We start from the raw sequence: 54268 nt of genomic DNA, 5'->3' as shown, positions 1-54268 counted from the left end.
GTGTCGCCGATGAACCACAGCGGGGTCGGCTCGGGGAAGGGGCGCCCGAATGTGTCGCCGAAGTACATCGCCTCGGCCCCGGTGAGGTGCTTGACCAGGCCGAGCAGATTCGTCCCGGTGGGGGTGAGCGGGCGGCGCAGGTCGTACTCGGAGAGGCCGTCGAGCTTCCAGAGCAGCGCGTCGCGGGCGTCCTGGAGGTAGATCCGGAGGTCGGTCTTGTCGTCCGTCACAGTCATGGGACCAGTCTGCTGACCACCGGACGCCTGTCCACCGGGTTCGGCCGCCCACCGGGTTCGGCCGCCCGACGAACGCCGGAAGGCCCGGTTCCCGGTGCGGCGGCCGAACCCGGTGGACGTCCACGCGGCTTGCGGTGCAGGAGAATTGACGAACCGTCAATCCCAACGGGGACCCGATCGTCGATCCCCTGGGGCGTCAGCGGACCACGTCGAAGACCTGCTTCTGCAGGCCGTTGTCGTAGGCCGCGTGCTCGACCAGCTTCAGCTTCTGGGCGTCCTTGTCCGTGGTGCTGAACAGGCGCTTGCCCGCGCCGAGCAGGACGGGGAAGACGAGCAGGTGGTAGCGGTCGATCAGGCCGGCGTCCGAGAGGGCCCGGTTCAGGGCGGCGCTGCCGTGGACGATGATCGGGCCGCCCTCGGTCTCCTTCAGGGCGGCGACCTCGTCGAGCGAGCGCAGGATGGTGGTCTCGCCCCAGTTCGGCACCAGGTCGTCGTCGGTGAGGGTGGTGGAGACGACGTACTTGGGCAGGGTCTTGTAGCGGGCGAAGTCCGCCATGTCCGGCCACACCGGGCTGAACGCCTGGTAGCTGACCCGGCCCAGCAGCATCGCGGTGGCCTCCTCCTGCTCCCGCCCCTTGATCTCGAACGCCTCGGGGACGAACTCGATGTCCTTGAAGGTCCATCCGGCGTTCCGGTAGCCGGGCTCGCCGCCGGGGGAGTCGACGACGCCGTCGAGCGAGATGAAGGCCGTGCTGATCAGGGTGCGCATCGGTGGTTCCTCTGTTCCTCGTACGCGTGTGGGCTGGGGGCGGTCAGGCGGTCAGGCGGTCAGGCGGTCAGGTGGCCAAGCGGCCAGGCGGTCAGGCGAGGAGACCGGTCAGCCACTGCTGCCAGGAGGCTTCGGCCTCCTCCGGCGCCGGGCCGAAGAGGTGGTGGAACATCAGCACCAGACCCGAGCCGTGGTGGAAGGTGTAGAGCCCGTCGGCGGTGCGGACCTCCAGGCGCTCGTCGTCCGCCCAGACCACCTCGCCGTCCAGCGGCGGCAGGCCGGCCGGTCCGCCGTGGGCCCGTGCACCGACCTTGACCGGCAGGGGCAGTGACAGTGCGTCGGCGAGGGCCGCCCGGACCTCCGGCTCCGGCCGCCCGGCGGACGGCGCCGCGGCGAAGGCGGGGGTGGCGGTGCGCCCGGGGAAGTGGGCGAGGTACTCGCGGAGCGTGTGGAGGTGGAAGGGCCAGCCGCGGCGCAGCGCGTCGTACTCGTCCTGCCAGTCGTCGCCGAGCAGACCGCTGTGGACGACGCGGAGCACGGTGGCGGCGCCGTCCCGGCCTTCGATCAGGTACTCGAAGGCCATGAAGCGGCCGTCCTCGGCGGTGGCCGTGCGGGTGGCCAGGCGCTTGCCGGGTTCGTAGGCGGTGATCACCGCCTCCGCGCGGTGGCCCCCGGTCTCCATGACGGCGGTGCCGCCCTCGCGCGGGTCCAGCTCGTTGCGGCCCATGAACCAGGAGTCGATCCCCGGTCCGGTGGCGATCGCCTCCCAGACCTGCTCGGGGCTCGCGGGCAGGGAGGTCTCCAGCTCGATCTCGAACGGGTGGGTCATCGCGGGTTCTCCTGGTTCGGTTCGATCTCGGGCTGTTCCGCGTCGGTCCCGGCCGTCTCCGTCGCGGCCCCGGCGGGGGGCGCCCCGGCTCCGGCCGTTTCTGCTGAGGCCCCGGGCCGTGCCGCTGAGGGGATCTGGTGGAGTCCGACGACCACCCGGTGGCTGCGGCCCCCGGGGGCGGACTCGTCGTGGTAGCGGCTGACGAGGGCGGCCACGGCCTGGGACAGTTCCTCGGCGAAGGCCGTCCGGTCGGCCGCGGAGGCGAACCGCACCTGGGCGTCGATGCCGAAGGTGGCGACCCGCCGCCGGGCGCGGGCGGCGCCGGTCAGCAGGGTCCCGACCTCCTGGACCAGCCGGGAGCCGAGGGCCAGCAGCCAGCGGGCGGAGAGCTGGTCGGGGGAGCGGTCGGGGTCCGGGCTGACGGCGGCCAGGACGCTGGGGGAGATCACGTAGGACGCCGCGGTGGCGCGGTAGACCCGTTCGGTGACGTTGCCCTTGCGCCGCTCCTCGGCGAGTTCGACGAGCCCGTGCCGCTCCAGTTCTTTCAGGTGGTAGTTGACCTTCTGCCGGGGCAGGCCCAGGCGGCCGGCCAGCATGGCGGCCGAGCCGGGCTCGGCCAGGGCGGCGAGGATCCGGGCCCGGATCGGGTCCAGGGACGCCTCGGCCGCGGCGGGTTCTTCGATCACAGCGACGTCCAGCACTCCTCCAGAGTCCATCCGACAAAAAAATTTGTCAAGGAAAGAATGCTTGTCGGTAGTCCGGTCGGCCGAGCGGCGCCACCCGGTCGGTCGAGTGCTGCTGCCCGCCCACCGTCCGCCCACCGCCCGCCCGTTGCCCCCGCCGACGGCTCGCCCATCGGCCGCACCCGCCGCGAGCCGGCACGGAGAGTGACGGGTGGGGCTACCGGGTCGGACTTGAATCTTTGCGAACGAATGTTCGATCCTGGAGCTGTGCCCGTTTTCGAACCTGCTTTCGAATCCACCGCCGAGCAGCCCGCCCGCCCCGCGCTCCGGCCGGTGGCGCTCCCGGCTGCCGTGCCGGGGGAGCCGGGCGACGGACGGACGGAGGCCCGGGGCCTGCTGCCGGTGCCGCCCGCGCTGCGGGAGGTGCTGCCGGACGGCGGGCTGCGACGCGGCACCGCGGTGTCGGTGGCGGGCGGGGACACCGGGCTGCTGCTGGCGCTCGCCGCCGGAGTGCGGGAGACCGAGGGCGGCTGGGCGGCCGCGGTCGGGCTGCCGGACCTCGGGCTCGCCGCCGCCGAGGGGTACGGGCTGGACCTGCGCCGACTGCTGGTCGCGGACGACCCGGGGCCGCACTGGGCCGAAGTGGTGTCGGTGCTGGCCGGCGCGGTCGAACTGGTCATGCTGCGCCCGGACGGCCCGGTGCCGCCGAAGCTGGCCGCCCGGCTGGCGGCGGTGCTGCGGCGCAGCGGCTGCGTGCTGCTGGTCGCCGGGCCCTGGCCGGGCGCGGTGCTGCGGCTGGGAGTGCGGTCCGGGCGCTGGTTCGGACTGGGCGACGGCTACGGGCAGCTCGCCGGCCGGCAGGTCGAGGTGGCGGCCGAGGGTCGCGGCTCGGCGGTGCGCGGCCGGACCGCCCGGCTCTGGCTGCCGGACGAGCACGGCGAGGTGCGTCCGCTGCAGGACCGCCCGCTGCAGGACCGCCCGCTCCGGGAGCACCCGCTGCAGGACCGCCCGCTGCAGGGAGTCCCGTTCCACGAACGCCCGGTCCGGGAGCACCTGCAGCCGCAGCCCGTGGCGGAACCGGCGGCACCACGCGTCGCGGCGGTGGTCTGAGATGCCCAACGAGCCGTCCAGGAACGGGCCGTCCGGGAACGGGCCGTCGGGGAACGGGCCGTCCGGGAACGGGCCGTCCGGGATCGTCGAGGACCGTACCCCCCGGGTGCTGGTGGTCTGGTGCCCGGACTGGCCGGTGGTGGCCGTCACCGGCGACGACCCGGTGGCGGTGACCGAGGGCGGGCGGATCCTCGCCTGCTCGGCGGGTGCCCGGGCGGCCGGGGTGCGGCAGGGGCAGCGGCTCAAGCTGGCCCAGCGGCTCTGCCCGGAGCTGGAGCTGCGCGACCGCGACCCGGAGGCGGAGACCCGCCGCTTCGAGCCGGTGGTCGCGGCGGTGGAGGCGTTCACGCCCCGGGTGGAGGTGATCCGCCCCGGCCTGTGCGCGATCCCGGTGAAGGGCCCGGGCCGCTACTTCGGCGGCGAGGAGGCGCTGGCCGCCAAGGTCCGTACGGCGGTGGCGGACGCCCTCGGCCGGCCGCCCGTCCCGGACGCCGTCCCGGGCGCGGTGACCCCCGAGTTCCCCGAGACGCCCGCGACTCCCGAGACGCCCACGACCCCCCAGGCCCCCCAGGCCCCCGAGCCCCCCGAGCCCCCTCACGCCCAGGTCGGCGTCGCCGACGGCCTGTTCGCCGCCGTGCTGGCCGCCCGCGCCGGGGTGCTGGTGCCGGCCGGACGGACGGCGGAGTTCCTCGCCCCGTACCCCGTGAGCGCGCTGGGTGACGAGGCGCTGGCCGAGCTGCTCGGTCGGCTCGGCCTGCCCACCGTCGGAGCCTTCGCCGCACTGCCGCCGGAGGCGGTCGCGGACCGCTTCGGCCCGTCCGGGACGGTTGCGCACCGGCTGGCCCGCGGGTTGCAGCCGCGCCCGCTGGTGCCGCGCGACCAGGAGCCGGACCTCGCCGTCGAGCAGCGCTTCGACCCGCCGGAGCCGCTGGCCGAGCCGCTGGTGTTCGTCGCCCGCACGCTGGCCGAGGCGTTGCACCGGCGGCTGGCCGGGGCCGGGCTGACCTGCCGCCGGGTGGCCGTCGAGGTGGCCTGCGCGGACGGCCGGTCGGCTTCCCGGCTGTGGCGGCACGAGGGCCGGCTGTCGGCGACGGCGCTGGCCGAGCGGGTCCGCTGGCAGCTCCAGGCCTGGCAGGGCATGGGCACCTTCACCGACGGACAGGAGGGCTTCACCCTGCTCCGCCTGGCCCCCGACGGCCTCTCCCCGGACCAGGGCCGTCAGCTGGCGCTGTGGGGCCAGGCCGTCGCGGACGACCGGGTGGAGCGGGCGGTCGCCCGGGTGCAGGCGGTGCTCGGGCACGCCGGGCTGCGCCGGATCGAGCCGGCCGGCGGGCGCGGCCCGGGGGAGCAGGCGGTCAAGGTGCCGTGGGGCGAGCCGTACGAGGCGGCGGTGCCGGCCGACGCGCCCTGGCCGGGGCGGCTGCCGGAGGTGTGGCCGGCCGTGGTGCTGCGGGAGCCCACGCCGGTGCGGGTGCTGGACGAGGCCGGGCGGTCGGTCACGGTGGACGGCCGGGCGGGGGTGTCGGCCCGGCCGGCCCTGGTCGTGGTCCGGGGGCGGGAGGAGCCGGTGGACGGCTGGACCGGGCCCTGGCCGGCGGTCGAGTACTGGTGGGACCAGTCGCTCGCCCGCCGCCGGGCGAGGTTCCAGGTCGTGGTGGGCGACGGCCGGGCGCTGCTGCTCACCGTGGAGGGGGGTGCGTGGTACCTGGAGGCCGGCTACGACTAGCGGTCCGGAACCGGAGGGACCCGCAAGGGGCCCGGACCCGCAAGGGGCCCGGACCCGCAAAGGGGCTCAGGCCCGCAAAGGGGCTCAGGCCCGCAAAGGGGTTCAGGCCTGCAAGGGGCCCGGACCCGCAAGGACCCGGGGGGGAGTGCAGGCACGAGAACGACGAAGGCAACCCCCGATGGGCTTCACCAGCCACCCGACCCTCCCCTGGAGCGAGCTGCACCGCCGGCTGACCGGCGTGGCGCCGGACCGCACGGTCGTCCCGCTGCGCCGCCCCGCCCCGCAGGAGCCCCCGGCCGCTCCCCAGGAGCCTCCCGCCGCCCCGGAGGACTCCGCCGAACCCTGGGCCGAGCTGCACGTCCACTCCGCCTTCAGCTTCCTGGACGGCGCCAGCGACCCGGAGGACCTGGTCGCCGAGGCGGCCAGGCTGGGCGTGGAGACCCTCGCGATCACCGATCACGACGGCCTGTACGGCGCCGTCCGGCTCGCCGAGGCGGCCCGGGGCACCGGCGTGGCCACCGTGTTCGGCGCGGAGCTGACCCTCCGCCACGCGGCGGACCGCCGTTCCCCGGACCGCCGTTCTCCGGAGGAGACCGAGCACCTGCTGGTCCTGGCCCGCGACCCGGCCGGCTACCGCCGGCTGTCCGCCGCGATCGCCGCCGCCCAGCTGGCCGGTGGCGCGAAGGGCCGCCCGGTGTACGACCTCGCGGCGCTGGCCGGGGCGCACGGCGGCCACTGGGCGGTGCTCACCGGTTGCCGCCTCGGCCGGGTCCCCGCCGCCCTCGCCGGGCGGCACGGGCCCGATCGGGGCGGGGCCGGGGACCGGCTGCGCACCCTCACCGAGGCGTTCGGCCGCGAGAACGTGTACGTCGAGCTGATCGACCAGTGGCTGCCCGGCGACGACCGGCGCAACGACGCCCTCGCCGCCCTCGCCGCCGAGGCGGGACTGCCCGTCGTCGCCTCCACCAACGCCCACCACGCCGGCCCCGCCCAGGGCCGCCTCGCGCAGAGCCTCGCCGCGCTGCACGAGCGCCGCACCCTGCAGGACGCGGTCGGCTGGACCAGGGCGGCCGGCACCGCGCACCTGCGCTCGGGCCGCGAGATGGCCGGTCGGCTGGCCCGCTTCCCGGGCGTGCAGCGGGCCACCGTCGAGCTCGGCCGGGCCTGCGCCTTCGACTTCGCCGGACTGGACCCGGAGCTGCCGGGCTTCCCCGTTCCCGAGGGCGAGACCGAGATCAGCCACCTGCGCGCCCTGGTCGCGGCCGGCGGCCCGGCCCGCTTCGGCCCGGGCAACGCCGCCGCCCGCCGCCAGCTGGCCAAGGAGCTGGACGTGATCGAGGACCTCGACCTGGCCGGCTACTTCCTGATCGTCCACGACATCGTGGACTTCTGCCGGAGCCGGGAGATCTGGTGCCAGGGCCGCGGCTCGGCCGCCAACTCCGCGGTCTGCTACGCCCTCGGGATCACCGCCGTCGACCCGATCCACTACCGGCTGCTGTTCGAGCGCTTCCTCTCCACCGCCCGGGACGGGCCGCCCGACATCGACCTGGACATCGAGAACCGCCGCCGCGAGGAGGTCATCCAGTACGTCTACGGCCGCTACGGGCGCGAGCACGCCGCGCAGGTCGCCAATGTGATCACCTACCGGCCCCGGCTGGCGATCCGCGACGCCGCCCGGGTGCTCGGTTACCCGCAGGGGCAGGTGGACGCGTTCAGCCGGCAGACCGACTTCCGCTCCGCCCCCGGCGCGGACGCCGTCATCCCCGCCGACGTGCTCGGGCTCGCCGCCCAACTCCACGGCCTGCCGAGACACCTGGGCATCCACTCGGGCGGCATGGTGCTCACCCGGGAGCCGATCGGCGAGATCTGCCCGACCGAGTGGGCCCGGATGCCCGGGCGCTCCGTCCTGCAGTGGGACAAGGAGTCCACCGCCGGCGCCGGGCTGGTGAAGATCGACCTGCTCGGCCTCGGCATGCTCGCCGCCCTGCACGACGCCTGTGACCTGGTCGCGGAACACCACGGCCTGCGCTACGACCTGGCCACCATCCCGGACGACGACAAGGGCGTGTACGCGATGCTGCGCCGGGCCGACACCGTGGGCGTGTTCCAGGTCGAGTCCCGGGCGCAGATGGCGACCCTGCCCCGGCTCAAGCCGGACCACTTCTACGACCTGGTGGTCGAGGTCGCGCTGATCCGCCCCGGTCCGATCCAGGGCGGCTCCGTCCACCCGTACCTGCGCCGTCGCGCCGGGGCCGAACCGGCCGGCTGCCCGCACCCGCTGATGGAGAACGCGCTCGGCAAGACCCTCGGGGTGCCGCTGTTCCAGGAGCAGATGATGCAACTCGCCATCGACTGCGCCGGGTTCAGCCCGGCCGAGGCGGACCGGCTGCGGCAGGCGATGGGCGCCAAGCGCTCGCACGAGCGGGTCGCCCGGCTGCGCGAGCGGCTGCTGGGCGGGATGGCCGAGCGCGGCATCCCGCCGGAGGTCGCCGAGGACGTCTACGGCAAGATCGAGGCCTTCTCCAACTACGGCTTCCCGGAGAGCCACGCGATCAGCTTCGCCTACCTGGTGTACGCCAGCGCCTGGCTCAAGTACCACTTCCCGGCGGCCTTCACCTGTGCCCTGCTGGCCAACCAGCCGATGGGCTTCTACTCGCCGCTCAGCCTGGTCGCGGACGTCCGGCGGCACGGCGTGCGGGTACGCGGGGTGGACGTCAACGCCAGCGGGGCGCGGCCCACCCTGGAGCCGTACCGGGGACCGACCCCGAAGCCGCCGCTGACCGCCGGGCGTCCGCAGCCCGCCATCCGGCTCGGTCTGGAGACCGTCCGCGGCATCGGCACTCCGCAGGCCGAGGCGATCGTGGCCGGACAGCCGTACGCGGATCTGGAGGACTTCGCCCGCCGCACCGGCCTGCCCGCGCCCGTCCTGGAGGCGCTGGCGACGGCGGGCGCCTTCGACTGCTTCGGACTGACACGTCGTCAGGCGCTGTGGGGCGCAGGGGCGTTCGTCGGGATCTCGGCCGAGCTGATCCCCGGCACCACGCCCGGCGCCGAGGCGCCGGAGCTGCCCGGGATGAGCCCGGTCGAGGAGACCATCGCGGACCTGTGGGCCACCGGGACCTCCGCCACCAGCCATCCGCTCCAGCACCTGCGGGACCGCCTGGACCGCGGTGGAGCGCTCCGCGCCGCCCAGCTCCCGGACGTGCCGCCGGGGACCGCGGTGGTGGTCGGCGGCCTGGTCACCCACCGGCAGCGGCCGCCGACGGCCGGTGGGGTGCTCTTCCTCAGCCTGGAGGACGAGACCGGTCTGATCAACGTGATCTGCAACCGCCCGGTCTGGGTGTCCCAGCGCCGCACCGCCCTGGACCGGGCCGGGCTGCTGGTCCACGGCCACATCGAGCGCGACCGGGGCGCCACCAACCTGATCGCCACCCGGCTCACCCCGCTCAGGATCGGACTCTGAGCGGGGTGAGCCGGCCGGAGGCCGGAACCGGAGCGTTAGAAGGCGGGCTCGTCACCCAGGTCGAAGATCCGCAGGTCGGTGCGGCGGACGGTGTACCAGACGTCCTGGCTGCTCCCGTCGTCCCAGGACTCGGTCAGCCGGACGGAGGCGAAGCCCTTCTCCTCCTTGACCTCCCGGGCCGACCAGTCCGCCGGGGCGTTCTGCGTCCGGAACGCCGGGTCGGCGGCGTGCTGCTGGGCCCAGGCGTCCAGTCGGTGGTTCAGGTGCGGGGCGAGGTAGTGGTCGCGGACCTGCCGTGGGGTGCGGTCGCTCTGCCCGAGCACGGCGGCGCGGTACGCCTCCAGGAAGGCGACCACCCGGTTGGCGGCCGGAGTGTCGGCCCGCACCGGTGCTCCGGCCACGGGGGTGGGAGCCACGATGGTGGCGGTATGCGCGGGGGCGGTCCGGGCAGGGGTGGCCTGGGCGGGGGTGGCGGCCGGGCCACCGAGGGCGAGCAGGGTGGTGGTGGCGCAGAGGGCGGCGCGGATGGTGTGAGTGCGAATCATGCGGGCATTCCACCATCCGCCGAAGGCGCGGGCCTATCGCCAGAATGAGTGGTTCTGTCGGTACTGCCGCCGACATCAAGAAATATGACGATGCGTCAGTTCATGGCGATGCGTCATGTCACCGGAAAGCCGATCTCCGCGAGGTCCTCCGCGAGTTCCTCCGGGTCGGTGTCCGGGTTGAGCGCCGCGACCACGGCCGGGGTGAGCGGGTGCAGCGCCAGGACGTGTTCGACCGCGGCGAGGTCCAGCGGCTGCTCGGGTTCGAAGTGCTCCTCGGCCCAGTCCCGGTAGGCCCCGGCCGAGCAGTCCAGCAGCAGTCCGAACGGGCCGGCCTCGCACTCGTCGACGGCGTCCCCCTGCCAGGCCGCGGCCTGGTGCGTCCGCCAGAAGAAGGCGGTGGCGATCGGTTCCTCCTCGCCCCCGCTGCCCAGTTCCTCGACGAAGCCGCGGAACTCCTCGGGGACGGCGGCGAGCGGCTTCAGGGTCGTCGGCACCCCCTGGTCGAAGTTCCGTCCGTAGACGCCGACGGGGGAGAAGAGCACGAACCAGTCGTTGCCCCAGCCGTCGCGCATCGAACCGAGCGCGTTCTCCGCGGACCAGCGGGAATCGTAGCGGTAGCGCCGGCTGCCCCAGTCGTCCGGGCTGAGGATCGCGTCCAGCATGGCGAGGGCGCGGCAGCGGTCGCGCAGGTCGGGGATGGCGGGCAGTCGGCCGATCAGGTCGCTCATGCCCGCCATTGAACCCGAGGGGCCGGCACGTCCCGGAGGCCGCCGCCCGTGCCCCGCGCCCCGCGGCCCGGACGGCCCGGACCGCCCACCCCTACGCCCCGGGCTGCCGCCCCTTGCCCGGCGCCCCGGCGAAGGCCTGGGCGATCGGGAGCCAGGCGGTGGCGACCGGGCCGGTGGCGGAGAGGGCGAGGTCGTCCCGGTGGCGGCGCTGGGTCACCAGGAGGCAGAAGTCCAGGGCCGGGCCGGTCACCACGTCCTGCGCGTCGGCCGGGCCGATGGCCCACGTCCCGCCGTCGGGGGCGGTCAGTTCGAGTCGCACCGGGCGCTCCGGCGCGGGCAGGCCGTGCGCGCCGAAGGCGAAGCCCAGGGTGCGCAGCCCCAGATGGGCGATGTGCCGCAGCCGGGCCGTGGGCTCGCGGGTGACGCCGAGCGCGTCCGCGACGTCCTGGCCGTGCGCCCAGGTCTCCATCAGCCGGGCGGTGGCCATCGAGGCGGGCTTCATCGGCGGGCCGAACCAGGGCAGCCGTACGTCGGCCGGTGCCGCGGACAGCGCCGCCAGCACTTCCTCCCGCCCGGCCCGCCAGCGGGCGAGCAGCACCGTCGGCTCGGCGGCCGCGCCGTCCCGCGCACCCTCCTCGACCGGGTCGGCGCCGGCCGGCGACAGCTTGCCGAAGCGGGCGTCGAGTGCGGCGCCGAAGCCCTCCGCGTCGCGCGCGGCCAGTGCCGTCCAGTCGTCGGTCCAGGCCAGGTGGGCGATCTGGTGCGCGATCGTCCAGCCCTCGGCGGGTGTCGACCGGGCCCATCCCTCCGCCGGCAGGCCGGTCACCAGCCCGTCCAGCACCGCGCTCTCGGCCCGCAGGTCCTCCAGCAGCCCGCCCAGGACGCCGGTCGGGGGCGGAGTCGGGGTGTTCGGGTCGGTCATCGGGGTCCCCTCCGATCAAGGCAGTCACTACCCGCCGGTAGTCACGGCCGCACCCTACGCCCGCCCCGTCACCGGCGCCCGCCACTCCACGGAACACGCACGTCAGGACTCTCGCCACCGGCCGTGGCGCGTGTGAGAATCGCGCGATGAAAAGCGCGGACACCCCCCAAGCTGCGCGAGCCGGTGACGCCGCCGCGCGATCCGGTGAGGCCGTGCGACCCGGCACTGCCGCGCGTTCCGGCGCCGCCGTGCGACCTGGCGCCGCCGCGCGATCCGGCGAGGCCGAAGTCGCCGTCCGGGCCGCCGAGCTGGTGCGGGACGCCGTCCTCGGCGACCTCGCCCGGCGGGTGGTGGCGGAGTGCGGCGTGGACGTCGGGCTGGTCGGGGTGCCGGAGCCGCTGCCCGGACGGCGGAAGGGCGACGAGGGCATGGTGCTGCGCCACTGGGCCGGCACCCGGGCGGACCTGCTGCACAACGTGGCCGTCCCGGCCGGGCTCGGCCTCGGCGGACGCGCGCTCGCCGAGCGCGCACCCACCTGGGTGCCCGACTACCGAGCGGCGACGACCATCTCGCACCACTACGACGCGGCCGTGGCCGCCGAGGACCTGTACGCGATGCTGACCGTCCCGCTGATGGACGGCGGCACCGTGCACGGCGTGGTGTACGCCTCGGTGCGTGCCGTCGTGCCGATCGGGGACGTCCGGATCTCCGCCGTCGGCACGCTGGCCCGGGCCGCCGCCCGGGCGCTCGCCGGGGCCGCCGCCTGGAGCCGCACGGCACCCCGATCGGAACAGGGCCGACAGGGCCGACCGGCCTCCCCCGTACGGCCGTTGACCCCGCGCGAGCACGAGGTGCTGCGCTGGGCGGCGACCGGCCGGACCAACCCGGAGATCGCCGCCCGACTGGGCCTGACCTGCAACACCGTGACCGGCTACCTCAAGTCCGCGATGCACAAGCTCGGCGTCCGCAATCGGACCGAACTCGCCCTGGCCGCACGGGAGTCGGGCCTCGTCGACTGAGCCGGGCCGAACTGCCCCGGTCAGTTGACCCGGCGCTCCCGCCCGGTCCAGTACGGCTCGCGCAGCCGGAACTTCTGCAGCTTCCCGGTGGCGGTGCGCGGCAGTGAGTCCCGGACCTCCACCGTGGTGGGCGACTTGTAGCCGGCCAGCCGCTGCTTGCAGTGCGCGATCAACTCGGCTTCGGTGACCGGCCCGTGGCCCTCGCGGAGGACGACGAGCGCCTTCACCGTCTCGCCCCACTTCTCGTCCGGCACCCCGATCACCGCCGCCTCGGCGACCGCCGGGTGGTCGTACAGGCAGTCCTCCACCTCGATCGAGGAGACGTTCTCCCCGCCGCTGATGATGACGTCCTTCTTCCGGTCCGAGATGGTCAGTTGGCCGTCCACGAGGGTGCCGCCGTCGCCGGTGTGGAACCACTCGTCCCGCAGCGCCTCGGCGGTCGCCTCCGGCTGCTGCCAGTAGCCGTCCAGCACGGTGTTGGAGCGCACCAGCACCTCGCCCTGGTCGTCGACCCGCAGCCGGGTGCCGAGCGCGGGTGCACCGGCCTGCACCAGCTTCTCGGCCCGTTCGGCGGCCGGCAGCGCGTCCCACTCGGCCCGCGAGCGGTTCACCGTGACGATCGGCGCGGTCTCGGTCAGGCCGTAGAGCTGCATGAACTCCCAGCCCAGCTCCTCCTCGACCTGCTGCACCACCGAGGTCGGCGGCGGGGCGCCGGCCACGATCATCCGCACCCGGTCCCGGCCGGGCACCGGGCCGTCCCAGTCGGCGGCCGCGTCCAGCACCATCTGGACCACGGCGGGCGCACCGGACAGGAAGGTCACCCCGTGCCGCTCGACCCGGTGCAGGATCTCCGCGCCGTCCACCTTGCGCAGCACGATGTGCCGGGCGCCGAGCCCGGTGAGGGAGAACGGCAGGCCCCAGCCGTTGGCGTGGAACATCGGCAGGGTGTGCAGGTAGACGTCCCGGTCGTTGGCGCCGTAGTGCAGGCCCATCAGGGTCGCGTTCAGCCAGACGTTGCGGTGGGTGAGCTGAACGCCCTTGGGGCGGGCAGTGGTTCCGCTGGTGTAGTTGATGGTGGCGGTGTCGTTCTCGGACATCGCGTAGCGCCGGGGGGAGTTGTCGAAGTCGTACAGCAGGGCGTCGCTGTCCGCGCCGAGCACGAACTTGTGCTTGGCCACCACCCCGCCCAGCGCGTCGGCGAGTTCGGGGTCGACCAGCAGGACGGAGGCGCCGCTCTGCTCGACGATGTACGACACCTCCTCGGCCTTCAGCCGGAAGTTCACCGGCACCAGCACCCGGCCGAACCCGCTCACGCCGAAGAAGGAGGTGAGCAGTCGCGCCGAGTTGTGCGAGACGATCGCGACCCGCTCGCCCGGCCCGACGCCGAGCCGGTCCAGCCCGGCCGCCTGGGCGCGGGCGAGTTCGGCGATCCGGCGGTAGCTCAACTCGCCCCAGGATTCGGCCGGCTGCACCGGTTCGTCGACGATGCCGACCCGGTCGCCGTAGACCAGCTCGGCCCGGTCGAGGAAGTCCATCACGGAGAGTGGAATCTGCATGCGCCCACTGTCCTCTCCCGTGCGCGCCGTGCACACCCCCGAACGGGGGTGTCACCCTTCCGCAGGACCCCCGTCCGCCCCGTCCGCCGCCGGAACCGCCGCCGGAAGCGTTGTCGCTCGTGCGGCCGGAACCGCGGCCGGAACCGCCACCGGAACCGCGGCCGGATCCGCCGCGGCGAGGGCCGCCGCCAGCCGGTCGCGCGCCTCGGTCTGGGCGGCGATCCGGCGCTCCAGCACCGCCAGCCGTTCCCGGGCGATCGCCAGCACCCGCTCGGACGGCCGGTTCGCCAGCACGTCCCCGTCCAGGCAGCCCAGCAGCGGCCGGAGGTCCTCCAGGGTGAGTCCGGCGCCCACCAGCGCACGGATGTTGCACACCCGGACGACCGCGGAATCCCCGTAGTCGCGGTAGCCGTTCGGCTCGCGCTCGGAGTCGATCAGTCCTGCCTGCTCGTAGTGCCGCAGCGCCCGGACCGTCGCCCCGGTCGTCCGCGCCAGCTCGCCGATCCGCACCCGTACGGCCCTCTCCGTCTCGCCCGCGGGTCAGCCCACCAGGGCGCCCCCGTCGACGGACAACACTACGCCGGTCACGAACGAGGCCTGCGGTGAGGCGAGTTGCACGATCGCCCAGGCCACTTCCGCGGGCCGGCCGATCCGGCCCAGCGGGGTGTGCTCGATCTGCCACTTCCGGATGGCCGCCCGCCGCTCGGGGCCGTACCCGGAGTGGTCGGCGATCGGAGTGTCGATCGCCCCGGGCGCGACGGCAGCCACCCGGATCCCGCGCGGCGCCAGCTCCACCGCCCAGCTGCGGGTGACGGTCTCCAGCGCGGCCTTGCTCGCCGCGTACACCGCGTTGGCGGGCCAACCGCGCTGTCCGACGGCGGTGCTGACGTTGACGATCACGCCCCGGCTGTCGGCCAGGGCCGGCAGTGCGGCCTGCCCGAGCAGCACCGGGGCGACCAGGTTGGTGGCCAGCAGTTCCTCGATCCCCGTCCGGTCGTAGCCGCCGAGGCCTTGGCCGCTCCGGACGATCCCGGCGTTGTTGACCAGGACGTCCAGTCGGCCGAACCGCTCCAGTGCGGCCCCGACGACGGTCTCCGGCGCGTCCGGGCCGGTGAGGTCGGCGGCCAGCGGCTCGATCAGCGACGGGTGCGCGGCCGCCGTCTCCGCCAGCGGCCCCGGCCGCCGTCCGACCGCGAGCACCCGCGCCCCCTCGGCCGCGAAGGCCTGCGCGGTCTCCCGCCCGATACCGGTCCCGGCCCCGGTCACCACCACGACCCGGCCCCCTGCTGCGTTCACAGTGTCCATGCGGCAAGCCTGCGACCCTGCCGCAGGCGTCAGGGTCAAGCGGCGGGGGAGAGGAGCACCGCCCTCCGCTTGCTGAGCCCGACGCGAACAGCGGCCCCGCAGCCCCGGCACCGGAGCGCCGGCCTGCTAGGAAGGTCGCAACGCACGGTCATCCACCCACGGGGAGCACACCCATGAGCGACCACCGGCCCGACACCCTCTACCAGGCCGTCGGCGGCATCGACGCGCTGCGCCGCCTCAGCCACACCTTCTACCGGGGCGTCCTCGCCGACCCGCTGCTCGCGCCCGTCTTCGCCGACTTCACCCCCACCCACATCGAGCACGTCGCGGTCTGGCTGGCCGAGATCTTCGGCGGCCCGACCGCCTTCACCGACGAACTCGGCGGCCACCAGGCCCTGTTGCGCGCCCACCTGGGCCTGGAGATCACCGAGGAGCAGCGGCTGCGCTGGATGGAGCTGATGGCCGAGGCCGTCGACCGGGAGCTGCCGGCGGACGAGCTGCTGCGCCGCCGGGTGCTGGAGTACTTCGACTGGGGCACGAAGATCGCCGAGGACGTCTCCGCCTCCCCGGCCGGGACCGACCTCGGCGATCCCGGCCCGACCCCGCGCTGGAACTGGGAGGGGCTGGAGAAGTGACCGTCGCCGCACACCCGACGGCCGACGGCCTGCTGCTGCGCCCCTTCGAGGGCGCCGACGCGCCGGCCCTGATCGAGGCCTACCGGGACGAGACGCTGCGCCGCTTCACCCGCACCCCGGTGGACGACGCCGAGCAGGCCGCGCACTGGATAGGGCTGCAGCACGAGGGCCGGGCGGCCGGCACCCGCTACTCCTTCGCCGTCCTGGACGCCGGCGAGCTGGTCGGCAACGTGGTGCTCAAGCGCGGCACCCCGGGCGGGGAGACGGCCGAGGTGGGGTACTGGACGGCGGGCCCGGCGCGCGGCCGGGGGGTGGCCCCGCGCGCGGTGGAGGCCCTCACCGCCTGGGCCTTCGCCGCCTTCGCCGAGGAGGGCCTGCGCCGGATCGACCTGCTGCACGAGGGCGACAACCACGCCTCCTGCCGGGTCGCGGAGAAGAGCGGCTACCCGTTCACGGAGATCGTCCCGGCGTTCCCGCCGTACCCGCTGGACGGCCACCGGCACTCCCGGAAAAGGCTGGACGGATCCGAACGGCGAAGGTCAGAGTAGGCGGCATGGCTTCTCTGGTACGACATGTGACGATCGATTGCGCCGACCCGCACGCCCTCGCCGGTTTCTGGGCCCGGGCGCTGGAGGGCACGCTGGGCGAGGACGACAACCCGGGCGACGAGGAGGTGCTGGTGGAGTCGGCCGGCGCCGGGCTGCTGTTCATCCGGGTGCCCGAAGGCAAGTCGGTGAAGAACCGGGTCCACCTCGACCTGCAGCCGCAGGACCGCAGCCGGGACGAGGAGGCGGAGCGCCTGGTCGCCCTGGGCGCCACCGTGGTGGCCGACCACCGCAGGCCGGACGGCACCGGCTGGATCACCCTGGCCGACCCGGAGGGCAACGAGTTCTGCGTCGAGCGGAGCCGGACGGAGCGCGCCGCCACCGGCGACGCGTAGCCGAGGCACGGAGCCGCGGCACGGAGTCGCGGCACGGAGCCGAGCCGACCGGCCCGCCCGCTCACCCGTGGCCGCCCGCCGGGTCCACCAGGACGTGTGCGGGCGGCCGTCGCTCCCGGTGCGGGCTTCAGCCCAGCTGGACCGAGCGCTTGGCCAGCCCCATCCAGAAGCCGTCGATGACGCTGCGCTGGCTGTCCAGGTCGGCCTCGCCGGCGCCGAGGGTGACGAACAGCGGGGCGAAGTGCTCGGTGCGCGGATGGGCGAGGCGCCCGGCGGGGGCCTTGTGCTCGAAGTCGAGCAGCGCGTCCAGGTCGTGGGCCTCCAGGGCGCGCCGGCCCCAGTCGTCGAACTCGGCCATCACCGAGGTGACCCGGCCGTCGCTGCTGAGCGCCCGCAGGTTGTGGGTGAAGAAGCCGCTGCCGACGATCAGCACGCCCTCGTCGCGCAGCGGGGCGAGCTTGCGGCCGATCTCCAGCAGCCGCTGCGGGTCGAGGGTGGGCAGCGAGACCTGGAGCACCGGGACGTCAGCCTCGGGGTACATCTCCACCAGCGGGACGTACGCGCCGTGGTCGAGCCCGCGGTCGGGGATGTCCTGGACGGGCGTGCCGGGGGCGCGCAGCAGCTTGCGCACGCGCTCGGCGAGCTCCGGCGCGCCGGGGGCGGCGTACCGGACCCGGTAGTAGTGCTCGGGGAAGCCCCAGAAGTCGTAGACCAGCGGCACGGTGGTGACGGCCCCGAGGGCGAGCGGCGCCTCCTCCCAGTGGGCGGAGACCATCAGCACGGCCTTCGGTCGCGGCAGGTCGGCGGACCAGGCGGCCAGCTCGCCCGGCCAGACCGGGTCGTCGGCCAGCGGCGGAGCGCCGTGCGACAGGTACAGGGCGGGCATGCGCTCGGGGGCCGCGGCGCTCATGGCGTCCTCCTCGGACGGTTCATCCACTGATAGTTCAAATTTGAACCTCTACTCCGATCGACGGTACACCTTCGTTCGAATTTGAACAACAGGAGTAGGCTTGGCCCCATGCCCCCACTGAACGAACCCCGCTGGCTGGACCCGGACGAGATGGCCGCCTGGCGGGGCTTCGTCACCGCGAGCAACCTGCTCAACCGCCGGCTGGAGCGCCAGCTCAAGGAGGACTCCGGCCTCTCGCACCAGCAGTACGAGATCCTGGTGCACCTGTCCGCGGCCCCCGGCGACTCGCTGCGGATGACCGAACTCGCCGACAAGCTGGTCACCTCCAAGAGCGGCCTGACCTACCAGGTCACCCAGCTGGAGCGGATGGGCCTGGTCGCCCGCCGCTCCTGCCCCAGCGACGTACGCGGCGTCTTCGCCGAACTCACCGACCAGGGGCGGGAGATGCTGCGGCAGGCCGCACCCGGGCACGTCGCCCTGGTCCGCGAGCTGCTGATCGACGTGCTCACCCGCGAGCAGCTCGCCGTCCTCGCCGAGGGCCTCGGCGCGGTCAGCGCCCGGCTCCGCCTGGACGAGACCCCCTAGGAACGCCCCCGGCCGTCCCCGTCCCCGTCCCCATCCTGCCCGGGCCGGTCCCGTCCGAGCCGGCCCCGCCGTCCCCGTCCCGCCCGAGTCCGGCAGCCCGCTCCCGCAGCAGCTCCCGCTCCCGCTCGTTGCGGGTCAGGCCCGCCGCCCGCTCGAACTCCGCCCGGGCCTCCTCGGCCCTCCCCAGTCGGGCCAGCAGATCACCCCGGACGCTCGGCAGCAGGTGGTAGCCGCGCAGCACCGGCTCCGCCGCCAACGCGTCCACCAACTCCAGTGCGGCGTCCGGGCCTTCGGCCATCGACACGGCCACCGCCCGGTTCAGCGCCACCACCGGGGACGGCGACAGTGCCAGCAGCCGCTCGTACAGGGCGGCGATGGTCGCCCAGTCGGTGTCGGCGTAGCGGCGTGCTTTCGCGTGGCACGCGGCGATCGCCGCCTGCACCGAGTACGGCCCGGTGCCCGCCCGCTGCAGGGCGTCGAAGCCGCGCCGGATCAGCAGCCCGTCCCAGCGCGAGCGGTCCTGGTCCGCCAGCAGCACCGGCCGGCCGTCCGCCCCGGTCCGGGTGCCCGTGCGTGAGGCCTGGAGCTCCAGCAGTGCCGCCAGCCCGTGCACCTCCGGCTCGGCCGGCATCAGCGCGGCCAGCCCCCGGGCCAGCCGCAGCGCGTCCTCGCACAACCGGGGGCGGAGCAGGTCGTCCCCCTCGGTCGCCGAGTACCCCTCGTTGAAGATCAGGTAGATGACCTCCAGCACCGACGACAGCCGCTGCGCCCGGTCCTCCCCGTACGGCACCTCGAACGGCACCGCTGCCTTGGCCAGCGCCCGCTTCGCCCGGACGATCCGCTGCGCCACCGTCGGCTCGGGCACCAGGAAGGCGCGGGCGATCTCCGGGGTGGCCAGCCCGCCGAGCAGCCGGAGGGTGAGCGCGATCCGTGCCTCCGCCGACAGCACCGGATGGCAGGCGGTGAAGATCAGCCGCAGCAGGTCGTCGTCGATGCCGTCGGGTTCGGCCGCCTCCGGGGGCGGCACGTCCTCCAGCGACCGCCCGACCTCGGCGAGCTTGCGGGCGTAGACCTCCCGCCGGCGGACCAGGTCGATCGCCCGGTGCTTGGCGGTGGCCGTCAGCCAGGCGCCCGGATTGTCCGGGACGCCCTCCCGCGGCCACCGCTCCAGCGCGGCCACCAGCGCGTCCTGCGCCAGCTCCTCGGCGATGCCCACGTCCCGGACGATCCGGGCCACCCCGGCGATGATCCGGGCGGACTCGATCCGGAACACCGTCTCGACGGCCGCGGCCGCCTCCCTGTCCGTCACGGCCACCCATCAGAGCAGTCGGCGGACGGGGAGGCAAACACGGGCACGGTCGCTCCGGCGGTCGCTGCGTCGGCTACTCGGCGATCTGCCGGACCTCGGCCTCGACGTTCCACTTCACCGAGTGGGCCTGCAGGAAGCGCCGGGTCCACTCCAGGGCCTCGGCGTGGTCCTTGCACTGCAGGACGGCGTAGCCGCCGATGACCTCCTTGGTCTCGGTGAACGGCCCGTCGGTGTGGCCGACCTTCCCGCCGTGCCAGGTCACCCGGCTGCCCTGGGCGGTCGGGGTGAGCGTGGCGGTCTCCAGCATCACCCCGGCCTTGGTGATCTCCTGGAACAGGGCCCCCATCCGCCGGTCGAACTCCGGGTCCGACTCCCAGTCGGCGCGGTCCTGCTCGTTGATCCGGATCAGCGTCATGAAGCGCGGCATGGTGACTCCTCGGTCGGTCGGGCGGGGCCTCTCCCCGCCTCTCACCCCTGCGTCGAACGGGCCGGCGCCGGATCGACACCCGCCGCGAGGAATTTTCCGACCGCTCCCGGGAGCCGGGTCGAGACGGTGGCAGATTCCGGCTGAACAGGCGATCCGCCATCGCAGATGCGGATGAATGGTGCCTTTCAGCCTGGCACCTGCGAATGACCGGACGAACCCTCGGGTAGTCCTCCTCCGGGCCGCGGCGCAGCGGCCCGGAGGAGGAGCACCATGACCCCGGCGAGACCCACCGTCCGGTTGCACGGCCACCTCGACCGGCCCGCCGAGCTGACCGTCGACCAGCTGCGTGCCCTCCCCGCCCACCGGGTCGAGGTCAGCTTCGACTGCCGGACGGAGGGCGAGCAGCGCCACGGCTACGAGGGCCCGGCGCTGCTCGACGTGCTGCGCGCGGCCCGGCCCCGGATCGACTTCTCCGGTCGCAAGCAGCGGCTGCGCTTCCTGCTCTCCGTGGTCGGCGCCGACGGCCACCGGGCGGTGGTCTCCTGGGCCGAGATCGACCCGGACTTCGGCGGCCGACGGATCCTGCTGGCCACCAGCATGGACGGCACCCCGCTGGACGCCGTCGGCCCGCAGCTCGTAGTGCCCGACGACCACTGCGGCGCCCGCTACGTCAGCGCCGTCACCGCCGTCTGGCTCGGCCCCCTCGGCGACCCGGCGCCTCCCGCCGGCTAGCGCCTCCCGCCGGCTAGCGCCTCCCGCCGCGTCGCGCCGTCCCGCCGAGTAGCTCCGTCTCACTGCGTCCCGCCGTCCCGCCGCGCCCGCGCTACTGCTGCGCCGCCTTGGGCCGCAGCTCCGGCGGCAGCGGCCGGGCGCGGGAGAGCCGGACGGCGGTCCCGCGGGCGTTGTCGAACGCGGCCACCGGGTCGGCCGCGTCGGTCCACGGCGGGCAGCCGCACCACGGCCCGATCGCCCGGAACTGCTCCAGTGCGACGCGGTACAGCCCGGCCCTGCCCGCGTAGTGGGCGAGCAGGTGCCGCAGCAGCGGCAATCGCTCGTCGTCCGGGGGGACCAGCGCCAGGGCGGCCGCGACCTTGCGCAGCGGCTGTCGGCCCAGCTCGCCGTCCAGCGTCGTGCCGAGGGTGCCGCGCCTGTCCAACTCGCCGAGCGCGTGCAGGTAGAGGCCGGGCAGCGGGCTGCCGGCCGGGGCCGCCCTGATCGCCCGCTTGGCGAAGGCCAGCATCTTCTTGTCCGAGCCGAACCACTTCGCGCACCAGTACTGCATGCCGTGCCAGTGGCCCACGCAGTGGAACGGCGCCCGCTCGACCAGTCCGCGCCACAGCACCCGGAACTGCTTGTGCGGGTACCGGGCGCCGCGGGCGGCGGCCACCATGACCACCCAGGGCGCGGGGTTGGCGGGGTCGAGCAGCGCGGCGCGCTGGGCCGCCTCGATGGCGGCGGGCAGCATGGCCCGGAAGGCCCGCATGTCCGCCTCGGGCACCTCGTCCGCGTAGCCGGAGCCGCGGACCGCCCAGGCCGCGTGCACCATCCGGTGGGCCTCCAGGGCGGCCGCGTCGCAGTGGGCCGGGTCGGCCGCGCGCCAGGCCTTCAGCCAGCCCTCGTCCCGGTCGGCGACGGAGTCCAGCAGTTCGAGCCGGGACCACCGCTCGTCCCAGTCCTGCCCGGCGGCCTCGACGTACGCGGCGGCCGGCTTCCAGTTCCCGGCCCGGGCCGCGTCGGCCACCGCCCGGGACTCCTGCCGGCGGTGCGGGGGCGGCGGCGGCCCGGCGCGGTCCGGGTTCAGTCGGTCGCGGGGGACCATGCCGTACGCGGGGGCGTCGTACTCGGTCCGGGCCCAGCGCAGGGCCCTGTTCTTCCGGACCGTGATGACGGCGACGTAGGCGAGGATGATCGCCACGCCGAGGATGAGGTAGGTCACGGCGGAGATCATCCCGGGTCGCGGAGGTGCGGGCAAAGCGGTAAAAGCGCTCGCCGGGGCCGGGTTTCCGTGCCAACATGCCCCATATGGGGACGATTCTGCACGGCGCCCTGGTCACGCTGCGACCGGCCACCACCGACGACATCCCGGCCCTGGCGGCCATCCGCGGCACGCCGGAGGTGTTCGCCCGCTGGCGGGGCGGCGACGACCTGCCCGCGGAGGTCGCCAACGACCTGGAATCGCCCGACACCGAGACCTTCGCGATCGACCTGGGCGGCCAGGTGGTCGGCGCCATCCAGTGGTACGCCAACAATGACGACGAGTACCGGCACGCCGGGATGGACCTCTACCTCGACCCGACGGTGCACGGCCTGGGTCTGGGGACGGACGCGGTGCGCACCATGGCCCGGTACCTGGTGCAGGACCACCACTACCACCGGCTGGTGATCGACCCGGCGGCGGACAACCTGGCCGCGATCCGCTGCTACAGCAAGGTCGGCTTCCGTACGGTCGGCACCATGCGCCAGTACGAGCGCGGGTCGGACGGCACCTGGCACGACAACCTGCTGATGGATCTGCTCGCGGACGAACTGCTCGACGGCTGACGGCCGTTCGGGCGGGCTCGGGCGGGCGCTTCGAGGGGGTGCGAGGGTGTACAGACATCTTGTCGCTCACCCGCCCAGAGCTGTACAGACATCTCATGGCCACATGATCGGTCGGAACTGATCTCCTGGCGTTCTCCCCGGCGTACCGGGCGGTAGCTAGCGTTCCTCCGCCAACCCCGGCGGCCGGCCACACCCGGCACCGGGCCCCGCAGGGAAGACGAACCCCCAGGAGAACGCCCATGCTCTCGCGTCGCACGGCCACCGCCCTCACCTCGGCGGCCGCCGCCGCACTGCTGCTCGGCGGCACCGCCCCGGTCGCCAACGCCGGCGCCCCGACGAGCCCCACCACGCTGTCCGTCTTCGCCTTCAACGTCGACCTCGGCACCGCCGTCGTCGACAGCACCCAGAACGAGCAGGCCGCCCGCCGCACCCCGGTGATCGAGCAGATCGTCCGTCAGCACAACGCCGATGTCGTCATCCTGGACGAGCAGTTCAACAACAGCTCGACCGCCGACATCAACGCCAAGCTGGCCGACCTCTACCCGTACCGCACCCCGGTGGTCGGCGGCACCTGCTCCGGCGGCGGCTGGACGGGCATCAGCGGCAACTGCTCCAGCTCGTGGTTCGTCATCAACGGCGGCACGATGATCCTCTCCAAGTACCCGATCACCGCCCAGTACGCCCACGTCTTCGCCAACTCGACGTACGGCACCTGGGACTACCACGCCGACAAGGGTGCCGCGCTGGTGAAGGTGACCAAGAACGGCAGCACCGCCTGGGTGGTCGGCACCCACCTGCAGGCCGACGAGTCGGACGTCTCCACCGACACCACCCAGTCCACCCGGCTCGGCCAGCTCGCCGAGATCCGCGCCTGGGTGGACGGGATCGTCGGCAGCAGCGCCCCGGTGCTGATCGGCGGAGACCTCAACGTCGAGTACTTCCACGGGCAGGGCCGCGGCGACTACGCCAACGCCCAGAACGCGGTGAACGGCGTGCTCGGCACCCCGGCCACCGACCCGGGTCAGAACCTGGCCACCATGGACTGCTCGGTCTCCTCCTGGTGCCAGTACATGTCGGGCGTCGAGACGTTCCCCAAGGACTACCGGGACGACCTCGACTACATCGGTTACCTCAACGCCCCGGGCCGCCCGGTGCCGGCCGGCATGTCGACGGTGAAGGTCGACTTCGACCCGCAGGCGGGCTGGACGCCGGGGCAGCTCGACACCCTCGCGCCCAGCGACCACTACCCGGTCGAGGCCACCTTCCGGCTGAACTGACGCCCGGCCGTGGGCGGGACGGTGTCAGGCCGACGCCGCCCGCTCCGGTGCCGGGCAGCCGCAGGAGCGCCGCACCACGAGCCGGGCCGGGAACGTCCGGGCGCCGGCGGCGCGGCACTCGGGCCCGCCGAGCACGAGCTCCAGCGCGGCGCGGGCCATCTCGTCCTGCGCGGTGGTGACGGTGGTCAGCGCGGGCCCGGCGATCACCGCCTCGGATATGTCGTCGAAGCCGGCCACCGCGAGGTCCTCCGGCACCCGGATCCCCAGGTCGTCGGCGGCCCGCAGCAGGCCGATCGCCTGGTCGTCCGTCGCGCAGAACACGGCGGACGGCCGGTCGGGGCGGGCGAGCAGGGCGAGCGCCTCGGCGTGCGCCCGGACGCGGTCGAACGGCGCCGGGGCGAGCCGCCCCTCGACGGGCAGCCCGGCCTCCTCCAGCGCGGCGGCCCAGCCGGCCGTCCGCGCGGTGACCGGGTCGTGCGGGCTGAGCGCCAGGGTGCCGCCGAAGCAGTGCACCTCGGCGTGCCCGTGCCCGAGCAGGTGGCGGACCACCTCGCGGGCGCCGCCCTCGTCGTCCGCGACCACGGCGACACCGTTGGCGCTCTCCGCGCGGTGGTGCAGCAGCACGACCGGGGTGCCGTCGGCCACGTCGAAGCCGGTCAGTCCGGGGGTGGCCGGGTCCTGGGTGACCAGGATCAGGCCGTCCACCTGCATGCCGAGGAAGGCACGGATGTAGTGCGCCTCGCGTTCGTCGGCGTAGTCGGAGTTGCCGATCAGCAGCAGCCGGCCGTGCTCGGCGGCGGCCTGCTCGACGGCGTGCGCGAGCCCGGCGAAGAACGGCTGCCGGGCGTCCGGAACGACCATCCCGAGCAGGTCGGTCCGCCGCCGCGCCATCGCCTGGGCGACCCGGTTGGGCCGGTAGCCGAGCTCCTCGACCGCCGCGAGCACCCGCGCCCGGGTCGCCGGCGCCACCGGCCGCGGACCGTCGTTGATCACATAACTCACCACGGCCGTGGACGTCCCCGCCGCCCGCGCCACATCGTCCCGTGTCACCCTCGCCATGACCGTTGAGCCTACACACCGCCTTCGACCAGCCGGTTTCCCGCGTGCCCGCGGGGCCCGATCGGCCGTCCGGGCTTGCGGGGCGGGTGGTGCGGTGCCGACGCCGGCGGGACGGGCGGCGTTCGGTGCCGCCGCCGATCCTGGGAGCGGGTCGATGAGCACGCCGCAGCGCCGGGCCACCCGGCCACTTCGCCCCGGCGCCCGGCCGCGCGTGCGCATCCGCACGCGGGCGCGGGCCGTCGGCGCCACCCGGCCGCACGGTGGCGTTCAACCTGTACGACGGGCGGGTTACCGACTACCCGTTCGACCGCTACCACGCACTGATCGGCTTCCAGGCGACCGTCGGCGGGCAGCCCGCCCCGGTGGTGGTCGCGGTCGAGGAGGCCGACCCGTTCTTCGCCTTCACCCAGGACTCCCAGGAGAGCGAGGGCGGCGCCGTCGCGGTGACCGAGCGGATCAGCCGTTCGCGGAGCACCTTCATCCTGGCCTGGTTCATGATGGCGGCGATGTGGGCGCTGGCGCTGTCCGTCCTGGTGGCGGCCTGGCTGATCGTGCGGCAGCGGCGGGGGATCCTGTGGCCCGCCCTCGGCTGGATGGCGGCCACGCTGTTCGCCCTGGTCGGCATGCGCAACGCCGCGCCCGGCAGCCCGCCGATCGGTTCGCTGCTGGACTACGCGGCGTTCTTCTGGGCGGAGCTGCTGATCGCCGTCGGCCTGACCATGGTCGTGGTGCGCGGCGCCCGGATCGAGGGCGGGCACCGGCCCGCCCCGTGACCTCGGTACGCGCGGGTCCGCGGCGACGTCCGCGCGGACCCGTGGAATTCGGTCGTCCAGGCCCGCCGGACCGCCGGCGGGCACTCGGAGGGGGAGATTCGTCATGGCAGGAACCGTGCCGGTGGCCGTGCTCACGGCGGCCGTGCTGCACGCGGTCTGGAACGGACTGGCGCACCGGATCCCGGACAAGACGGTCGGCTTCACGCTGATCAACCTGACCTACACCGCGTGCGCGCTCGTCCTGGTGGTGCTCAACCCGTTGCCGGCCGCCGCCGCGTGGCCGTACCTGCTGGCCTCGGTCGTGGTCGAGGTGGCCTCGATGCTCCTGCTGTTGCGGGCGTACCAGCTGGGCGACTTCGGGCAGATGTACCCGATCGCCCGGGGTACCGCGCCGCTGTTGGTGGCGCTGATCTCGGCCACGGTGCTCGGCCGGCACCCGGGCGCGGGCGGGCTGGTGGGCGTGGTGGTGATCTGCTGCGGCCTGATCGGGCTGGCCTTCGCCCGGGGCCTGCCCGGGCGGGCGCAGCTGCCCGCGCTGGGGGCCGCCGCCGGGACGGGCGTGATGATCGCCGGCTACACGGTGCTGGACGGCGTCGGTGTCCGCCACGCCGGGACGGTCGGCGGCTACGTGGCCTGGCTCTTCCTGCTCCAGGGGCCGGTACTGGCGCTGATCGTCCGGGTCCGGCGCGGCCGTTCGCTGCTCGCCGGGGCGGGCCGGGCGGTGCCGCTGGGGATCGCCGGCGGGGTGCTCTCGCTGACGGCGTACGCCCTGGTGGTGTGGGCGCAGTCCCGGGGGGACCTGGCGACGGTCGCGGCGCTGCGCGAGACCAGCATCGTGATCGCGGCGCTGATCGCCACGGTGGTGTTCCGCGAGCGCCTCGGCCGGCTGCGGCTGGTCGCGGCGCTCACCGTGGTGAGCGGGGTGGCCGTCCTGGAACTCGCCCGGCCGTAGCGGTTCGCGGCCGGGCGGGTCCGGGGGCTCAGCCGGCGTCGGGCACGAGCACCGTCAGCGAGGTGTTCTGCAGGCGGAAGTCCAGCGCCTCGTAGACGCGGCGGGCCGGGTTGCCCTCGGTCACCACCAGGTGCACGTCGGCGAGCCCACGGGCGGCGGCGTCCGCGACCGCCAGGCGCAGCAGGTCGGCGCCGAGGCCGCGGTAGCCGCGCTGCGGGTGGCGGAAGACGTCGGCGACCCACGGCCGGCCGTCGCGGTCGGTCAGGACCGCCCCGGCGACCACGCGGTCCTCGGCGTCCACGGCGAGCACGCTGGACGGCAGGACCGGGCCGATGGCGTTCCCGGCGAGCAGCAGTCCGAGCCGCTCGGAGAGCGCCTGTGCGTCGTCGCCCGGGAAGTGGTCGACGTTCCCGGGCCCGAAGGCGGCCCGCCAGGCCTCGAACAGCTCCTCGGGTGCCCGGTCGCAGGGCGCCGCCCGCAGGCCCTCGCGCAGCGGAGCCCCGGCCCAGTCGGCGGGCGGGGGGTCGGTGTGCAGGTCCCGCCGGAAGGTGTGGGCGTGCCGCAGCACCGTGGCGCCGTCGGCGACCAGCCGCTGCCCGAGTTCGGGGCTGCCGGAGACCACCCAGCCGGGCAGTTCGGCCCGGATGTACCGGGCCGCGTCCACCGATTCGTCCAGCACCTCCAGCAGGTCGGCCCAGGGCCGGCCCGCCCGTTCGCCCGGCTGGTAGCGCAGCACCGGGGTGCCCTCGCCGTCGTGCCTGACCACCCAGTCGACCTCCGCCATGGCCCACCCCTCTTCGCGCTTTTCCACGGGATCGTTCGCCGGCGGCCCATGCTCGTCAGATCGCGCTGCCCGGGCAACCGGTTTTCCGCCGGCGGGTTCTTCGCCGGCCGGCGTTCCGGCGGTCGGGGCGCGGCTCAGGCCACCACCGCCGCACGGACGCAGAGCACGTCCGGCAGGTGGGACTTCAGCAGCGACCAGCTCTCGCCCTCGTCGCGGCTGCCGTACACGTCGCCGGTCCGGTTGCCGAAGTAGATCCCGGCCGGGTCGGCGTCGTCGGTGCGCAGGGCGTCGCGCAGCACGATGCCGTAGTGGTCCTCGCCGGGCAGGCCCTCGGCGAGCTGCTGCCAGCTGGTGCCGCCGTCGGTGGTGCGGAAGACCCGGCAGCGGCGGCCGGGCGGGATGCGGTCGTCGGCGCCGCCGAGCGGGAAGAGGTACGCGGTGTCGCCGCGGCGCGGGTGGGCGGCCACGGCGAAGCCGAACTCGGCGGGCAGCCCGTCGACGATCGAGCGCCAGCTGCCGCCCCAGTCGTCGCTGCGGTAGACGCCGCCGTGGTTCTGCAGGTAGAGCCGGTCGTGGTGGACCGGGTCCGGGGCGATCTTGTGCACGCACTGGCCGAAGTCGGGGTACTGGCGCTCCTGCGGGAAGAACTCGGCGCGCAGCCCGGTGTTGGAGGGTTCCCAGGTGTCGCCGCCGTCCTTGCTGCGGTAGACGCCGCCGCTGGAGACGGCGACCAGCAGCCGTTGCGGGTCGCGCGGGTCGGTGAGGACGGTGTGCAGGCCCTGACCGCCGTAGCCGGCGCCCCACTGCGGCCGCTGGGGGTGCTCCCAGAGCGACTCGACCAGGGCGAAGGTCTCGCCGCCGTCGGTGGAGCGGAACAGCGCGGCGGGCTCGGTGCCGGCGTAGACGACACCGGGGGCCTCGGCTCCGGCGGGCTGCAGCTGCCAGACCCGGGTGAGCGAGGCGCCGGTGGACTCCGGGAAGCGGATGGCCGGCTGCGGCGGCTCGTACCAGTGCGCGCCGAGGTCGTCGGAGCGCCAGACGGACGGCCCCCAGTGGCTGCTGTCGGCGCCGGCCAGGATCCTGGTGCGGCCCTCCCGGCGGTCGACGGAGACGGAGTAGATCGCGTTCATCGGGAAGTGCGGCCCACTGAACTCCCACGTCAGCCGGTCGCGGCTGCGGCCGAGAAAGAGGCCCTTCTCGGTTCCGACGGCCAACAGCACCTCGGTCATGCCTCACACCACCTGGTCAACGAGCACGGCCCCCCGGGACGGCCCCCGACTGCCAGTGTCCCGCCGTCCACCGGTGGTCACATCTCGCCGCGCCGTTCACCCGGAGGGCCGTCCCGTTCGTCCGGCGGTCCGCCGTCCGGAGGGCTACCCCCGGCAGCCCTCCAGCAGCCGCAGCCAGACCTCGCTGATCGTCGGGTACGCGGGCACCGCGTGCCAGAGCCGGTCGATCGGCACCTCGCCGACCACCGCGACGGTCGCCGAGTGCAGCAGCTCGGCCACCCCGGGGCCGACCAGGCAGGCGCCGACCAGCACCTGGCGGTCCAGGTCGAAGACCACCCGGGCCCGGCCGCGGTAGTCGTCGCCGTACAGCGAGGCCCCGGCGACGGCGCCGAGGTCGTGGTCGACGGCCTTGACCCGTAGCCCGGCCTCCTCGGCGGCGGCCAGGGTCAGGCCGACGGCGGCGACCTCCGGTTGGGTGAACACGACCTGCGGCGCGCCCGCGAGGTCGGCGGACGCGGCGTGCGCGCCCCAGCGCGCGGTGTCCAGCGGGCGCCCCTGGGCACGGGCGGCGATCGCCGCGCCCGCGATCCGGGCCTGGTACTTGCCCTGGTGGGTGAGCAGCGCCCGGTGGTTGACGTCCCCGGCGGCGTACAGCCACCCGCCGTCCACGCCGAGCACCGTGCAGCTGTCGTCCACCTCCAGCCAGCCGCCCGGCTTCAGCCCGACCTGCTCCAGTCCGATGTCGGCGCTGCGCGGGGCCCGGCCGGTCGCGTACAGCACCTCGTCGGCGGTCAGCTCCCCACCGTCCTTGAGCGTCAGGGTCACCGGTCCGGAGCCGTCCGCCCGTTCCACCGCGGTGACCTCGACGCCGAAGCGGACGTCCACCCCGGCCTTGCGCAGGCCCTCGGCGACCAGCTCGCCCGCGAACGGCTCCATCCGCGGCAGCAGCCCCCCGCCGCGTACCAGCAGCACCACCTCGGAGCCGAGCGCCCGCCAGGCGGTGGCCATCTCCACCCCGACCACGCCGCCGCCGACCACCGCCAGCCGCCCGGGGACGGCCGACGAGCCGGTGGCCTCCCGGTTGGTCCACGGCTCGGCCTCGGCCAGCCCCGGCACGTGCCCGGGCAGCACCGGACGGCTGCCGGTGCACACCACGACGGCGTGCCGGGCGGTGAGCAGCCGCTCGCTGCCGTCCTCGGCCTCCACCGTCACGGTCCGTTCGCCGGCCAGTCGGCCGTGACCGCGGACCAGGTCGATGCCGGTGTCCCGCAGCCACTTCACCTGGCCGTCGTCCTTCCAGTGCGAGGCGAAGGAGTCCCGGCGGGCCAGCACCGCGGCCGGGTCCAGCCGGCCTTCGCCGACCGCCTCCCGGGAGCCGGCCACCGCGCGGGCGTCGGTCAGCGCGGCCACCGGGCGCAGCAGCGCCTTGCTCGGCATGCAGGCCCAGTACGAGCACTCGCCGCCGACGAGTTCGGCCTCCACGACCACCGTGCGCAGACCGGCGGCGACCGTCCGGTCCGCCACGTTCTCGCCGGTCGGGCCGGCCCCCAGGACGATGACGTCGTACTCCTCGGCGGTGCTGGTCATGCCCGGTCCTCCGTCGTCTCGATGGCCACCCCGGCCCGCAGGGCGAGGGTGACGGGCGTGCGTTCGCAGATGTCGAGCAGCCGGGCGCGCTGGTCCCCGTCCAGGCCGCCGGTCAGGGCGACCCGGCGGGAGACCCGGCCCCGGCTGCCGTCCGTCTCGTACCCGAGCCTGACCCGGACCGCCTCCAGCGGCCACTTCTTGCGCTCGGCGTACATCCGCAGGGTGATCGCGGTGCAGGAGCCGAGCGAGGCGAGCAGCAGCGCGAACGGTTCCGGCCCGCTGTCCGAGCCGCCGCGCCGCACCGGCTCGTCCGAGGTCAGCGAGTGGGTGCCGGCCTTGACGTCCACGTGGTACGGCGCGTCGGCGGCGCTCCCGGTGACCAGGGCGGTGGTGACCCGCCGGAACTCGGGCCCGGCGGCGGGCGGTTCGGTACGGCCGGGCTGCTCGCTCATGGGGTGTCGCTCTCCGCTCGGGTACGGTGTGGGGCCCATCCTGCCGGGCCGGGCGCGCCCGCGCGACGGACGGACACGCCCAGGACGCGCACGGGACACGTCCGTGCGCGCAGAGGACAGGACCGGGGCGCGGGGGGACAGCCGGCCGGGGTCAGAGCGCGGCGAGTTCCGCGAGCACCGCCGCCGTGTCGGCCGGGCGGGAGAACATCGGCCAGTGCCCGGTGGGCAGTTCGCGCAGCTCCCAGTTCGGCCCGGCGAGCGCGGCGAACTCCGGTGCCCCGGAGTCGATCAGCCCGCGCACCGTGGCGAGCGGGAAGGAACAGAACACCATCGCCTGCGCCAGCGCGGCCCCGGCGCCGGTCAGCCGCAGCCGGTCCCGGAACGCGCCCTCCGGGTGCGGGGTGGCCCGCGCCCGGATCCGGGCCAGCGCGGCCTCGTCCAGGCCGTCCAGCCCGGCCCCCTGGGCGGCCAGGAAGTCCCAGGACGGCATCGGCAGTCGGCCGTCCGTCACCGTGGCGTCGGCCTCCTCCCGGAACCCGGGCTGCCAGAGGTCGTACACCGAGGAACCTTGGGGCATCGGGCGACTGTCCAGGTAGACCACCCGGCGGATCCGCTCCGGCATCCGGTCCGCCAGCCCGCCCACCGGGGCACTGGCGCCGCTGTGGGCGACCAGCACGACCTCCCACAGGTCCTCGCGGACCACCAGGTCGGCCAGGTCGGCGATGTGGTCCTCCAGGCCGAACTCACCGGACTCGGCCGCCCGTTCGGCCACCCCGGGCAGGCTCACCGGGTGGACGCGGTGCCCGGCGGCGCGCAGCGGTGCGGCCACCTCGTCCCACGCCCAGGCGCCGAGCCAGAATCCGGGGACCAGTACGAACGTGCTCATGGCGATCACTCCTTCGTCGGTGGTACCTCCGCGGCGGCATCCGGTGCGGCCGCTGTCACGACTCTAGGAGGGAGCGGGACGGGCGTCGCAGGATCGGGCGACAGGTCCGGCGACAGCGGGTACGGCGAGGGCCCGGGGAGACACCGCTCCCCGGGCCCTCGCCGACCGGCCCGGCCTCAGGCCTGGCCGCCGGCCGCCTGCTCCTCGGCGACCTTCCGCTTCACCTCGACCATGTCCAGCTTGCGGGCCTGGCCGATCAGGTCCTCGAACACCGCCTCCGGCAGAGCACCGGCCTGCGAGAAGACGAGCACGCCCTCACGGATGATCGCCAGCGTCGGAATCGACTGGATGCCGAACGCCGCAGCCAGCTCCTGCTGCGCCTCGGTGTCCACCTTGGCGAAGACCAGGTCCGAGTGGCGCTCGGCCGCCTTCTCGTACACCGGGGCGAACTGGCGGCAGGGACCGCACCAGCCGGCCCAGAAGTCGATGAAGACGAAGTCCTTGCCCTCCGGGCCGGGGACGATGTCGTCGAAGTTCTCCTTGGTCAGCTCGACCGTGCTGCTCATCTTGCGATTCCTTCCCTTCCGGAGGCTGCGGTACAGACCGTGTGCCCGCGACAACGGCGCCGCCCGGCACGGTATTCCGTGGGCGTCCGGCGTTCCCCGGCGATCCCCCGGGCCTTCCGGCGCCGCCATTGAGCAGCCGCCCGGCACCGGCCGTACTGAAGGGTGTCCAGTCCGTTCCGACCGCGGGAGGCACCCCATGCACAGCAAACCCCGCACCCGCCGGGCCGCCGTGCTGGCCGCCTCCGGCATCGCGGCGGCCGCCCTGATCGCCGGCTGCGGGTCGTCCGGGGGGAGCAAGACCAGTACGCCGAGCACGTCGGGCAGCCAGAGCGCCCCGGCGAGCGCGACCCTGCAGACCGCCACCGACCCCAAGCTGGGCACCATCGTCACCGACAGCGCCGGCTTCACGCTCTACCGCTTCGACCAGGACGAGAACAACCCGCCGGAGTCGTACTGCAACGGCAGCTGCGCCGTGATCTGGCCGCCGGAGCACGCCAACGGCGACGTCACGGTCAAGGGAATCGACAGCAAGCTCGTCGGCACCGTCACCCGGTCCGACGGCACCAAGCAGGTCACCGTCAACGGCTGGCCGGTCTACCGCTACTCGCCGGACACCAAGCCCGGTGACACCAAGGGCCAGGGCGTCGGCGGCACCTGGTTCGCGGTGACCCCGAGCGGCGGCAAGGCGGGCACCGGCACCGGTTCCGGCCCGAGCCCGGCGACCCCCAGTCCGATGCCCAGCGCCCCGGGCTACTGACCGGTGTCGACCGCCCTCGACCAGGAGGCCCGGGTGCGCAACGATGAAGTGGTGACCGAGGAGCACCCCGTCGGCGGCACGGCCGGCCATGTCACGGGGGCGTCGGACGAGGAGCTGATGCGCGCCCTCTACCACGAGCACGCCGGTCCGCTCTTCGGCTTCGTGCTCCACCTCGTCGCCGGCGACCGGCAGCGGGCCGAGGACGTCGTCCAGGAGACCCTGGTCCGCGCCTGGCGCAACATCCACCGCCTCGACCCGGCGGCGGGCTCGCTGCGGCCCTGGCTGGTCACCGTCGCCCGGCGGATCGTGATCGACGAGCACCGCAGTGCCCGGGCCAGGCCGCGCGAGGTGGACGCGGCCCCCCTGGAGCTGCTGCCCGCCGAGGACGAGCTCGACCGGGCACTGCGGATGATGACCGTCGCGGACGCGCTCGGCGACCTCTCGCCGGCGCACCGCGAGATCATCGTCGAGACCTATCTGAAGGGCCGCACGGCCAACGAGGCGGCCGCCGAACTCGGCATCCCGGCCGGGACCGTACGGTCGCGGGTGTTCTACGCACTGCGCTCGCTCAGGCTCGCGCTGGAGGAACGGGGAGTGACATCGTGACCAAGCGCCCCGACCCGGTGCCCGGCGGCCCGGACGGCGTTGCCGGCGGCGAGGGCGGCATGCCCGGCGGTGCGGACCACGGGCCCGGCGGGACCGGCCGCGCCTTCGACGGCCCGGAGCACGTCGACGCCGGCGCCTACGTCCTCGGCCTGCTGGAGCCCGCCGAGCGCGCCGCCTTCGAGCGGCACCTGGCGGACTGCCCGCTGTGCGCCGAACAGGTCGCCGAACTCGGCTTCGTGGAACCGCTGCTGGCCGAGTACGCGGCCACCGGCACGGCCGCCGGGCTGGACCCGGCCGGCCCCGCCCCGCACCCGGACCCGCAGCTCCTGGACCGGCTGGTCGCCGAGGTCGGCACCACCCGGCGGCGCGGCCGGGTGCGGCGGCTGGTCCTGGCCCTGGCCGCGACCGCGATGGTCGCGGCGGGACCCGCCGTCACGGCCGCGGTGCTCACCGCGGACAGCACCCCCGCCGTGGTCGCCGTGGCCGAGCAGTTCAGCGCCACCGACCCGACCACCGGCGCGCACGCCACCGTCGGCGTCGACGGCACCACCTGGGGCAGCCGGGTCAGCATGCAACTCTCCGGCGTCCAGGGGCCGTTGACCTGCAGCCTGGTCGCGGTCTCGCACAGCGGCGGACAGCAGACGGTGAACACCTGGAGCGTTCCGGCGAGCGGCTACGGGGGCACCGGCGGCGTGCTGCGCACCACCGGCGGTGCGGCACTCCAGCCGGGCGACATCGACCACTTCGAGGTGCGCGTCCAGGGCACCGGCGCCGTCCTGGTCGCCGTCCCCGCCCACCGGGCCTGACTCAGTACGGCGGGTGCACGTGGTGGTAGGCAGCCAGCCGTTCGATCCTGGCCGTGCCCCGGACGGCGGGCCAGAGCGGGTCCGGCTCGCCGGTGCCGGTCATGTGCTCCCGTCGCCACGTCCGGCTCCAGCCGACCCGGATCGACGGCTCGAAGCTGTGCCACCGCCCGCACGGGCAGGGCGTCAGCACCCGGGCGCAGGACCGGCACAGCCCGGCCTCGCCGTGGCCGGTCGGGACCGACATCGCCGGCCCCTCCTCCCCGCAGGCCGGGCAGCCGGGCAGTTCGACGCCGTCCAGCAGCGCGTTCTGCCGCCGTACGTAGTCGGGCAGGCTCAACGGCGGGTGCAGGAAAGGGTCGTGGTGCCACGCCGCCTCCAGTGAGCCCCACCGGTACCGGTCCCACCACGGCGTCACCGGCGGGGTCCGGCGCCCGGCCCGCTTCTGCGCCCGGCGCTGCGCCGCGTACTCCTCGGCCCGGGCCCGCCGCAGCTCGCGCGCCTCGTGCAGCTCGTCCACCGCGCGCAGCAGCGAGTCCGGGTCCGCCTCCAGGTGCCGGGGCATCCGGGCGCTGACGGTGAGGTGGTGGTAGGTCGCCCGCAGGCCGTACGGGGCGAAGCAGGTCAGGCAGGTCCGCAGCGCGCTGTGCCGCCGGTGGACCGGGAGCGAGGCGTCGTGCACCCGGGCCCGGTGGGTGTGGAAGCCGGTCATGCCGGCGGCTCCAGGTCGAGCGCGCGGGCGAGCGCGGCGGTGACGGCGGACGCGCGGTCCGGCAGCTGCCGCTCGGCCCAGCGCGCGGCGAGGGCGAGGAAGTCGCGCAGGTCCCGCTCGGCCCCGGCGAGCAGGCGGCGCAGCTCGTCCACCGGCAGCTCGATCACCGGGCTGTCCGCGTCCTCGTCGTCCTGGGTGAGCCGGACGACCCGGCCGACCCACTCGACCCGGGCGTCCGGGTCGTGGCCGAACCAGGCCGGGCCCGAGCCCTCGACCACGGCCGTCCACTCGCGCCAGTCCTCCAGGCCGGTGCAGCAGCCCGGGGTGAAGACGGTGCCGGTGGCCGGGTCGGTCACCCGGAACCCGCCCGGGGCGAAGAGGTCCGGCATGGTGAGCAGCCCGTGCAGGAAGGCGCCCAGGGGATCCGCCGGGCGCGGACCGCGCTCGTCGTCCTCCTCGGGGTCGACGTCGTTGACGTCGGCCAGCCGCCACACCGCCGTGCCCACCTCGGCCGGCGTCAACTCCCCGTTCAGCACCAGGTATCCCCAGGCCTCGTGTTCACCCGTGGGCCAGAGCGCGAAGTCGTCGGGGGCGTGGATCTCCAGCACCGGCTGCATCAGCATCATCGGGCGATGATGCCGGACGGCGGCCGCGGCGGTCGCGCCATTTCCGTCGAGTCCACGGCGGCCACGGCGCTCACGCCGCGTCCGCGGCGGCTGTGACGTCCACGCCGCGTCCGCGGCGGCTGTGACATCTACACCGCGTCCGCGGCGGCTGTGCCATCTACACCGCGTCCGCGGCGATCCTGGCCAGCACCCTTCCGCAGTGCCGGGCGAAGGCGCGCTGGGCGAGCGGGAGCAGCGGTCCGGCCAGCCGGGCGTACCAGGCGACGGGGCGACTGAAGGCGGTGACGGTGAACCAGACCGCCCCGTCCGGCTCCATCTCGACCAGGAAGGTCTCCTCGCCCCGGGCCAGGTGGCCGTGCCGCGTCCCGTAGGTGAAGCCGTAGCGGTCCGGGCCGTCGACGGCGGCGAGCACCCGGTTCGGGGCCCCGGCGCGCAGCGGGCCGACGCCGATCGCGCACTGGACGGCGACGCCCGGCGCCGCCTGTTCCGCCTCGGCGTCGATCCGTACGCCCGCCAGCCGGTGCATCCGCCAGCCGAGCAGGGCGGCTCCGGCGACCTCCAGTGCGGCGCGGCCCTGGCCGATCCGCGCCCGGTGCCGCAGGTGGTTGTAGCCGTCCGGCAGTGCGCCGGTGGCGCTGGCGCCCTGCTCCGGGTAGCTGAGGTCGGTCATCGGTGGGCCTCCGAGGTGTCGAGCCGGCGCCAGGCGAGGAGCGCGCAGAGGGCGAAGCCGAGCGCGTTGCCGACGCCGTGGGTGGCGGCCATCCAGGCCAGGGTGGGGTGGGGGAGTCCGGCGGCCCGGCCGAGCGCCCACCAGAGGGCGAGCACCATCGTGAGCGCGAGGACGGCCGAGGAGACGGCGAAAAGTCGGGCGGTGGCCGCGTCGCCGGCCCGGGGGCGCAGCTCGCGCCAGGTGACCAGGCCGACCAGCCACATCCCGGTGGTCAGGACGAGGGCGCCGGCGAACTGCCACCAGTTGCCGAGGAAGTAGCCGGCCAGCACCAGCAGGGTGCCCGCCGGCACGCTGAGCGCCGCGCAGCGGGCCGCGGTGGAGGCCGGGTCGACGGCCCGGCAGACCAGCCCGGCGACCAGGGCGGCGGTGAACCCGGCGAAGTGGAAGTGCGGGACGGTCAGCGCCAGGATGTGCGGCTCGAAGCCGAACAGCGGGTAGCCCGAGCGTTCGGCGACGAGGGCGACCCCGGCCACCGAGGGCGCGGTGAGGGCGGTGAGGACCGCGATCTCGGCGGGCGCGAGCGAGCGGGTGCGGGCCAGTCGCAGCGGCGCGTGCAGGGCGATGACCAGGGCGCCCAGCGCGTAGACGACGGCGGGGCCGGTGGCGAGGGCGCCGCGCGGCAGCCAGAGCGAGAGCGCGCCGGGCACGGCGGCGAGCGGCCAGAGCCGGCGGATCCGGGCGAGCCCGGGTTCGTCGATCAGGCCGAGGCCGAGCGGGACGACGGCGCCCATGCCGAGCAGGACCAGGAGGTCCACCAGTTCGGTGGTGCCCCTTCCCATGGCGGACACACCCCTCCTTGAACGTGTTCAAATGAGCTTCGCGGCCGACTCTACGCCGCCGACTTGAACGCGTTCAACTCACCCCCGGCCTGGGGCCCGGCCCGGCTTGCCTGGTGCTAACGGTGGGTGCGGCGCACTCTGGAGGAGTAACCGATGGAGGTGATCCGCCATGCAGACTCTGGTCGGTTGGCACATCGAGATGGAGTTCCGTGAGGACGGTCCGCGCACCAGCGCCGCCGCCCTGCTCCGGCTCGGCGACGGGAGTGAACTGCGCGCCCACGGCTACAGCAGCCGCCACCCCTCCGACCCGGAACAGCTGCGGGTCGGCGAGGAGGTCGCGGGGGCCCGCGCCCTCAACGACCTCGCCTCCCAGCTGCTCACCAAGGCCCACGGCGAGATCCAGGAGGTCAGCCCGGTCCCGACCCACCCGCTGTCGTGACCACCCCGCGCCCTGACGGCGGCGGCGCCGCGCCCGAACCGGCCCGCACGCGCATCCCGCTGATCTGCCCGCGCTGCGGGCACGAGCAGCAGGTCGTGCCCGGCGGCCCGGAGCGGGTGGTCAAGGTCGTCCACGCCGGGACCGGCCGGGAGGCCTGCGAGGCCGAGGACCTGGCGCGGGCGCCGGACGACGGGAGCTGAGCGGCGCCGGGCCCGGATCGCCGGGCCCGTCCCGTCGGGCCTGCGGTGCTGTACCCGCGCCGTCGGGCCTGGGGTGCGGGTGCCGCGCGTCGGGTCGGGGGCTGCCCGGGAACGCCGGGTGCCGGGACCCGGGTGCCGGGCCCCGGCACCCGGCCGGCTCGTCATGCGGGCCCAACGGGGGCTCAACGGCCCTGTCGGCAGCCTCAGTTGACGCAGTACGTGCCCGGCGGCCGCCACTCCGGCCCGACCAGCCGCCGCTCCAGCTCGTTCGGGGTGATCCGGATCCCGACCGTCCCGTCCAGTCCGACCCGGAACCGGCTGCGGGCCAGCGCGATCAGTGCCGTCAGGCCGTACTTGTTGATCAGCGAGGTGCGGTAGCGCGCGGTCGCGTCTGCGTCGCAGAGCCGGGCGCGGGCCGGGACGGGCCGGCCGGTCGGGCGTCCGTGGCCGTCGCAGGGGCCGATCAGCACCCGGGGGTGGCGGCGGATCCGTTCGGCCTCGCCCGAGTGGGCGGGGGTCCAGACCCCGAGCGCGGTGCCGTCCTGCACCACCCAGAGCTGGGACTCGATCCGGCTGCCGTCCTCGTCGAAGGTGGTCAGCAGGAGGTATCTGCTGTCGGCGAGCCGGTCGGTTCGGTCGTGCACGATGTCCTCCCTCTGGCGTCGGGGGCGGGTCAGTGCCCGTGGCCCTCGGCGATCGCGCGGTACTCCTCGACGGTGGGCTTGGGGATCTGCGCGTGCTCGCCGTGGAATCCGCGGGACAGCCTCGCTCGGGTGCGGGTGAGCGCTCCCGCCGGGTGGGCCACTCCATTCTCGTCCACCGGGGCGGGCAGTTCGAGGGGGCGGGGCTGTTCGTGTGCCGTGAGCCGGTGGAGTTCGGCCGGCGTGAGCCCGGCGTGCACCTCGGTGAACTCGCCGTGCGGCAGCCGCTTGATCACTCCGGTCTCGCGTCCGTGCAGCACCGTGTCGCGGTCGCGGCGCTGCAGGCCGAGGCACCAGCGCTTGGTGACGAGGAAGACGGCCACCGGGACGACGAAGGCGCCGGCCCGGACGGCGTAGGTGATGGTGTTCAGGGACAGGTGCAGGTGGGTGGCGATGAGGTCGTTGCCGCCGCCCGCGAGCATCACCAGGTAGAGGCTGATCCAGGCGGCGCCGAGCGCGGTGCGGACGGGCGCGTTGCGCGGCCGGTCGAGCAGGTGGTGCTCCCGCTCGTCGTCGGTCACCCAGCCCTCGACGAACGGGTAGGCCGCGATGGCGAAGAGGATCACCGGGAACAGCAGGAACGGGATCAGCACCCCGAGGTTGAGGGTGTGCCCCCACAGGCCGATCTCCCACCCCGGCATCACGCGGATCAGGCCCTCGGCGAAGCCCATGTACCAGTCCGGCTGGGCGTCGGTGGAGACCTGGTCGGGCCGGTAGGGCCCGTACGCCCAGATCGGGTTGACGGTCGCGACCGCCGACATCAGCGCGACGATGCCGAAGACCAGGAAGAAGAACCCGCCGGCCTTGGCCAGGTAGACCGGCATCAGCGGCATCCCGACGACGTTCTTCTCGGTCCGCCCGGGACCGGCCCACTGGGTGTGCTTGTGGTGGAAGACCAGGATCAGGTGCGCCACCAGGAGCCCCAGCATGATGCCGGGGATCAGCAGCACGTGGATGCTGAAGAACCGCGGCACGATGTCGTGCCCCGGGAACTCCCCGCCGAACAGGAACATCTGGATGTACGTGCCGACCAGCGGCACGGCCAGCACTACGCCCTCGATGAACCTGATGCCGGTGCCGGAGAGCAGGTCGTCCGGCAGTGAGTAGCCGAAGAAGCCGTCCAGCATGCCGAGGAAGAGCAGCAGGAAACCGAAGACCCAGTTGACCTCGCGCGGCTTGCGGAAGGCGCCGGTGAAGAACACCCGCATCATGTGCACGAACATGGCCGCGACGAAGACGATCGCCGCCCAGTGGTGGATCTGCCGGATCAGCAGCCCGCCGCGCACCTCGAAGCTGATGTCCACGGTGGAGGCGTAGGCCTCCGACATCGCGATGCCCTTGAGCGGCGCGTACGAGCCGTCGTAGACGACCTCGCCCATCGAGGGTTTGAAGAACAGCGTCAGGTAGACGCCGGTCAGGATGATGATGACGAACGTGTAGAGGCAGATCTCGCCCAGCATGAAGGACCAGTGGTCCGGGAAGATCTTCCGCAGGTTCGTCCTGGCGAGGGAGTGGATCCCCAGCCGGCCGTCCGCCCAGTCGGCGGCCCGCCGTCCCCGCCCTGGGCTCTGATTCCGGGTCATGTGCACGCACCTCGGTCCGAAGGAAACGGGGAGGTGTCCCCGATTCTCGCTGGACCACACCCTAATCGGGGAGTGATCCCCACTTCTAGCCGGGGGGTGTCTCCCGTCGTCCCGGGCCTCGACAGTGCGGTGCGCGGCGTCGGCGGCTCCGGCCCGGAACGGTGGGCGGCCCGGAACGGTGAGCGGCCCGCAAACGGCGAGCGGCCCGCCCGGCGTCGTGAGACACCGGACGGGCCGCGTACGCACCCGAGCAACCCCTGGGCGTCAGTGCACCAGCACCGGCACCTCGTCGTTCTTCGCGACGTCCGCACCGGCGCCCGCACCCGACGCCGCGCCGGGACGGCCGGCGTTGATGAAGGTGAAGGCGACGGTGGCGGCGCCCACCAGGATCCCGAAGGACACCCAGATCGCGGTCGAGAAGCCGTGCACCATGCCGCCGAACTGCAGCGCCTTGGCGGCCTCCGGGGAGGAGGCGGCCGCGGCGGTGGCGTGCGAGGCCAGCCAGCTCGTGGTCGCGCTGGCCGCGATGGTGTTCAGCAGCGCGGTGCCGATGGCGCCGCCGACCTGCTGCGAGGTGTTGACCATCGCCGAGGCCACGCCGGCGTCGCGCGGCTGGACGCCGTGCGTGGCGAGGCTCATGGCCGGCATGAACGCGGTACCCATGCCGAGGCCCATCAGGACCAGGCCGGGCAGGATCAGCGCCGGGTAGGAGGTGTCCAGGTCGATGTGGGTCAGCAGGAACATGCCGATCGAGGCGACCAGGAAGCCGGGCGCCATCAGGTAGCGCGCCGGGACCCGGGTCATCAGTCGGGCGCCGATCTGGGTCGAGCCGGTGATCATGCCCGCCACCATCGGCAGGAAGGCCACGCCGGTCAGCACCGGGCTGTAGCCGAGCACGATCTGCAGGTAGTAGGTCAGGAAGAGGAACAGACCGAACATGCCGATCACGGCCATGCCCAGCGACAGGTACACCCCGCCGCGGTTGCGGTCCAGCACCACGCGCAGCGGCAGCAGCGGGGCCTTGACCTTGAGCTCCACCATCACGAAGGCGAACAGCAGCACGGCGGCCGCGGCGAACAGCCCGAGGGTGCTGCCGGACGACCAGCCGTCGGACTCGGCCCGGGTGAAGCCGTAGACCAGGGAGACCAGGCCGGTGGTCACCAGCAGCACGCCGGGGACGTCCAGCTTGTTGCGGTTGCGGCCCTCGGCGGGCTCGCGGATCACCATGACGGCGCCGGCGGCGGCCACGATGGCGAACGGGATGTTGACGAAGAAGGTCCAGCGCCAGTTCATGTACTCGGTCAGCAGGCCGCCGAGGATCAGACCGATGGCGCCACCGCCACCGGCGATCGCACCGTAGATGCCGAACGCCTTGGCGCGCTCCTTGGCCTCGGTGAAGGTCACCGCGAGCAGCGACAGTGCGGCGGGGGCGAGCAGTGCGCCGAACACGCCCTGCAGGGCGCGGGCGCCGAGCAGCATCGAGGTGTTGACCGCGGCGCCGCCGAGCGCGGAGGCGAGGGCGAAGCCGGTCAGGCCGACGATGAACGTCCGCTTGCGGCCCCAGAGGTCCGAGATCCGGCCGCCGAACAGCAGCAGGCCGCCGAAGGCCAGCGCGTAGGCGGTGATCACCCACTGGCGGTTGCCGTCGGTGATGCCCAGGTCGCGCTGTGCGGACGGCAGGGCGATGTTCACGATGGTCGCGTCGAGGACGACCATCAGCTGGGCGAGGCCGATGAATATCAGCGCCTTCCAGCGCCGGGGATCGGGCAGCGTCGCCGGTCGGGCGTCGGTTTGAGACATGGGGGTACTCGCTTCACGGTGCGTGGTGTGCGTGCATGGTCAACTGCCGTACGGGAACGGCAGGTTGCCGTACGGGAACGGCAGGTTGCCGTACGGTGAACGGTGCTCAGCGGGCGTGCGGGGGCGTGCCGGGGCGGCGCCGCTCAGCAGTGCGGGCGCCCGGTGCCACCGGACGGGTCAGGTGTGGATCAGGTGTGCCGGTCGGGTCAGGTGTGGTGCTTCGGTCAGTTGCGGGGCTGGAAGTCCTCGAAGGTCGCGGCCCGGCCGGGCAGCGTCGAACGGACCGGCGTGCGCAGACCGTCCAGGAAGATCTGCAGGTGCCGGTGGACGAACTCGTCGTGCGCCCGGCACGAGGTGTTCGGCAGGGGTCGGGTCAGCTGGCTCATCGCGATGAACAGGTCGCCGTGCTCGACGTCCGGCCGCAGCTCACCCGCGGCCCGGGCGCGCTCCATCAGCCCGCCCACGGCGGACTGCAGGCGCTCCCGGATCTCGGTCAGCTCCGGGTCGAACGGGTCGACATGGCTGCTGAACAACGTGCAGAGACCGCCGACCTTCTCCGCGACGGTCGCGTGCGCGAACCGCTGCAGAGCGTCGAACGGGCCGTCGCCGTCAGGGGAGTCCGCCTCCGCCGTCGCCGTCTCGGCGAGGGCCAGGATGCGGTTCTTGACGAGCAGCGCCACCTCCTGGATCAGCGCCATCCGGTCCGGAAAGTTCCGGTAGAGGGTGGCGTTGCCGACCCCTGCCCGCTTCGCGATCTCGTCCAGCGGTGCATCCGCACCGTGCTCGACGAACGCGTCCCGGGCCGCCAGCACGATCCGCTCCCGGTTCCGGCTCGCATCCGCACGCAACCTCGGCGTACGGGTGCTCCCGGCGGGACGGACCGACTCGGTGGCGGCGGTGGTCACGACGACTGCTCCTTGAGGATACCGGGGAAGTTCTCCCCGCTTTTGCCAACGTACTCGGAAACGGGGAATCTGTCCCCGGAATTTCCGCCCCCGATGTGACCTGCGTCACACCTCTGGGGTCCCGGCTCCGGCGGTGGGGCCCGGATGGTGCTCCCGGCTCGTCCGCGGGACCGCTCGCAACGCATGACGACCACCCCGGCCGGGAGGCGGGCACTATCGTCGGAAGCCAGGTAGCCCGTAACCACGTGCCGGTGTGCTCGTTCTTCGAGGGGGCGCCCAGGCGAAGGAGGAAGGCCCGTGACCGCGATCTCCGACCGCCCGCAGATGCTGCCCGGGGAGTTCGAGGAGTTCTCCCGCCATCTGGCCCGGACTGCCGAGGGCATCCGGCCGGAGTTCATCAACGGGAAGCTGGGGGTCAAGCCCGTGCCGGATGGCGACCACGGCCGCATCGTCCAGTGGCTCCTTCGGATCTGCATCCAGGCCAGGCCGGAGCTCTACCTGCATGACCAGGGACTCAGGATCCAGGGTTACCGGGGCGGTTTCGCCCGCCCGGACGGCACGCTCGCCGATGCGGACGCCTTCGTGGGGTGTGGGGATTGGGCCACGACCGGAGGCGTGCTGATGGTCGTCGAAGTCACTTCGTACGACTCCGACACCGACCGTAGGGACCGTGTCGAGAAGCCCCGTGCCTACGCTGAGACCGGCATCCCCGTCTACCTGCTGATCGACCGGGACTCCGCGGAGGTCGTCGTGCACAGCCAGCCCGACGGCGTTCGCTACGAGAGCGTCCGGATCGTTCCCTTCGGCAAGAGCGTGCCGCTTCCCGACCCGGTGGGCATCTCGCTGGACACCGAGCCGCTGAAGAACTGGGTGCGCTGACCCCGGCCATGCCTTCCCGGGGGTGGTACGCCCCTCGGCCTAGGCTGTGGGCGTTCCGGGCGGCCGGCGGGCCGTGGCGTCGGGAGGGGCCCGGCGGCCGGGTGGGCGAGGAGGTCCGCGATGGGCAGCGGTGAGACCGCCAGGGTGCGCTGCGTGGCGGCCGTTCCGTGCTGGGTGAGCCTGATGGCCCGGGACCTGGAGGCGGCCAAGGCGTTCTACGGGCCGCTGCTCGGGTGGGAGTTCGAGACCGGCCCGGACCACTTCGGGCCGTACGTGCACGCGGTGGTCGGCGGGGAGGCGGTGGCCGGGCTCGGCGTCGCGGGCGTCGGGGCGATCCCGCTCGCCTGGACCAGCTACTTCGGGACGGAGAGCGCCGACGCGGCCGCCGACGCGGTGCGTGAGCGCGGCGCGACGCTGGCGATCGGCCCGCTGGCCTTCGACTCCGGGCGGGTGGCCTTCGCGGCGGACCCGGCGGGCGCGGTGTTCGGCATCTGGGAGGGCTTGCTGGGCCGGGCCCGGAAGCTGGAACTGCCCGGCGCGCCGGTCTGGATCGAGCTGCGCACCCCGGATCCGTTCGCGGCGGCGCTGTTCTACGGCGAGGTGTTCCGCTGGGACGGCCGCGATCCGGAGCGTTTCGACGTGCGCTGGGAGCACGACCGGGTGGTGCTGCGCGCCGAGGGGAACAGCGTCGCGGCGCTGGCCAGGGAGCAGGCGAGCGGCCCGGCGGGGATGCCGCCGCACTGGGAGGTGTCCTTCGCCGTCCCGGACACCGACCGGGCGCTGGAGCGGGCGGTCGAGCTGGGCGGCGCGCCGCTCGGCCCGGCCTTCGACTCCCCGTACGGGCGGGTGGCCCGGCTGCAGGACCACGAGGGCGCGCGGTTCGCGGTGATCAGCCCGAAGAGCTGATCGGTCGGGCGCGCCATCGGTCGGGCGCGCTGATCAGTCGGCCGCTCCGAGCGCCTCGCGCTCCGCGCGCAGCCGGTCGCCGAGTGCGGCGCGGGAGGCGGCGGGCAGGGCCTTGCGGGCGGCGGGGAAGAGCTGGTTCTCCTCGCCGCTCAGGTGCCGCCGCAGGGTGTCGGCGAGGCCGCGCAGCAGGGTGTCGAAGGCCGGGTCGGCGGGGCGGAGCGCCTGCAGGTCGGCGAGGTACTGCCCGATCGCCAGGTGGTCGTGGATGCTGCTGAACACCAGCGCCCCGCCGTCCGGCACGTCGTGCTGGACGACCGGGAAGAGGTGTTCCTCCTCGGCGGCGCAGTGGGCGAACAGCAGGTCGGTCAGCCGGGTCACCAGGTCGCCGCGTTCGGTGCTGCCCGCCGGGGCGGCCTCGACCGCGTCGAGCAGTTCGGTGACGGCCCGGTGGTCGGCGGTGAACTCGCCGAGGATGTCCGGCCTGCGGCTCATGGCGCGCCCGCCTCTCGCACGGAAACTGGCCCCCGTTCCTTCCAGTATCCGGCGCCGGGCCACAGGGCCGGGTGAGCCCCGGTCACCCTCCGCTTCCCGTCACCGTCCGTGCCGGACTCCTCCGCCCTCGGTGACTTCCGTCCCGGCCGCCTCCGCTCCCGTCACCGCCGTGCACCCGCCCGGCTCACCCCTGGTCGCCGGTGCCCGACGGTCCGCCGTCCCGCCGCCCGGTGAGGGCGAGCAGCCGGGTCTGCGGGCTCGCGTCCTCGGCCACCGGCACCGGCGGGTCGAACACTCCGCTGCCGGAGAGGTCGCCGTAGCCGGTGATCTCGCCGAGCGCGAAGTCGACGAGCTCGGCGGGGAGCCGGGTGAGCCGGCCGATGCCCTCGGAGAGGTCCCAGGTGTGGATGACCAGGTCGGTGGTGAGCTGGTCCAGGTAGTACTGCCCGGTGACGTCCCCGAAGGAGAGGTGGACGGTCAGCTCGGCGGCGCCGGGGACGTCGAAGGCCTGTCGGGCGGCTTCGGCGGCGTCCGTCCAGGCGGCAGCCGGGTCGCCGCCGAGCACGTCGCCGTCGAACCGGCCGCCGACCTCGCCGATGGTGGCGCCCATCAGCAGCTCGGGCACCCAGAGCTGTTCGCCGACGAGGTGGTTGACCAGGTCGCGGACGGACCAGTCGGTGCACGGGGTGGGGGAGTCCCACTGGTCGGGGGTGATCAGCCGGACGCGTTCGTCGAAGGCGGCCAGGGCCTCGGCGTACGGGGTGCCGGTGCGCGCGGCCCGCCGGTGTTGCCTGAGTTGAGCCATGTCTCCACCCTGCCCCGGTCCGGGCGGGGGCCGCGAGTCGCCCACGGACCGTCAGTTGTTCAAATTCGAACTCCAAGGTACGGTCGTGGAGCGGCCGGTTCAAATTTGAACAATGGCGCCGGGGTGACGACCCCCGCCCGCCGCCTCACCACATCCCGCTCACGCCGGCCCCGGCCGGCGCCGACCGACCCTCGATCGATGGAGACGCGCATGCCGAGCAGCAGCCCGAGCACGACCGCCGCCACCAAGCCCACCGTCAGCCGGGCCCCGGAGACCTCCGGCCCCGCGACGACCTCCCCGCACGCCTATGACGCCGGACTCCTGCTCCTGCGCCTGGTCCTCGGCCTGACCATGGCCGCGCACGGCAGTCAGAAACTGTTCGGCTGGTTCGGCGGCGGCGGGATCGACGGCACCGGTCAGTTCTTCACCGCAAGCGGCTACCCGGCCGGCGACGCCATGGCCGTGGTGGCCGGCCTCACCGAGACGCTGGGCGGACTCGCCCTCGCCGTCGGCCTGTTGACCCCGCTGGCGGGCGCCGCGATCGTCGGCACGATGGTCAACGCGATCGCCGTCACCTGGGGCGGCGGCTTCTTCGCCCCGAAGGGCAACGAGTACGAACTGCTGCTGACGGCCGGCGCCGCCGCGCTCGCACTGACCGGTCCGGGCCGTTACGCGGTGGACCGCTTCCTGCCCGTGGTGCGGGCGCACCGCCTGGCGTACGGCGCGGCCGCCGTGGTGGTCGGCCTCGCGACGGCGGGCGTGATCCTGCTGCTCCGCAAGTAGCGCCCATCGGGCTCGCGGCCCGACGAGCGAACGGCTGACGAGCGAACGGCCGGCGAAGCGAACGGCCGGGCGATGCGAACGACCGGGCGAAGCGAACGATCCGGCAACTGACCGGCCCGGAGGCCGTGGTGGCGAACCGTCACCACGGCCTCCGCGCGTTTTCCCCGCAAACTGCGCACAGCGGCCAGGGTTCCCAAGGTTATGTGATGTGTGCCATGGTACATGTCACACTCCCCACCGGTTTCCGGCGGAGCCGCCCCCACGCGGCGCCGCCGCCAACGGTCCTCGAATCCCCCACCGGCCGCGCCCCAATCGCGGCCGACGACGGCCCGGAGGCCCTCACGTGAGTCCCGCACGGCTGCTGCGACTCCCGCAGTTGGCACGATTGTTGACGCTCCTCCTGTCGCTCTTCCTGGCGGTCGGCCTGTTCGCGCCGCAGAGCCAGGCGGCGCCCGCCGCGGCGCCCACCGCTCCCGGCGGCGCGCCCGCTGCCCCCACCGGTGCGGCCCCGCAGCCCGCCACCGGAACGCCCGAACGCGCCGACGGAGAGCGGCAGTTCGCCACCGTCGACCAGCGCTCCCCACTGCCGCTGGACACCCGGCCGGCCGAGGTGAAGGCCGCCACCCCGAACGCCAAGACCTTCCGTCTCGGCGCGGCGGCCGAACAGGCCTGCAACACCGGCGACTTCACCGGCCGGACCGGAAGCGACCTGGTCCAGCACATCAAGGCCGCCGACATCCAGTGCATCAACAGCCTCTTCCAGCTCACCGGCGGCGACGCGCGCGGCGCGTTCCGCGAGGAGCAGATGACCACGGTGGCGTACGCGCTGCGCGACGCGGCGGGCAGCTACCCGGGCGACAACACCACCTCCGTCGAGCAGTTGGTGCTCTTCCTGCGCGCCGGCTACTTCGCGCAGTGGTACCACCCGGGTGACGTCGGCACCTACGGCACCGCCCTGCAGACGGCGATCCGCTCCGCGCTGGACGCGTTCTTCGGCAGCGCGCACTCGCGTGATGTCGCCGCCGGCAACGCGCCCATCCTGGGCGAGGCCGTCACCCTGATCGACAGCGCGCAGGAGAACATCCGCTACCTCCCGGTGGTCAAGCGGCTGTTGACCGACTACACCAGCGCCACCTGGAACCCGGCCGGCATGGCCTGGTCGGTGAACCCGGTGTTCACCGTGCTGTTCCGCGGCCACCAGGTGGCCGGCTTCGACGCGGCCGTCGAGGCCGACCCGAGCGTCCTGGACGCCCTCGCCGCCTTCGCCGGCCGCAACAACGACCTGCTCGGCGGCGACTTCGGCGTGCTGACCTACAACGCCACCAAGGAGCTGGGCCGCTTCCTGAAGGACACGGCGCTCCAGGCCAAGGTCCGTCCGCTCGCCAAGGCGCTGGCCGCCTCGTCGGCGCCGAACGGCCGCACCGTGTTCCAGTGGGCCGCGGTCGCCGAGGCGGTCGGCTACTACGACGCGGGCAACTGCTCGTACTACGGCACCTGCAACGCCTCCGACCAGCTGAAGTCCGGCGTGCTGACGGTGAACCACACCTGCAGCCCGAGCATCAAGCTGATCGCCCAGGCGCTGGACGCCACCCAGCTGGACACCGCCTGCACCAGCCTGAACGGCCAGGACGCCTACTTCCACTCGGTGGTCAAGGACAACGGCCCGGTCAAGGACGACGGGAACACCACGATCGAGGTCGTGGTCTTCCACTCCTCGCTCGACTACCAGGTGCTGGCCGCCGCCATCTACGGCATCGACACCAACAACGGCGGCATGTACCTGGAGGGCGACCCGGCGAAGGCGGGCAACCAGCCGCGCTTCCTCTGCTACGAGGCCGAGTGGGCCCGCCCGTCCTTCCAGATCTGGAACCTCAACCACGAGTACACCCACTACCTCGACGGCCGGTTCGACATGTACGGCGACTTCAACGCCGGCATGACCACCCCGACCGTCTGGTGGGTCGAGGGCTTCGCCGAGTACGTCTCCTACTCGTACCGGAAGGTGAGCAACGACGCCGCGATCGCGGCGGCCGCCCGCCACACCTACAAGCTGAGCGACCTCTTCGACACCGCCTACGGTGACCAGGACCGGGTCTACCGCTGGGGGTACCTGGCCGTGCGCTACATGCTGGAGCAGCACCGCTCCGACATGGACGCGGTCCTCGCCAAGTACCGGGTGGGGGACTGGGCCGGCGCCCGCACCCTGCTGAAGACCACCATCGGCACCCGCTACGACGCCGGCTTCGACAGCTGGCTGACCGCGTGCGCGAACGGCGCCTGCGGGACCACCCCGACCGTCCCGCAGCTGCCGGAGTGCGCCGCGGCCGACCCCCGGGCCCTGGACGCGAACTGCGCCCGCAGCAACGTCGCCGCCACCACGGGCAACTACGCGCACTTCTACCTCCTGGTGCCGGCCGGCACCAAGCAGGTGAAGATCACCACCAGTGGCGGCACCGGCAACGGCGACCTCTACTACAACCCGGCGAGCTGGGCGTACACCGGCACGTACGCCACGCGGTCGGCGGGCCCGGACAACTCCGAGACGCTGACCGTGACGAACCCGCCGAGCGGCTACGTCTACTTCAGCCTCTACGCCCAGCAGGGCTTCAGCGGGGTGACCGTCACGAGCGAACTCTGAGCCGAGCACGGCGAACGGACAGGTGACCGCCCCGGCGGAGCGCTTCGGCGCCCCGTCGGGGCGGGTCCGTTCCGCAGGGCCCCGTCGGGTCCGTTCCGCAGGGCCCCGTCGGGTCCGTTCCGCAGAGCCCGTCGGGTCCGTCCGCGGGGTCCGTCGGGTCCGTTCCGCAGGGAGTCGCGGCTACCCGCCGACCCGCACCAGCGCCAGGGTGATGTTGTCCGGCCCGCCGGCCTCGATCGCCGCCTTCCAGAGTTCGAACGCGGCCTTGCCGTCGGACCGTTCGGCCCCTTCGTAGGAGCGGGCCAGCAGGTCGGCCAGTTCCTCCTCGGGCACCGGGTCGGTCAGCCCGTCGCTGCACACCAGGTACCGGTCGCCGGGTGCCAGCGGGGCGACCCGGACGTGCGGTTCGACGAAGGTGAGCCCGAGCGAGCCGCCCAGGGTCTGGGTGACCATCGAGGTGGTGCGGCGTCCGGGCGGCAGCGGGGGGCTGTCGTCGATGCTCACCCGGCGCAGCCCGTCCCCGTCGATCCGGTAGACCCGGCTGTCGCCGACGTTGAAGACCACCGCCTGCTCGGGCAGCAGCACCAGCCCGGCGACGGTGGTGCCCATCGCGGCCAGCTCCGGCTCTCCGGCGGCGGCCGCGTAGACGGCCCGGTTGCACTCCTGCAGTTCCTCCCGGACGGCCTCCTCGCCGTCCAGGGCGTCCCCGTGGGCGGCGAGGAGGCGGGCGACCAGGGCGCTGGCCACCTCGCCGCCGGGGTGGCCGCCGAGGCCGTCGGCCACCGCGACCACACAGGGCGGGCCGAGCGGGAAGAGCAGGGTCTGCGGGTTGCTGGTCACGGTGGCACAGAGGGTCCACGGGCCGATTGCGAGGCTGTCCTCGTTGTGCTCCCGCACCAGGCCGTCGTGGCTCAGCGCGCTCACCGCGATGTACGGCGCCATCGTCCGCCGCCCTTTCCGGAACCCCACCGACCGTCGACGCCCCGCCTCCTTTCCATTGTGGGCGGGAATAGCCGGGCCCACCCGCGTGCTAAGGTGGTTGAAAGTTGAACGACCTCCTCCGGAGAGCGGTGAGCAGCATGCAGTTCGGAATCTTCTCCGTCGGCGACGTGACGACCGACCCCACCACCGGCCGTACCCCGAGCGAGCACGAGCGGATCAAGGCCATGGTGGCGATCGCGCGCAAGGCCGAGGAGGTCGGCCTGGACGTCTTCGCGACCGGCGAGCACCACAACCCGCCGTTCGTCCCGTCCTCCCCGACGACCATGCTCGGCTACATCGCCGCGCAGACCGACCGCATCATCCTCTCCACCTCGACGACCCTGATCACCACCAACGACCCGGTGAAGATCGCGGAGGACTTCGCGATGCTCCAGCACCTGGCCGAGGGCCGGGTGGACGTCATGATGGGCCGCGGCAACACCGGCCCGGTCTACCCGTGGTTCGGCAAGGACATCCGCCAGGGCATCCCGCTCGCGATAGAGAACTACGCGCTGCTGCACGAGCTGTGGCGCGAGGAGGTCGTGGACTGGAGCGGCCGCTTCCGCACCCCGCTGCAGGGCTTCACCTCCACCCCGCGCCCGCTGGACGACGTCCCGCCGTTCGTCTGGCACGGCTCGATCCGCAGCCCCGAGATCGCCGAGCAGGCCGCCTACTACGGGGACGGCTTCTTCGCGAACAACATCTTCTGGCCCAAGGAGCACTTCCGGAAGCTGGTCAACCTCTACCGCGAGCGCTACGCCCACTACGGCCACGGCACGCCCGAGCAGGCGATCGTCGGCCTCGGCGGGCAGGTGTTCATGCGGAAGAACTCCCAGGACGCGGTGCGCGAGTTCCGTCCGTACTTCGACAACGCGCCGGTGTACGGGCACGGGCCCTCGCTGGAGGAGTTCACCGAGCAGACGCCGCTGACCGTCGGCAGCCCGCAGGAGGTCATCGAGAAGACGCTGACCTTCCGCGAGACCTTCGGCGACTACCAGCGCCAGCTGTTCCTGATGGACCACGCCGGCCTGCCGCTGAAGACCGTGCTGGAGCAGCTGGACCTGCTCGGCGAGGAGGTCGTGCCGGTGCTGCGCGAGGAGTTCGCCAAGGGCCGCCCGGCCGGGGTGCCGGACGGGCCGACCCACGTCGCCCTGGTCGCGGACCGCGACCGGAAGGCCGCCGAGCAGACCGCCGAGACGACCGTCGAGAACGAGAAGGCCGAGGTGTCCCAGTGACCGCGTACAAGCTGGTGGTGGTGAGCGCCGGGCTGAGCAAGCCGTCCTCGACCCGCCTGCTGGCGGACCGGCTCGCCGACTCGACCGTGCGGCAGCTCGGCGCCGACGGTCGGCAGGTGGACGTCACCGTCGTCGAACTGCGGGACCTCGCCGTGGAGATCGCGAACAACTTCGTGACCGGCTTCCCCGGCGCCGCGCTGCGCGGGGCGATCGAGGCGGTCACGGAGGCGGACGGGCTGATCGCGGTGACGCCGATCTTCACGGCCTCCTACAGCGGGCTGTTCAAGTCCTTCTTCGACGTGATCGACCACGACGCGCTCACCGGCAAGCCGGTGCTGATCGCCGCGACCGGTGGCACGCCGCGGCACTCGCTCGCCCTGGAGCACGCCGTCCGCCCGCTGTTCGGCTACCTGCGCGCGGTGGTGGTGCCGACCTCCGTCTACGCGGCCACCGACGACTGGGGCGGCTCCGGGGACGGGCTCACCGACGGGCTGCCGCGCCGGATCGACCGCGCGGCGGGCGAGCTGGCGGCCCTGCTGTCCGGCCGCGGCCCGGCGGCGCCGGCGGTGCCCGGGCAGGTGGTGCCGTTCGAGCAGCAGCTGGCGGCGCTGCGGGTCTGAACCACCGCGGGTGTGAACCACAGTGGGTGTGAACCACTGCGGAACCACCCACCCTTTGAACCGCCGGGGCCGGAAGGGGCGGGTGCGCGACGAGGCGCACCCGCCCCTCGGCGTGTGCCGGCACCCCGCCTGCCCGGCGGGGTCCTTCGGATGCGTGCCGGTCGCGCCGAATTGTCCGCTATGCGATGTAATCATTCCCATGATCAGATCAATGCCGGTCCGTTCGGTCTGCTCCTCCGCCCCCCGCCCGCACCCGGTGTCCTGAGGGGGGCCACGTCATGCAGCCCGAACCGCAGGCCGTGCTCTCCCCGCTGACCGGCGCGGCGATCTTCCTGGTGCTCACCGTCGAACCCGGGGGCGAGGACGCCGTCCGGGAACTGCTGCCCGACCTCGCCGGGCTGCGCCGCTCGGTCGGCTTCCGGGCCCCCGAGGGCGGCCTCACCTGCGTCACCGGCATCGGCTCCGAGCTCTGGGACCGCCTCTTCGACGGCCCCCGGCCGACCGCCCTGCACCCCTTCCGGGAGGTCGCCGGCGCCCGTCACCGGGCCCCGGCCACGCCGGGCGACCTGCTGCTGCACCTGCGGGCCGAGCGGATGGACCTCTGCTTCGAGCTGGCCGGGCAGCTCATCGACCGGCTCGCCGGGGCGGCCACCGTGGTCGACTCCGTCCAGGGCTTCCGGTACTTCGACGACCGGGACCTGCTCGGCTTCGTGGACGGCACCGAGAACCCCGAGGGGCGGGCCGCCGTGAGCGCCGCGCTGGTCGACGCGGAGGACCCGGACTTCGCCGGCGGCAGCTACGTCATCGTCCAGAAGTACCTGCACCGGCTGGACGAGTGGAACGCGCTGAGCGTCGAGGAGCAGGAGGGCGCGGTCGGCCGTACCAAACTCACCGACATCGAGCTCGCCGACGACGTCAAGCCCGCGGACTCGCACGTCGCGCTCACCGTGATCACCGGCCCGGACGGCGAGGAGCGGAAGATCGTCCGCTTCAACATGGCCTTCGGCTCCTTCGCGCACGGCGGCGAGTCCGGCACCTACTTCATCGGTTACGCGCGCGACCCGGGGGTGACCGAGGAGATGCTGCGCAACATGTTCGTCGGCAACCCGCCCGGCACCACCGACCGGCTGCTCGACTTCTCGACGGCCGTCACCGGCTCGCTGTTCTTCGTCCCGACCGCCGACCTGCTCGACTCCCCGCCGTCGGCGCCGGGCGCGGCCGCACCCGCCGCCGGGTCGCGCGCTGCCGGGTTGCCGACCTCCGTGTCGCCGGCCGGCGGAAGCCCCGGCTCGCTGGGCATCGGCAGCCTCAAACCGACCCCCCGAACAGGACCCCGCGCATGAACAACCTCCACCGGGACCTCGCCCCCGTCTCCGCCTCCGCCTGGGAGGAGATCGAGGAGGAGGCCCGCCAGACCTTCAAGCTGCACATCGCCGGGCGCCGGGTGGTCGACCTCGGCGGTCCCGGGGGTGCCGGCCTCGCCGCCGTCGGCACCGGCCACCTGACCGCCATCGAACCGCCGATGGACGGCGTCCGGGCGCACGCCCGCGCCGCCCAGCCGGTGGTCGAGTTGCGCGTCCCCTTCACCGTCCGCCGCGAGGCCGTGGACGACGTCGAGCGCGGCTCCCGCGACTCCGACTGGCAGCCCGTCAAGGACGCCGCCCGCACCCTCGCCCTGGCCGAGGACCGCACCGTCTTCGAGGGCTACCGCGCCGCCGCCGTCGACGGCATCCGCGCCGCCTCCACCAACCCCGCGGTCCGGCTCCCCGAAGACGTCCGCGAGTACCCCGAGGCGGTCAGCCGGGCGCTCACCGCGCTGCGGCTGGCCGGAGTCGGCGGCCCCTACTCCCTGCTCCTCGGCGCCGACGCCTTCACCGCCGTCAACGAGACCAGCGATCACGGCTACCCCGTCCACAGCCACCTCGCCCGCCTCCTCGACGGCGACATCATCTGGGCCCCCGCCATCGAGGGCGCCTTCCTCCTCTCCACCCGCGGCGGCGACTTCGAGCTCTTCCTCGGCCAGGACGTGTCCGTCGGCTACCTCTCCCACGACGCCGAAACGATCCGGCTCTACCTGCAGGAGTCCCTCACCTTCCGCGTCCACACCGGCGAGGCCGCCGTCGCCCTGGGCGGCGCCGCGCAGACGGACGGCTCGCGGGCCCCCGGCCACCGGGAAGGGTACTGAGTTCCTTTACCAGGGGTACTGAGTGCCGTATTCTCTCCCTGGAGCCTCTGACGCCAGTCGAAGAGAGCCGACACGGTATGCCGGTCCAGGTGGCGCTTGCGGCGCGCGGGTCGCGACCGGACCGGACTTGGCACTCAGTACCCTCGGCATGACCTGAGGCCATGGATCCAGTGCATCCGTGCACCCGTGACAGGAGAACCGCTCATGAGCTTGAGGATCGTTGTCTGTGTGAAGTACGTGCCGGACGCGACGGGTGACCGTCGTTTCGCGGACGACCACACCACGGACCGGGAGGGCGTG

General features: G+C 73.9%; 58 protein-coding genes and 2 pseudogenes (1 of these 60 cut by a window edge). 28 read left to right on the top strand and 32 right to left on the bottom strand.

Features of this window, described 5'->3' with window-relative positions:
* From ABTY56_RS02990 to ABTY56_RS02975, 4 genes are all read right to left on the bottom strand, one after another.
* A protein-coding gene (locus ABTY56_RS02990; RefSeq protein ID WP_350625889.1) for a DinB family protein crosses the window boundary here: on the bottom strand, positions 1-236 show its beginning. Its footprint begins 355 nt before the window's first position; only the first 236 of its 591 coding nucleotides appear in the window; it begins with the start codon at positions 234-236; its stop codon lies beyond the left edge, outside the window.
* 196 nt (positions 237-432) lie between these two features.
* Positions 433-1005, bottom strand: coding sequence for a dihydrofolate reductase family protein (locus ABTY56_RS02985; protein WP_350625887.1), 573 nt, complete (start codon positions 1003-1005; stop codon positions 433-435).
* A gap of 91 nt (positions 1006-1096) precedes the next feature.
* Positions 1097-1834, bottom strand: a complete 738-nt coding sequence (locus tag ABTY56_RS02980; RefSeq protein ID WP_350625885.1) for an SRPBCC family protein — start codon at positions 1832-1834, stop codon at positions 1097-1099.
* A complete protein-coding gene (locus tag ABTY56_RS02975) occupies positions 1831-2535 on the bottom strand; it encodes an ArsR/SmtB family transcription factor (protein WP_350626258.1) in 705 nt (234 codons plus the stop codon). The genes ABTY56_RS02980 and ABTY56_RS02975 overlap by 4 nt, the downstream gene beginning before the upstream one ends.
* Before the next feature lie 249 nt (positions 2536-2784).
* Here ABTY56_RS02975 and imuA' point away from each other — a divergent pair, with 249 nt between their 5' ends.
* From imuA' to ABTY56_RS02960, 3 genes are all read left to right on the top strand, one after another.
* Positions 2785-3627, top strand: coding sequence for a DnaE2-dependent mutagenesis accessory factor ImuA' (gene imuA' / locus ABTY56_RS02970; RefSeq protein ID WP_350625883.1), 843 nt, complete (start codon positions 2785-2787; stop codon positions 3625-3627).
* 1 nt (position 3628) lies between these two features.
* A complete protein-coding gene (locus ABTY56_RS02965; RefSeq protein WP_350625881.1) occupies positions 3629-5353 on the top strand; it encodes a DNA polymerase Y family protein in 1725 nt (574 codons plus the stop codon).
* Between the two features lie 178 nt (positions 5354-5531).
* Positions 5532-8816, top strand: a complete 3285-nt coding sequence (locus ABTY56_RS02960) for an error-prone DNA polymerase (protein WP_350625879.1) — start codon at positions 5532-5534, stop codon at positions 8814-8816.
* Positions 8817-8851: 35 nt separating this feature from the next.
* Here ABTY56_RS02960 and ABTY56_RS02955 read toward each other — a convergent pair whose 3' ends face one another.
* From ABTY56_RS02955 to ABTY56_RS02945, 3 genes are all read right to left on the bottom strand, one after another.
* Positions 8852-9361, bottom strand: a complete 510-nt coding sequence (locus tag ABTY56_RS02955; RefSeq protein WP_350625878.1) for a hypothetical protein — start codon at positions 9359-9361, stop codon at positions 8852-8854.
* A 113-nt stretch (positions 9362-9474) separates the two neighbouring features.
* Positions 9475-10089: a hypothetical protein gene (locus tag ABTY56_RS02950; protein ID WP_350625876.1), complete on the bottom strand. Its 615-nt coding sequence runs from the start codon at positions 10087-10089 to the stop codon at positions 9475-9477.
* Positions 10090-10180: 91 nt separating this feature from the next.
* Complete coding sequence (locus ABTY56_RS02945) at positions 10181-11011, bottom strand: TIGR03084 family metal-binding protein (protein ID WP_350625874.1); 831 nt, start codon at positions 11009-11011, stop codon at positions 10181-10183.
* 212 nt (positions 11012-11223) lie between these two features.
* On the opposite strand from ABTY56_RS02945, the gene ABTY56_RS02940 reads away from it, so the two are divergent.
* Entirely contained in the window at positions 11224-12030 is an 807-nt protein-coding gene (locus ABTY56_RS02940; protein WP_350625872.1) for a helix-turn-helix transcriptional regulator, read from the top strand.
* A gap of 20 nt (positions 12031-12050) precedes the next feature.
* On the opposite strand, the gene ABTY56_RS02935 is transcribed toward ABTY56_RS02940, so the two are convergent.
* The 3 genes from ABTY56_RS02935 to ABTY56_RS02925 are packed head-to-tail and all read right to left on the bottom strand — an operon-like array spanning position 12051 to position 14891.
* Complete coding sequence (locus ABTY56_RS02935; RefSeq protein ID WP_350625870.1) at positions 12051-13586, bottom strand: AMP-binding protein; 1536 nt, start codon at positions 13584-13586, stop codon at positions 12051-12053.
* A 51-nt stretch (positions 13587-13637) separates the two neighbouring features.
* Complete coding sequence (locus ABTY56_RS02930; protein WP_350625868.1) at positions 13638-14096, bottom strand: MerR family transcriptional regulator; 459 nt, start codon at positions 14094-14096, stop codon at positions 13638-13640.
* 30 nt (positions 14097-14126) lie between these two features.
* On the bottom strand, positions 14127-14891 hold the full coding sequence (locus tag ABTY56_RS02925; protein WP_350625866.1) for an SDR family NAD(P)-dependent oxidoreductase: 765 nt from the start codon (positions 14889-14891) through the stop codon (positions 14127-14129).
* A gap of 173 nt (positions 14892-15064) precedes the next feature.
* On the opposite strand from ABTY56_RS02925, the gene ABTY56_RS02920 reads away from it, so the two are divergent.
* From ABTY56_RS02920 to ABTY56_RS02910, 3 genes are read left to right on the top strand one after another with little or no spacing between them, the layout of a single operon-like run.
* Positions 15065-15526: a group II truncated hemoglobin gene (locus tag ABTY56_RS02920; protein ID WP_350625865.1), complete on the top strand. Its 462-nt coding sequence runs from the start codon at positions 15065-15067 to the stop codon at positions 15524-15526.
* A complete protein-coding gene (locus ABTY56_RS02915; protein WP_350625863.1) occupies positions 15523-16074 on the top strand; it encodes a GNAT family N-acetyltransferase in 552 nt (183 codons plus the stop codon). The genes ABTY56_RS02920 and ABTY56_RS02915 overlap by 4 nt, the downstream gene beginning before the upstream one ends.
* 5 nt (positions 16075-16079) lie before the next feature.
* Positions 16080-16466, top strand: a complete 387-nt coding sequence (locus ABTY56_RS02910; RefSeq protein ID WP_350625862.1) for a VOC family protein — start codon at positions 16080-16082, stop codon at positions 16464-16466.
* Between the two features lie 127 nt (positions 16467-16593).
* Here ABTY56_RS02910 and ABTY56_RS02905 read toward each other — a convergent pair whose 3' ends face one another.
* Positions 16594-17376, bottom strand: a complete 783-nt coding sequence (locus ABTY56_RS02905; RefSeq protein ID WP_350625860.1) for a dioxygenase family protein — start codon at positions 17374-17376, stop codon at positions 16594-16596.
* A 117-nt stretch (positions 17377-17493) separates the two neighbouring features.
* Here ABTY56_RS02905 and ABTY56_RS02900 point away from each other — a divergent pair, with 117 nt between their 5' ends.
* Positions 17494-17961: a MarR family winged helix-turn-helix transcriptional regulator gene (locus ABTY56_RS02900; protein WP_350626256.1), complete on the top strand. Its 468-nt coding sequence runs from the start codon at positions 17494-17496 to the stop codon at positions 17959-17961.
* On the opposite strand, the gene ABTY56_RS02895 is transcribed toward ABTY56_RS02900, so the two are convergent.
* Together ABTY56_RS02895 and ABTY56_RS02890 are read right to left on the bottom strand one after the other, a co-directional pair.
* A complete protein-coding gene (locus ABTY56_RS02895; protein ID WP_350625859.1) occupies positions 17927-19270 on the bottom strand; it encodes an RNA polymerase sigma factor in 1344 nt (447 codons plus the stop codon). The two genes, ABTY56_RS02900 and ABTY56_RS02895, sit on opposite strands and share 35 nt — an antisense overlap.
* 73 nt (positions 19271-19343) lie before the next feature.
* A complete protein-coding gene (locus tag ABTY56_RS02890) occupies positions 19344-19697 on the bottom strand; it encodes a YciI family protein (RefSeq protein ID WP_350625857.1) in 354 nt (117 codons plus the stop codon).
* Positions 19698-19967: 270 nt separating this feature from the next.
* On the opposite strand from ABTY56_RS02890, the gene ABTY56_RS02885 reads away from it, so the two are divergent.
* On the top strand, positions 19968-20429 hold the full coding sequence (locus ABTY56_RS02885) for a molybdopterin-dependent oxidoreductase (protein ID WP_350625856.1): 462 nt from the start codon (positions 19968-19970) through the stop codon (positions 20427-20429).
* 91 nt (positions 20430-20520) lie between these two features.
* On the opposite strand, the gene ABTY56_RS02880 is transcribed toward ABTY56_RS02885, so the two are convergent.
* Entirely contained in the window at positions 20521-21633 is a 1113-nt protein-coding gene (locus ABTY56_RS02880; RefSeq protein WP_350625855.1) for a hypothetical protein, read from the bottom strand.
* A gap of 86 nt (positions 21634-21719) precedes the next feature.
* On the opposite strand from ABTY56_RS02880, the gene ABTY56_RS02875 reads away from it, so the two are divergent.
* Together ABTY56_RS02875 and ABTY56_RS02870 are read left to right on the top strand one after the other, a co-directional pair.
* Positions 21720-22238, top strand: a complete 519-nt coding sequence (locus tag ABTY56_RS02875) for a GNAT family N-acetyltransferase (RefSeq protein ID WP_350625854.1) — start codon at positions 21720-21722, stop codon at positions 22236-22238.
* 239 nt (positions 22239-22477) lie between these two features.
* Positions 22478-23515: a sphingomyelin phosphodiesterase gene (locus tag ABTY56_RS02870; protein ID WP_350625852.1), complete on the top strand. Its 1038-nt coding sequence runs from the start codon at positions 22478-22480 to the stop codon at positions 23513-23515.
* Between the two features lie 24 nt (positions 23516-23539).
* On the opposite strand, the gene ABTY56_RS02865 is transcribed toward ABTY56_RS02870, so the two are convergent.
* Complete coding sequence (locus ABTY56_RS02865; protein WP_350625851.1) at positions 23540-24574, bottom strand: LacI family DNA-binding transcriptional regulator; 1035 nt, start codon at positions 24572-24574, stop codon at positions 23540-23542.
* Positions 24575-24828: 254 nt separating this feature from the next.
* On the opposite strand from ABTY56_RS02865, the pseudogene ABTY56_RS38800 reads away from it, so the two are divergent.
* The 3 genes and pseudogenes from ABTY56_RS38800 to ABTY56_RS02855 all read left to right on the top strand — a co-directional run.
* A pseudogene (locus ABTY56_RS38800) lies at positions 24829-25011 on the top strand (DUF4436 family protein); the annotation flags it as partial.
* A gap of 6 nt (positions 25012-25017) precedes the next feature.
* Positions 25018-25347, top strand: a complete 330-nt coding sequence (locus ABTY56_RS38795) for a DUF8686 domain-containing protein (RefSeq protein ID WP_502893013.1) — start codon at positions 25018-25020, stop codon at positions 25345-25347.
* Between the two features lie 103 nt (positions 25348-25450).
* Complete coding sequence (locus ABTY56_RS02855) at positions 25451-26299, top strand: EamA family transporter (protein WP_350625847.1); 849 nt, start codon at positions 25451-25453, stop codon at positions 26297-26299.
* A gap of 28 nt (positions 26300-26327) precedes the next feature.
* On the opposite strand, the gene ABTY56_RS02850 is transcribed toward ABTY56_RS02855, so the two are convergent.
* The 6 genes from ABTY56_RS02850 to ABTY56_RS02825 all read right to left on the bottom strand — a co-directional run bounded on the left by ABTY56_RS02850 (position 26328) and on the right by ABTY56_RS02825 (position 31932).
* A complete protein-coding gene (locus ABTY56_RS02850; RefSeq protein ID WP_350625845.1) occupies positions 26328-27083 on the bottom strand; it encodes a GNAT family N-acetyltransferase in 756 nt (251 codons plus the stop codon).
* 134 nt (positions 27084-27217) lie between these two features.
* On the bottom strand, positions 27218-28312 hold the full coding sequence (locus ABTY56_RS02845; RefSeq protein WP_350625843.1) for a WD40/YVTN/BNR-like repeat-containing protein: 1095 nt from the start codon (positions 28310-28312) through the stop codon (positions 27218-27220).
* Between the two features lie 144 nt (positions 28313-28456).
* On the bottom strand, positions 28457-29899 hold the full coding sequence (locus ABTY56_RS02840; RefSeq protein ID WP_350625842.1) for a dihydrolipoyl dehydrogenase family protein: 1443 nt from the start codon (positions 29897-29899) through the stop codon (positions 28457-28459).
* Positions 29896-30351: an OsmC family protein gene (locus ABTY56_RS02835; protein ID WP_350625840.1), complete on the bottom strand. Its 456-nt coding sequence runs from the start codon at positions 30349-30351 to the stop codon at positions 29896-29898. Before ABTY56_RS02835 ends, ABTY56_RS02840 begins: the two co-directional genes overlap by 4 nt.
* 151 nt (positions 30352-30502) lie before the next feature.
* Complete coding sequence (locus ABTY56_RS02830) at positions 30503-31237, bottom strand: alpha/beta fold hydrolase (protein ID WP_350625838.1); 735 nt, start codon at positions 31235-31237, stop codon at positions 30503-30505.
* A gap of 176 nt (positions 31238-31413) precedes the next feature.
* Complete coding sequence (locus tag ABTY56_RS02825; RefSeq protein WP_350625836.1) at positions 31414-31932, bottom strand: thioredoxin family protein; 519 nt, start codon at positions 31930-31932, stop codon at positions 31414-31416.
* Positions 31933-31999: 67 nt separating this feature from the next.
* Between ABTY56_RS02825 and ABTY56_RS02820 the strand changes: the two genes are divergently transcribed.
* The 3 genes from ABTY56_RS02820 to ABTY56_RS02810 are packed head-to-tail and all read left to right on the top strand — an operon-like array spanning position 32000 to position 33972.
* The gene (locus ABTY56_RS02820; protein WP_350625834.1) at positions 32000-32560 is read left to right on the top strand and encodes a hypothetical protein; all 561 of its coding nucleotides are present in this window, start codon (positions 32000-32002) and stop codon (positions 32558-32560) included.
* Between the two features lie 48 nt (positions 32561-32608).
* Complete coding sequence (locus ABTY56_RS02815; protein ID WP_350626254.1) at positions 32609-33166, top strand: sigma-70 family RNA polymerase sigma factor; 558 nt, start codon at positions 32609-32611, stop codon at positions 33164-33166.
* On the top strand, positions 33163-33972 hold the full coding sequence (locus ABTY56_RS02810) for a zf-HC2 domain-containing protein (protein ID WP_350625831.1): 810 nt from the start codon (positions 33163-33165) through the stop codon (positions 33970-33972). Before ABTY56_RS02815 ends, ABTY56_RS02810 begins: the two co-directional genes overlap by 4 nt.
* A 1-nt stretch (position 33973) precedes the next feature.
* On the opposite strand, the gene ABTY56_RS02805 is transcribed toward ABTY56_RS02810, so the two are convergent.
* The 4 genes from ABTY56_RS02805 to ABTY56_RS02790 form a co-directional block, all read right to left on the bottom strand.
* A complete protein-coding gene (locus ABTY56_RS02805) occupies positions 33974-34681 on the bottom strand; it encodes a hypothetical protein (protein ID WP_350625829.1) in 708 nt (235 codons plus the stop codon).
* Positions 34678-35307 (bottom strand): hypothetical protein, encoded by a 630-nt coding sequence (locus tag ABTY56_RS02800; RefSeq protein WP_350625827.1) that lies wholly within the window; start codon positions 35305-35307, stop codon positions 34678-34680. Before ABTY56_RS02800 ends, ABTY56_RS02805 begins: the two co-directional genes overlap by 4 nt.
* Positions 35308-35464: 157 nt before the next feature.
* Positions 35465-35977 carry a DUF1990 domain-containing protein gene (locus ABTY56_RS02795; protein WP_350625825.1) on the bottom strand — a complete coding sequence of 171 codons (513 nt, stop codon included), beginning with the start codon at positions 35975-35977 and terminating at the stop codon, positions 35465-35467.
* Positions 35974-36816, bottom strand: a complete 843-nt coding sequence (locus ABTY56_RS02790) for a YndJ family protein (protein WP_350625823.1) — start codon at positions 36814-36816, stop codon at positions 35974-35976. Before ABTY56_RS02790 ends, ABTY56_RS02795 begins: the two co-directional genes overlap by 4 nt.
* A 169-nt stretch (positions 36817-36985) precedes the next feature.
* Here ABTY56_RS02790 and ABTY56_RS02785 point away from each other — a divergent pair, with 169 nt between their 5' ends.
* Both ABTY56_RS02785 and ABTY56_RS02780 read left to right on the top strand, forming a co-directional pair.
* On the top strand, positions 36986-37255 hold the full coding sequence (locus ABTY56_RS02785; RefSeq protein WP_350625821.1) for a DUF1876 domain-containing protein: 270 nt from the start codon (positions 36986-36988) through the stop codon (positions 37253-37255).
* Entirely contained in the window at positions 37252-37455 is a 204-nt protein-coding gene (locus tag ABTY56_RS02780) for a hypothetical protein (protein ID WP_350625819.1), read from the top strand. Before ABTY56_RS02785 ends, ABTY56_RS02780 begins: the two co-directional genes overlap by 4 nt.
* A gap of 203 nt (positions 37456-37658) precedes the next feature.
* On the opposite strand, the gene ABTY56_RS02775 is transcribed toward ABTY56_RS02780, so the two are convergent.
* From ABTY56_RS02775 to ABTY56_RS02760, 4 genes are all read right to left on the bottom strand, one after another.
* On the bottom strand, positions 37659-38099 hold the full coding sequence (locus ABTY56_RS02775) for a PPOX class F420-dependent oxidoreductase (RefSeq protein WP_350625817.1): 441 nt from the start codon (positions 38097-38099) through the stop codon (positions 37659-37661).
* A gap of 29 nt (positions 38100-38128) precedes the next feature.
* Complete coding sequence (qcrB, locus tag ABTY56_RS02770; protein WP_350625815.1) at positions 38129-39739, bottom strand: cytochrome bc1 complex cytochrome b subunit; 1611 nt, start codon at positions 39737-39739, stop codon at positions 38129-38131.
* A 264-nt stretch (positions 39740-40003) separates the two neighbouring features.
* Positions 40004-41539, bottom strand: coding sequence for an MFS transporter (locus ABTY56_RS02765; RefSeq protein WP_350625813.1), 1536 nt, complete (start codon positions 41537-41539; stop codon positions 40004-40006).
* Between the two features lie 224 nt (positions 41540-41763).
* Complete coding sequence (locus ABTY56_RS02760; RefSeq protein ID WP_350625811.1) at positions 41764-42444, bottom strand: TetR/AcrR family transcriptional regulator; 681 nt, start codon at positions 42442-42444, stop codon at positions 41764-41766.
* Positions 42445-42741: 297 nt separating this feature from the next.
* Between ABTY56_RS02760 and ABTY56_RS02755 the strand changes: the two genes are divergently transcribed.
* Positions 42742-43323, top strand: a complete 582-nt coding sequence (locus tag ABTY56_RS02755) for a Uma2 family endonuclease (RefSeq protein WP_350625809.1) — start codon at positions 42742-42744, stop codon at positions 43321-43323.
* 120 nt (positions 43324-43443) lie between these two features.
* Positions 43444-44229 (top strand): VOC family protein, encoded by a 786-nt coding sequence (locus ABTY56_RS02750; protein WP_350625807.1) that lies wholly within the window; start codon positions 43444-43446, stop codon positions 44227-44229.
* A 33-nt stretch (positions 44230-44262) separates the two neighbouring features.
* Here the strand turns inward: ABTY56_RS02750 and ABTY56_RS02745 are convergent, their stop codons facing one another.
* Positions 44263-44721 (bottom strand): hemerythrin domain-containing protein, encoded by a 459-nt coding sequence (locus tag ABTY56_RS02745; RefSeq protein ID WP_350625805.1) that lies wholly within the window; start codon positions 44719-44721, stop codon positions 44263-44265.
* Positions 44722-44905: 184 nt separating this feature from the next.
* The gene (locus ABTY56_RS02740) at positions 44906-45526 is read right to left on the bottom strand and encodes a TIGR03086 family metal-binding protein (RefSeq protein ID WP_350625803.1); all 621 of its coding nucleotides are present in this window, start codon (positions 45524-45526) and stop codon (positions 44906-44908) included.
* 210 nt (positions 45527-45736) lie between these two features.
* Here ABTY56_RS02740 and ABTY56_RS02735 point away from each other — a divergent pair, with 210 nt between their 5' ends.
* Together ABTY56_RS02735 and ABTY56_RS02730 are read left to right on the top strand one after the other, a co-directional pair.
* Positions 45737-46309: a DoxX family protein gene (locus ABTY56_RS02735; protein WP_350625801.1), complete on the top strand. Its 573-nt coding sequence runs from the start codon at positions 45737-45739 to the stop codon at positions 46307-46309.
* Between the two features lie 343 nt (positions 46310-46652).
* Positions 46653-48947 (top strand): M9 family metallopeptidase, encoded by a 2295-nt coding sequence (locus tag ABTY56_RS02730; RefSeq protein ID WP_350625799.1) that lies wholly within the window; start codon positions 46653-46655, stop codon positions 48945-48947.
* Between the two features lie 180 nt (positions 48948-49127).
* On the opposite strand, the gene ABTY56_RS02725 is transcribed toward ABTY56_RS02730, so the two are convergent.
* Entirely contained in the window at positions 49128-49889 is a 762-nt protein-coding gene (locus ABTY56_RS02725) for a PP2C family protein-serine/threonine phosphatase (RefSeq protein WP_350625797.1), read from the bottom strand.
* Positions 49890-50026: 137 nt separating this feature from the next.
* Between ABTY56_RS02725 and ABTY56_RS02720 the strand changes: the two genes are divergently transcribed.
* The 5 genes and pseudogenes from ABTY56_RS02720 to ABTY56_RS02700 form a co-directional block, all read left to right on the top strand.
* A complete protein-coding gene (locus ABTY56_RS02720) occupies positions 50027-51163 on the top strand; it encodes an LLM class flavin-dependent oxidoreductase (protein ID WP_350625795.1) in 1137 nt (378 codons plus the stop codon).
* Positions 51160-51783 carry an FMN reductase gene (locus ABTY56_RS02715; RefSeq protein WP_350625793.1) on the top strand — a complete coding sequence of 208 codons (624 nt, stop codon included), beginning with the start codon at positions 51160-51162 and terminating at the stop codon, positions 51781-51783. Before ABTY56_RS02720 ends, ABTY56_RS02715 begins: the two co-directional genes overlap by 4 nt.
* Positions 51784-52061: 278 nt before the next feature.
* The gene (locus ABTY56_RS02710; protein WP_350625791.1) at positions 52062-53126 is read left to right on the top strand and encodes a Dyp-type peroxidase; all 1065 of its coding nucleotides are present in this window, start codon (positions 52062-52064) and stop codon (positions 53124-53126) included.
* Positions 53123-53968, top strand: a complete 846-nt coding sequence (locus tag ABTY56_RS02705; protein WP_350625789.1) for a family 1 encapsulin nanocompartment shell protein — start codon at positions 53123-53125, stop codon at positions 53966-53968. Before ABTY56_RS02710 ends, ABTY56_RS02705 begins: the two co-directional genes overlap by 4 nt.
* Positions 53969-54172: 204 nt before the next feature.
* Positions 54173-54268 (top strand): annotated as a pseudogene (locus tag ABTY56_RS02700) (electron transfer flavoprotein subunit beta); the annotation flags it as partial.

The organism is Kitasatospora sp. NPDC097691 (genome assembly GCF_040302665.1).
Taxonomy (GTDB): Bacteria; Actinomycetota; Actinomycetes; order Streptomycetales; family Streptomycetaceae; genus Kitasatospora.
The sequence above is the reverse complement of the archived record's forward strand: the minus strand, read 5'-3'. Positions and strand labels throughout refer to the sequence as shown.

Coding starts and splice junctions, on each gene's coding strand:
- ABTY56_RS02985 (WP_350625887.1), bottom strand. CDS start 1,005: ATGCGCACCCTGATCAGCACGGCCTTCATCTCGCTCGACGGCGTCGTC.
- ABTY56_RS02980 (WP_350625885.1), bottom strand. CDS start 1,834: ATGACCCACCCGTTCGAGATCGAGCTGGAGACCTCCCTGCCCGCGAGC.
- ABTY56_RS02965 (WP_350625881.1), top strand. CDS start 3,629: ATGCCCAACGAGCCGTCCAGGAACGGGCCGTCCGGGAACGGGCCGTCG.
- ABTY56_RS02960 (WP_350625879.1), top strand. CDS start 5,532: ATGGGCTTCACCAGCCACCCGACCCTCCCCTGGAGCGAGCTGCACCGC.
- ABTY56_RS02955 (WP_350625878.1), bottom strand. CDS start 9,361: ATGATTCGCACTCACACCATCCGCGCCGCCCTCTGCGCCACCACCACC.
- ABTY56_RS02950 (WP_350625876.1), bottom strand. CDS start 10,089: ATGAGCGACCTGATCGGCCGACTGCCCGCCATCCCCGACCTGCGCGAC.
- ABTY56_RS02945 (WP_350625874.1), bottom strand. CDS start 11,011: ATGACCGACCCGAACACCCCGACTCCGCCCCCGACCGGCGTCCTGGGC.
- ABTY56_RS02935 (WP_350625870.1), bottom strand. CDS start 13,586: ATGCAGATTCCACTCTCCGTGATGGACTTCCTCGACCGGGCCGAGCTG.
- ABTY56_RS02925 (WP_350625866.1), bottom strand. CDS start 14,891: ATGGACACTGTGAACGCAGCAGGGGGCCGGGTCGTGGTGGTGACCGGG.
- ABTY56_RS02920 (WP_350625865.1), top strand. CDS start 15,065: ATGAGCGACCACCGGCCCGACACCCTCTACCAGGCCGTCGGCGGCATC.
- ABTY56_RS02910 (WP_350625862.1), top strand. CDS start 16,080: ATGGCTTCTCTGGTACGACATGTGACGATCGATTGCGCCGACCCGCAC.
- ABTY56_RS02905 (WP_350625860.1), bottom strand. CDS start 17,376: ATGAGCGCCGCGGCCCCCGAGCGCATGCCCGCCCTGTACCTGTCGCAC.
- ABTY56_RS02890 (WP_350625857.1), bottom strand. CDS start 19,697: ATGCCGCGCTTCATGACGCTGATCCGGATCAACGAGCAGGACCGCGCC.
- ABTY56_RS02885 (WP_350625856.1), top strand. CDS start 19,968: ATGACCCCGGCGAGACCCACCGTCCGGTTGCACGGCCACCTCGACCGG.
- ABTY56_RS02875 (WP_350625854.1), top strand. CDS start 21,720: ATGGGGACGATTCTGCACGGCGCCCTGGTCACGCTGCGACCGGCCACC.
- ABTY56_RS02870 (WP_350625852.1), top strand. CDS start 22,478: ATGCTCTCGCGTCGCACGGCCACCGCCCTCACCTCGGCGGCCGCCGCC.
- ABTY56_RS02865 (WP_350625851.1), bottom strand. CDS start 24,574: ATGGCGAGGGTGACACGGGACGATGTGGCGCGGGCGGCGGGGACGTCC.
- ABTY56_RS02855 (WP_350625847.1), top strand. CDS start 25,451: ATGGCAGGAACCGTGCCGGTGGCCGTGCTCACGGCGGCCGTGCTGCAC.
- ABTY56_RS02850 (WP_350625845.1), bottom strand. CDS start 27,083: ATGGCGGAGGTCGACTGGGTGGTCAGGCACGACGGCGAGGGCACCCCG.
- ABTY56_RS02845 (WP_350625843.1), bottom strand. CDS start 28,312: ATGACCGAGGTGCTGTTGGCCGTCGGAACCGAGAAGGGCCTCTTTCTC.
- ABTY56_RS02840 (WP_350625842.1), bottom strand. CDS start 29,899: ATGACCAGCACCGCCGAGGAGTACGACGTCATCGTCCTGGGGGCCGGC.
- ABTY56_RS02835 (WP_350625840.1), bottom strand. CDS start 30,351: ATGAGCGAGCAGCCCGGCCGTACCGAACCGCCCGCCGCCGGGCCCGAG.
- ABTY56_RS02830 (WP_350625838.1), bottom strand. CDS start 31,237: ATGAGCACGTTCGTACTGGTCCCCGGATTCTGGCTCGGCGCCTGGGCG.
- ABTY56_RS02825 (WP_350625836.1), bottom strand. CDS start 31,932: ATGGCGGCGCCGGAAGGCCCGGGGGATCGCCGGGGAACGCCGGACGCC.
- ABTY56_RS02820 (WP_350625834.1), top strand. CDS start 32,000: ATGCACAGCAAACCCCGCACCCGCCGGGCCGCCGTGCTGGCCGCCTCC.
- ABTY56_RS02805 (WP_350625829.1), bottom strand. CDS start 34,681: ATGACCGGCTTCCACACCCACCGGGCCCGGGTGCACGACGCCTCGCTC.
- ABTY56_RS02800 (WP_350625827.1), bottom strand. CDS start 35,307: ATGATGCTGATGCAGCCGGTGCTGGAGATCCACGCCCCCGACGACTTC.
- ABTY56_RS02795 (WP_350625825.1), bottom strand. CDS start 35,977: ATGACCGACCTCAGCTACCCGGAGCAGGGCGCCAGCGCCACCGGCGCA.
- ABTY56_RS02790 (WP_350625823.1), bottom strand. CDS start 36,816: ATGGGAAGGGGCACCACCGAACTGGTGGACCTCCTGGTCCTGCTCGGC.
- ABTY56_RS02785 (WP_350625821.1), top strand. CDS start 36,986: ATGCAGACTCTGGTCGGTTGGCACATCGAGATGGAGTTCCGTGAGGAC.
- qcrB (WP_350625815.1), bottom strand. CDS start 39,739: ATGACCCGGAATCAGAGCCCAGGGCGGGGACGGCGGGCCGCCGACTGG.
- ABTY56_RS02765 (WP_350625813.1), bottom strand. CDS start 41,539: ATGTCTCAAACCGACGCCCGACCGGCGACGCTGCCCGATCCCCGGCGC.
- ABTY56_RS02750 (WP_350625807.1), top strand. CDS start 43,444: ATGGGCAGCGGTGAGACCGCCAGGGTGCGCTGCGTGGCGGCCGTTCCG.
- ABTY56_RS02745 (WP_350625805.1), bottom strand. CDS start 44,721: ATGAGCCGCAGGCCGGACATCCTCGGCGAGTTCACCGCCGACCACCGG.
- ABTY56_RS02740 (WP_350625803.1), bottom strand. CDS start 45,526: ATGGCTCAACTCAGGCAACACCGGCGGGCCGCGCGCACCGGCACCCCG.
- ABTY56_RS02735 (WP_350625801.1), top strand. CDS start 45,737: ATGCCGAGCAGCAGCCCGAGCACGACCGCCGCCACCAAGCCCACCGTC.
- ABTY56_RS02725 (WP_350625797.1), bottom strand. CDS start 49,889: ATGGCGCCGTACATCGCGGTGAGCGCGCTGAGCCACGACGGCCTGGTG.
- ABTY56_RS02720 (WP_350625795.1), top strand. CDS start 50,027: ATGCAGTTCGGAATCTTCTCCGTCGGCGACGTGACGACCGACCCCACC.
- ABTY56_RS02710 (WP_350625791.1), top strand. CDS start 52,062: ATGCAGCCCGAACCGCAGGCCGTGCTCTCCCCGCTGACCGGCGCGGCG.
- ABTY56_RS02705 (WP_350625789.1), top strand. CDS start 53,123: ATGAACAACCTCCACCGGGACCTCGCCCCCGTCTCCGCCTCCGCCTGG.